This window comes from Streptomyces sp. NPDC002490 (assembly GCF_040296045.1).
GTDB lineage: Bacteria > Actinomycetota > Actinomycetes > Streptomycetales > Streptomycetaceae > Streptomyces.
Window position 1 is genome coordinate 168816 of the sequence record NZ_JBEOWM010000001.1, and the last position, 56604, is coordinate 225419.

A 56604-nucleotide genomic window follows, 5' to 3' on the forward strand; every position below is an offset into this window, starting at 1 on the left:
CCGGCACGCCTCGGCATTGGCGGCCAGACTGCCCCAGGTGACCCGGACGCCCTTGGGGTCGCCGGTGGAGCCGGAGGTGAACTGGATCAGGGCGAGCTCCCCGTCCGGACGGTCCAGGACCTCGCCCGCCACCGTGCCGGCGCCCGGGTCGTCGGGGGTCCCGGGGGAGGCCAGCGCCCCGGGCAGCAGCAGCCGTGCGGCGGTGCGGTCGGCGCCGTCCAACCCCCGGCGGACCACGGCCGCGTGGTCGTCCTCGGTCAGCACCAGCTCGGGCCGGACGGCGCGGAACACCCGTCCCAGATGGGCGTGGTAGCGCTCGGTGCCGCGCAGCGCGGTGGGCGGGGCGAGCGGGGCCGGGACGGCGCCGGCGAGCAGGGTGCCCATGAACGCGCTGATGAACCGGTAGGGGTCGTCGAGGACCAGGGAGACCACCCGGCCCCGCCCCGCGCCTTCCGCCCGCAGGCGGCGGGCGATCCGCCGGGCGTCCACCGCGAGTCGGGCGTACGGGGTGAACCGCCAGGTCCCGTCGTCGCACGCCACGTGGATGCCGCGGGTGGTGCGGGGCGCTGATAACCAGTCGAGCAGCATGGCGTTCTCGTTCCTCCAGGGGGCCGGACACGGTCGGTCGGCGTGCGGTGCACCCGCTCGGATCCGCTCGACGGGGCAGCAGACTAAGTGCCGGCGGAGGGGATGGCGCAAGGCCGCCAGAACCCTTTCCCGGCCGGCGGACCGGGATTTTAGCGAGACGAAAGGAGGGGTTCCCGGGAGTGCTCGTGAATCAGGCCCGCGCTGTGGGGAGCGCCGTCGGAGAAGGCGGAGGGGGAGGATTCCGGAAAACGTCCGAACAAACGCGTCGGTCGTCACAGTTTATTTCTTCCGGCGCCGGGAAAAGGGCGGAACGCCCCTTGCGTTCCCGGTTGACGCATCCGGTTGCCGTGGGCAAAAATCACCTGATCCGTGGGGGACCGGACAGCACGCGTTTCGTACGCCGGCGGCACGTCCGGCTCGACGGGGCGAGGGCCTAGGCGTGAGTCCGAACGGGGCGGGGAACGTGAGATTTCTGGTGCTCGGGCCGCTGGGAACACAGGTCGGAGGCGGTCCGCAGACAGCGCCCGGGGCCCGCAAACTCCGGTCCCTGCTGGCCTACTTGTGCATCCACAGCGGGCAGGTCGTGTCCACGGCCCGACTCACCGCGGCCCTGTGGCCGGACGCCCCGCCGCGCACCGCGCCGACCGCCCTGCACGTGTACGTCTCCAAACTCCGACAATACCTCCACGCCCAGAGTTCCGGGATGGCCGCGGCACTGGCGACGTGCGCCCCCGGATATCGCCTCGACCTCGCGGACCACCAACTCGATCTGCGACAGTTCGAGTTCCTGGTGGGGCGGGCGGAGGAACACCGGTCCCACCAGCGCACGGAGAAGGCGGCGGCGGCACTGAATTCCGCGTTGGCGCTGTGGCGGGGCCACGCACTCGCGGATCTGCGCACCCTGCCCGTTTTCGAATCCCTCGGCAGACGATTGGACGAGCGGTACACGTTCGCCTGCATGCGCCACTTCGAGGTCGAACTCGAACTCGGCAACCACCAGGGCATCATCGGCGAACTCCGTTCCCTGGTCGCCGAACGCCCGACCTGGGAGAGCCCCTACGAGTACCTGATGCTCGCCCTCTACCGCTCCGGCCGCGCGGTCGAGGCGCTGGACGCCTACCGGGAGCTGCGCAGCACCCTGGTCCAGGGGCTCGGGGTGGAACCCGGACCACAAGTGCGGCGGCTGCACCGGGCGGTCCTCTCGCACGACCCCTGCCTCGCCCCGGCCCGCCCCGGCGGGCTGCGGCCGGTCCCTTGACCGGGGGACCGGGCGCCACGAGGTCGCCGGGGCCCCGTCTCGTATGCTCCGGGCCATGAGCGGTGGGGACGGCGGCAGACGGGTCATCGACGGGCGCTTCGCGCTGGAGGCGCGCCTCGGCGGCGGTGGCATGGGCACGGTGTGGCGGGCCCGGGACCTGGCCCTGGACCGGCCGGTCGCCCTGAAGGAGGTCCGCCCCCCGGACCGGGACCTCGCCGAGTACGACCCCGAAGCGGCCCGGCTGCTGCGCGCCCGGGTGCTGCGGGAGGCCCGGGCCCTGGCCCGCGTCGAGCACCCCAACGTCGTCACCATCCACCACATCGTCGACGGGGGCGAGGACACCTACCCCTGGCTCGTCATGGAGTTGGTCACCGGCGGCTCCCTCCAGGACTTCCTGGAGCGCGGACCGATGGCGCCCGCCGACGCCGCACGCCTGGGGCGCGAACTGCTGGCCGCGCTGCGCGCCGCGCACGCCGTCGGCATCCAGCACCGCGACGTGAAACCGGCGAACGTGCTGCTGCGCCCGGACGGCCGGCCCGTCCTCACCGACTTCGGGATCGCCGCGATCCGCGAGTCCACCGTGCTCACCGCCACCGGGTCGATCATCGGAACGCCCGACTACATGGCCCCGGAACGGATCACCGGCGAACGCGGCGGCCCCGACTCCGACCTGTGGTCGCTGGCGATGATGCTGTACGTGGCGGTCGAGGGCCACCACCCGCTGCGCCGGGCGACGACCCTGGCCACCCTCGCCGCCGTCCTCAACGAGCAACTGCCCCCGCCCGTCCAGGCCGGCCCGTTGACCGGGCTGCTCACCGCGGTGCTGGTGAAGGACCCGGCGGCGCGCCCCGGCCCGGAGGCGCTGGACCGCATGCTGGCCGAGGCGGCCGAGGGGCGGGCCACCGCCCCCCACCCGGCCCCGTCCGCCGACCCGGCCACCTCCTACCGGCTCACGCTTCCGCCCGTCGCGCCGCCCCCCGCCGGGGCCGCGGACACGGTCCGGGCGGCGCCCGACGGGCGGAACCGGCGCCGCGGGCTGGTGGTGGGCGCCGCCGCGGTGAGCGCCCTGGCCCTCGGCGTCGCGCTGTGGCAGGGACTGCCCGGCGGAAGCGGCGGCAAGGGCGACGAGGACGTCGTCGCCGACCGGAGCCGCACCCCGACCGCGCCCGCCACCGGAGGCGCCGCGCCCGGCACCGGGGCGGCCCGCGAACCGGAGGCGACGGCCGAGGGGGAACCCGACGCGCCCGAGGACCTGCTGACCCCGGGCGGGGTCCGGCACGCGGTCGACGTGCTGCGCCGGGAGACGGGCTCCGACCGGTTCGGCAGCTTCACCGTCTACCCCGAGTACGTGTCCGCCTCCGTGATGCTCAAGGGCAGCGACACCAAGTTCGACCGGTACCTCTACCGCCTCGACAACGGCGTCATGAAGCTCCCGGCCAGCGGCACCCTCAGCAACGAAGTCCCGATGGACCTCGACGCGTTCGACTGGGACGCGCTGCCCCGGCTGCTGGCGCGGGCCGAGAAGGACCTCAACGTGGCGGAGCCGACCACCCGCTACCTCGTCGTCGATCCGGTCGACAAGGTCTTCGACACCCCGCAGAGCCTCTCGGTCTACTTCTCCGACGCCTACGGCAGCGGCTACCTGCAGGCCGACCCGAAGGGCGAGGTGACCGAAGTGCACCCCGCCGAGTCCTGACCCCCGCCCCGTCCCACCCCCCGGAGCACCCCGTGACCGCTTCCTCGTCCCGCCCCGCACCCGAACCGGCGCCGTCCGTCCGACGACCCGGCGAGGCGCCGGACTTCCCGGCCTTCTGGCGGGAGCGCCACCTCGGGTTCCTGTCCACCGCCCGCCCGGACGGCTCCCACCACCTGGTGCCCGTGGGCGTCACCTACGACCCCGAGGCCGGGGTCGCCCGGGTGATCTCCAGCGCCACCAGCCGCAAGGTCCGCAACGTGCGCGCGGCGGGAGCCGCGGCGCGGGCCTCGGTCGGTCAGGTCGACGGGCGGTACTGGTCCACCCTGGAGGGGTCGGCCGTGGTCCGGGACGATCCGGAGTCCGTCGCGGACGCCGAGGCGCGCTACGCCGCGCGCTACCGGACGCCGCGGGCCAACCCGCAGCGGGTCGTCATCGAGATCACCGTGACCCGCTTCCTGGGCACCGTCCGCCCCGAGTCGCCGGCGCCCGCGGACTGAACGACCCCGTTCGCGAAGGCCGTTCCGACCGCGGGCGCGCTGCGGTGCGCGGGGTCGGTCAGCGGGTCTCGGCCGGGTACGCGGCCGGGGTCCGCTCCCGCCCCCGCAGCCGGTAGCTGCCGCCCTGGAGGGTGACCACCTCGGCGTGGTGGGCGAGCCGGTCCAACAGGGCGGTGGTCATGGGGGTGTCCCCGAAGACCTCCGTCCAGCGGGCGAACGGCTTGTCGCTGGTGACCACGACGGACGCCCGCTCGTAGCGGTGCGAGACCAACCGGTACAGCAACTGGGTCTCGTCCGGGGTGAACGGCAGGTAGCCGATCTCGTCGACGACGATCACCGGGTACCGGTCCAGCCGGTCGAGCTCGTCCGTCAACCGCCCGGCCGAGCGGGCGTGCGCGAGCCGGGCCGCCCACTCGGCGGCCGTCGCGAACAGCACGTCGTGACCGGCGCGGCAGGCCCGCAGGCCGAGGGCGACCGCGAGGTGGGTCTTCCCGGTTCCGGGCGGCCCGAGGAACACCGCGTTGGCACGGTCGTCGACGAAGCCGAGGGTGCCCAGCCGGGTCACCGTCTTCCACTCCGGGGACCGCGTGAGGTCGCCGCCGAAGTCCTCCAGCGTCTTGCGCCCGGGGAACCCGGCGGCCCGGATGCGGTCCTCCGCGGTGGCCGGAGCCGACGGGACGGTGCGGGAGCGGGGCGACACCTGTGCGGGGACGGTCGCCGTCCGCCGCACCGAGCGGGCGCCGCCCTCGGCGCCCTCGACCACGGTGACGGCCGCCAGGGTGGCCGGGGTCGCCGGGGCGGGGTGCGCGGCGCCGCCGGCGTGCGGCACCGTCGGTTCGGTGCGGCCGTGCGCCGCCGCGCTCCGGCCGAGCCGCTTGCGCCGGACCCGTTGGCGCACGTCGGATCCGCCGCCGGGACGGCCGTCGTCGTGGCCGCCGTGCCCGTCGTGACCGTGACGGCCCCGGGACTCCATCGGGCCGGACATGTACGCGAGGAGCACGGCGGACAGGATGAACGCCATGTGGATCACGGTGCCCCACAGCAGGGAGTGCTGCGAGGTGTGGGAGACGTCCACGAACATCTGGAGCAGGTGCACCGAGGAGATGCCGACGATCGCGGTCGCCAGCTTGACCTTCAGCACGTTGGAGTTGACGTGCGAGAGCCACTCCGGCTGGTCACGGTGGCCCTGGAGGCCGATCCGGGAGACGAAGGTCTCGTAGCCGCCGACGATCACCATGATCAGCAGGTTGGCGATCATCACCACGTCGACCAGCTTCAGCACGGCGAGCATCACATAGGTCTCGTCCGCCTGGCCGCTGATGACATGGGCGATCAGATGGCACAACTCGTTGAAGAACTTGTAGACGTAGACGCCCTGGGCGGCCACCAGTCCGAAGTACAGGGGTGCTTGGAGCCAGCGGGTGGCGAACAGGGCGTAGCCGATGGACGAGGCGGCGTAGCTGCGGATGTTCGGAGCGGACGGGGGAACGGGGGCGGGGGCGGGGGCGGGACCGAGCAACGGCTCTCCAAAGTGGTGTGGGGGGCATGGCAATCGGTGCAAACCGACCGCGCACACGCTTCCAACGACCCGATGGAGGTGGGCGTCACCCCTGTCGTTCCCGAACCCCTTCTGCTAGGAGCTGCACATCTTCGTGTCGCCCCGCACCTTCTTCACTCCCTCGGGGGGCGCGCTCGACGGCGTGACGGGAACACCGACGCCCTTGAAGTCGGCGCCGAGCGTCAACGTCATCGGCTCCGCCACTCCGTGATCGGCCCGTGCCTCCAGGGCCTTCGCGGAGAGGCCCATCATGTCGGCGAGTGCACGGGCCTGTTCGACCTGGGCCGGTGCGTACACCAGGGTCGTGGTGGCCGTCTTCGCGGGCGCGTTGCTCTGGTTGACGGCGCCGGCCACGCCCCGGGTGTCCACCAGCCAGGTGACGGTGTTGTTCGCGGCGCCCACCAACTCACCCCCGTTGTAGACGTTGACGCCGATCTCGCCGGGTTCGGCGCGGGGACCCGTGAGCACGTCGTCCCGCTTCTTCGCGTCCGCCTTCCGCTCCTTCTTGACCTCGGTGAACGACACGTCGTTCCGCACGGCCTCGAAGACGGCCGGGGCCCGGGCGGGGTCGAGCACGACGGTGGCCTTGACCCGCTCCGCTGGATTGTCCTTGACCGGGATCGTGGTGAAGCTGATGTGCTTCAGATCGACTTTGCCCAACTCCTTGGCGAGTGAGGTGAGTTTGGGGATCGATCCGATACCGCTGTCCACGGTCAGGTTCTTGGTCATCGCACTGGCGAGGCCGTACATCTTCGTCGGGCTGTTGAGGAAGTCGCTCTTCGCCTTGCGGATCATCGAGGCCACGAACTTCTGCTGCATCTCGATGCGGTCGAGGTCGCTGCCGTTCTTGGTGGCGGCGCGGCTGCGCACGAAGGCCAGCGCGTCCTCGCCCTCGATGGTGTGCGGCCCGGCCGACAGCTCCAGTTTCGCCTTCTCGTCGGCGACGGGCCGGTCGAGGCAGACCTCCACCCCGTCGAGGGCGGACGTCAGCGCCTTCACCGCGTTGAAGTCCACCATCATGAAGTGGTCCAACTCCACCCCGGTCAGCTCGGTGACCGTCCGCATGGTGCACCCCGGGTCCCGCCCCTGCTGTCCGTAGGAGTTGTTGAAGCGGGTGCGCGGGGTGCCGGGTATGACCTCGAAGCCGCCGTCCTCCTGCTTGGTCCGGCAGTCGGGTATGTCCGTGATCAGATCGCGGGGGATGCTGAGCGCGGTGGCGTTCGACCGGTCGGCCGACACGTGGAACAGGAACGTGGTGTCGGCGTGGCCCGCGCTGCCCTTGTCCCCGTAACCCTGGTTGCCCTTGCCGGTGCGCTTGTCGGTGCCGAGGAGCAGGATGTTCAACGGGCGCCCGGCCAGGCCCTTCTTGCCGCTGCCCGCGTCGCCCACGTCGACGGTGGCGATGTTCCCGTCCAACTGCCGGTACAGGTAGTACCCGGTGGCGGAGGTGCCGACCAGCACCACGCCCAGCACCCCGCCGGTCCACAGCAGGACCTTCCGCTTGCGGGACGCCCTCGGTCTGCGCCCGCGTCTCCCGCCCGCCTCGGCGGGGTCCGTCGTCCCCCGCGGGCCCCGCCCGCCGCGTCGCCCCGCCGCGGTCGTGGACGTCGACGCACCGCGGGACCCGGACTCCGCCGCCCCGGACCGCCGTGACCCGCGGGACCGCCGGGCGTCCGCCCCGGCCGGCTCGCCGTCCGCCCGCCGCCGGTCCGGCGCCCCGGCCCGGCGCCGGGGCCCGGGCACCGGAGGGTCGGGCGCCGTGGTGCCCCCCGCGGCAGGGTCCGGGCCGGTCGGGGAGGCCTCGGCGGGGTCGTCCAGGCGCAGTTCGTAGGTGCCGGTCTGCGGGTTGCGCACCCACAGGTCCGCGGCGTCGAACCCGTCCTGTTCGCCCCGGTGGTCCGCGTTCATTCCGGCTGGCTCCTCTGCACTGTCCTGTGCGGCGCTCTCCTCCCCCGTGGAGATGCCGAGGCGGCCGTCGCGGTTGTGCGGGACCCGGAAACCGCGGGTCCCCCGACCCCGGGGTCCACCTGCGGGGCGCACGTCGGCGTTTCACTTCCGTGACCTTTCGCCCCTGCTCGGAAGTATCGGAGCGGGACGTGCGATGCGGGAGGGGCGCCCAGCAGTGTCATGCGTGAGAAACGCAACGCAAGAACCGGGCTTTTCTCATACAACCTTTCGCCACTCGAACGCAGTGCCGGGCGCTATGGGGGCTTATGTGGCAGTTCGTACGGGTCGGTGGAGGTCGGCGTTCCGTTTGCGGACGGGCGGCGCGTCAAGAACGAGGGCTCCGCAGGAGCGCGGAGTGACGGGCCAGGGCCACCGCAAGCAGTTCTTCCGCCAAGGTGTGGCGGGTCGTGCCCCGGGTCTTCACCGCGTGGCAGTTGGGACAGAGGGCGATCATGACCGAGGGGTGGTCACGTCCGCCGTCGGCGAGCTGGTCCACGTGGTCGACGTCGAGGATGGGGAGCCCCCGGTCCGTCACGTCCGTCGGCTGGCCCGCGCACCGGGGGTTCTCGCACCGTCCCCCGCTGCGTTCGAGTACGCCGCGGCGGGCCGCCGCGGAGCGCACCGGAGCGTTCCGCACGACCGCGTTCCGTCGCCCGCGCCGTTCCGGTTCCCCGTTCGCAGCCAGCCGGCACAGGCGCTCGTAGGTGGCGGCCAGGGCGACCGGGTTCCGCCCGATGGTCGGGGCCTCCTCGTACACCGGGACCAGGTCGTCGGCGAGCGCGTCGCCCTCCAGCCCGACGCTCCGCAGCAGCGCGGAGGGGTCGGCCAGGTCCCCGAAGTACCCGTCCAGCAGATGACCGACGACCCGAAGGCGGGCCACTCCCGAGGACCGCACCAGCGTTCGGGCCGGTGCGACCAGGCCGCTGCGGGGCCCGTTGCCGCTGAACCACGCCTTCAGCCGGGCATCGCCGTGCGCCTTGGGCACCGGGCCCACGACGCCGCGCATCTCCCAGAGCCCGGCGTGGGCGAGCGCGGCCAGCGGGTACTCGGGGTGGTCGCGTTGGGAGGGGCGGCCGTACGCCGCCAGCAGGCGTTCCAGCTGGCCCTTCGTCTCGGCCCAGGACACGAGTCGGGGTTCGCCCCGGTAGGCTCGCCCGATCGCCCAGAGCAGGGCAATCGGCTGGTGCCGGGAGGGGCCGTCCGGGGTGGAACTCACCTTCAACCTCCGAACGAGGTCCACCAGCCCGTCCTCGGACAGCGATCCGCCCGGCTGCGCCGCCGGCACCCGTCCGCCGTCCCGCACCACCTCGAAGCCGAGGCCCTCCAGGGCGCGGGCGGCGTGGGCCGCTCCGCCGGAGAAGTCGGCGGCCCGGAGCGGACTCCGTCCGGGGAGGAAACCGTGAGCGGCGCCGAGTATCGCCTTGGAATCGTACGACCGCTCCTCGAACCGCAGCAGGTACGAGCGAGCGCGGGAGAAGCCGTACCGCTCCAGGAACGGATCGCGCCCCAGGCGGTCGAACTCCTCGACCGCCCGGAGGACTGCGTGTCGGGTCACCTCGTTCAGGGCCATGACGAAAACCGTAGCCCCGCCCACCGACACACCGGCTCGTGTCCACCCCGCCCTCACTTCGCGTCCGCGTAGCACTCCACCGCCGCCGTGGTGAACGGGAAGCGGACGGGGGTCGGGCCGAAGGTCAGGCGGGCGGCGGTGGCGGCGGCGGAGCGGATCGCCGCGGTCACCCGGTCGACCTCGTCGGCGGGGCAGTGCACGATGACCTCGTCGTGCTGGAAGAACACCAGTTCGGCCTTGAGGTCGACCAGGTCCGCGCGGAGCGCGGCCAGCAGCAGCAGGGTCCAGTCGGCGGCGCTGCCCTGGACCACGAAGTTGCGGGTGAAGCGGCCCCGGGCGCGGGAGTCGGTGGAGGCGTAGCCGGGCACGAAGGCGTCGGTGTCCCCGGCCGGTGCGGCGTCCCGGGGGTCGGGCTGCTGGGGGATGCCCGCCTCCTCGCGCCCGTTCTCCCCGGAGCCCGCCGCCGGGGGACAGGTGCGCCCCAGCCAGGTGCGGACCAGGCGGCCCTCCTCGCCCGCCCGGGCGGCCTCGTCCACGTACGCCACCGCGCGCGGGAAGCGGCGGCGCAACGCGGCGAGGTTCTTGAGCCCGTCGCCGGAGGTCTGGCCGTACACCGCGCCGAGCACCGCGAGCTTGGCCTGCTCGCGGTCGCCGGCGAAGGCCCGCTCCGACACCTCCCGGTAGAGGTCCGTGGCGCGGCCGGCGACCTCCATCAACCCCGGGTCCCGGGAGATCGCGGCGAGCACCCGCGGTTCCATCTGGTCGGCGTCGGCGACCACCAGCCGCCAGCCTGGGTCGGCGACCACCGCGCGCCGGATCACCTTGGGGATTTGGAGGGCGCCGCCGCCGTGGGTCACCCACCGGCCGGTGACGGTGCCGCCCGGCAGGTACTCGGGGCGGAACCGGCCGTCGCGCACCCAGTCGGCGAGCCAGGACCAGCCGTGCGCCACCCAGATCCGGTACAGCTTCTTGTACGCGATCAGGGGGCGCACCGCCGGGTGGTCGACGCCCTCCAGCTCCCAGCGGCGGGTGGACCCGACCTTCACCCCGGCCCGGGCGAACGCCTTCACCACCTCGGCCGGGAGGTCGGGCCGCACCCGGTGTCCGAACGCCGCCGAGACCTCGTCGGCGAGCTCCGCCAACCGGCGCGGTTCCCCGCCCGCGTACCGCTCGCCGAGCAGTTCGCGCAGCACCTCGCGGTGGACGTCCGCGCGCCAGGGCAGGCCGGTCGCGTTCATCTCGGAGGCGACCAGGGTGCCTGCGGACTCCGCCGCCGTGAGCAGCCGCAGCCGGTCGGGGTGGACGCCGGCGTCGTGGCGGCGCTGCTGCTCCGCGTACACCTCCAGCAGGGCCGTGAGCGGCATGGGCACCGGGCCGGGCTCGAACAGCGGGGCCTGGGCGCCGGGTTCCGCGGGCCGCTGCGGCGGATCGGGCGGGACGGGTCGGTCGTGCAGCCGCGCCCAGGCCGCCGCGGCCGAACGGGGTTCGCCGAGGCGCCCCTCGTGGCCGAGGAGGAGCGCCTCGGCGGCTTCCACGTCGTAGGCGCGGGGCACGTGCACCCCGGCGGCCAGGAGCCGGGGGTGGACCTCCGCGGTGGAGCGCCAGATCCACCGGGTCGCCGAGGGGCGGGAGCGCACCGCGGCCACCAGGTCGGGTTCGGTGGTGGGCGGTGCGGAGGGCAGCCCGTCGGCGCCGAGGGGGGCCAGCTCCGCGCCGCCGTCCTCGGTCGGCGCCAAGGCCCACCGTTCGACCATCCCCCGAGTCTCGCACCGGCCACTGACAGGCCGGCCGGGCTGCGGGGCGCGGCGCACGCGACGGGGCCCGCCCGGTGGACGCCGCCGCCTCGTCCACAGCCTGTGGACGAGGCGCGCCGCACCGGACGGGCCGGAGGTTCTGTCGGGGTGGCCCCGGTGGAGGACGGTCAGACGACCTTGGGCGGTTCTCCCCTCGTGTTGCCCACCCGGACGTGGACGGGCTCGTCCGCGTTGGCGTCGGTGATCTCGTAGGGGCCGTTGACCGGGTTCGGGGGCAGGACGTATCCGTCCGGCACGGCTGTTTCCCGGACGTAGTACTCGCCGGTCGGGAGGTCGTCGAAGAGGCAGACCCCCTCCTCGTCGGTGGCGCAGCCGCCGCCGTTCACCCGGGTGTCGGCGGGGGCGGAGCCGACGGCCCGGGTCTGGAGGCCGGGGACGCCGTTGGTCTCGCGCCACAGGTCGAAGACCGCCCCGGCGAGCGGGTCGCCGCTCTTGGCGTCGGTCTTGAGGACCTGGACGGCGCCCCTCACCGCGGTCGCGGTGTTCCGCGCGGTGACGGTGACGCCGGTGGCGGCGTTCTCCTCGGTGAGGACGAGGGGGCCGAAGACCGGGTCGGCGGGGAGCTCGTAGCCCTCGGGGGCCGCGGTCTCCTGCCAGTAGTAGGTGCCGGTGGGGACGGTGCGGCGGCAGGTGCCGTCCGCGCCGGTGGTGCAGGGGGCGCCGATCCCGGTGTCGGGGTCGGGGCCGGTGTCCTGGAGGCCGGGGACGCCGTTGGTCTCCTCCCAGAGCCGGAGGACGGCACCGGCGAGCGGCTCGCCGGTGGCCGCGTCCTCCTTGACCACCGCCACGTCACCGGTGGTCGGGGCCCTCGGGGTGACCGTCTCCGCGGTGCAGTTCGGGTCGCAGCCCGGGTCCTCGGTGCCGGCGCCCGGGGTGACCGTCACGGTGTTGGCGAGGTCCTCCGTGGTGTCCGCGGCCGGGGTGCCGGTGAGGGTGAAGGTCACCGAGCCGCCGGCCGCCACGTCCACGGTGGTGTCCAGGTCCCCGGTGCCGGACGGCTCGGCGCAGGCGCTCGCCGCGCCCTCGGCCGTGCAGGTCCAGCCGACGTCGGTCAACGCCGCGGGCAGCGGGTCGACCACCCGCACGGCGTGCGCGTCCTGGGGGCCCGTGTTGGTGACGGTGACGGTGTAGGTCAGCGGCCGGCCCGGGACGTACGCGTCGGCGTCGGCGGTCTTGGTGACGCCGAGTCCGACGTCCGCGCAGCGCCTCGGGTACAGCACCTGCGGCTCGCGGGTCTCGTGGATCCAGGCGCCGCCGCCGTCGTAGACCAGGGTGTCGGCCGGGGTGTATGTGTCGCCGACCGTGACGCGGGGGCCGCAGGGGCTGCCCCAGTCGTTGTTGCCGCGCTGGCCGACCTCCTGCCGGGCGGCGGCCGGCGGGGCGGTGGCGTCCCGGGCGTCGACGGCGACCACCCCGTCGATCATGTCGTTGTCGGTGTTGGCGTCCTGCCCGGTCTCGGCGTTGGGGAAGGTGCGGATCGCGACGGAGTCCTTGGGGAAGACGTTGCCGCGCACCAGGACGGTGTCCCGCATCACGCGCCAGGTGCCGTCCTTCTCGCCCAACTGGATCATCGGACCGGGCCCGGTGAACACGTTGCCCAGGACGTCGATGCCGGACGAGGAACGCGACTGCTGGTCCTCGGGCGTGTGGGGGAAGGTCGCCGGGTCGAGGTTCTCCAGTGCGGTGCCCGCGCGGACGGCCGCTGCGTTCTCGGCGAGCGGGGTGAACTCGATCTCGTTGTCGTTGACCGTCACGTGGTGCGCCGGAACCGCGTAGACCACGTAGGCCGCGGGGCCGCCGCGCACGGTGTTGCGCAGGTAGTCGAGGGTGTCGCCGCCGTACGGGAAGAGCACGCCGGTCGGGTTGTCGGTCAGTTCGTTGTCGACGAAGGTGATGTCGCTGCTGTTCTGGATCCGGTCCAACCCGTCGGCGCTCGCGGACGGGTTGATGGTCAGGTTGGCCACGCCCTCGTTGTCGGTGAAGGTGCTGTCCTGGACGGTCAGCCGGATCACGGACTCGGTGTACGTGGCCCACCAGGCGATGCCGCGGACGGTGACGTCGGTGACCGTCACGTCGGTGGTCATGTCCCAGTAGAAGGCGTTGGCGCCGTCGGTGAAGGAGGAGTTCTCGACGGTGATGTGGTCCGAGTAGTAGAAGCGGACCGCGGCCGAGCCGCGGCGGGCGTCGTCGGGGTTCTCGTAGCCCTCGACGGTGACCCCGGTGATCCGCACGTCGGTGTTCTCGTAGCCGCCGATGCCGATGCCGCCTCCGCCGGACGCCCCGGCGACCAGGGCCAGTCGGGTGCCGTCGATCCGGAAGCCGGTGTTGTTGGCGACCATGATGCCGGTGGCGACGTCGGTGAGGGCGCCCCCGGTCACCACGGGACCGTCCAAGGGGTGGCCGGCGGTGCGGACCCAGACCTGCCGGATGCCGGTGCGCACTCCGCTGACCCGCGGGTCGTCCAGGGTCACCGAGGTGGCGCGGGCCAGGTCGATGCCGATGCCGGTGCTGCCGGGGGCACCGGTGACCGTCACGTCGGTCAGCCGGGCGCCGGTGGTGGCCCCGAGACTGATCCCGGTGGTGCCGACGACGTCGACCGTCACCCGGGTCATCCGCGGGCCCTCGCCGGTGGTGGCGGCGGCGGTGGCGATGCCGTACGCGTACCCGGTGACCGTGCTGTCGGTGAGGACGACGCCGGTCGAGCCGCCCAGGTTGATGCCGTAGGACCCGGCCAGCGAGGTGCCGGTGACGCTCACGTCGGTGAAGGCGGCGCCGGTCGTCCGGCCGAGGAGCACGCCCTGCTGGGGCGCCGCGATCTCCACTTGGGAGAACCGGGGGCCGACGCCGGTGGCCGCCGTGGACATGAAGTAGCCGCGGGTGACGCCGGTGATCTTCGCCTCGCGGACCACCACGGCCGTGGTGTTGCCCGCGCTGATGCCGGTGGAGGTGCCGTTGGCGGCGTTGTCGCCGTTGTCGAAGACGTAGTCCTCGACGGTCCGGCCGGTGGCCGGGGTGCCCGCGAAGGCGATGCCGGTGACGGAGGCGAGGTTCGCGGTGTTGGTGATGCGGACGCCGTCCAGCACGGTGTCGGCGGAGGTCGCCGCGACCGTGATCACGGTCTTGCTCGCGGCGGTGGGTTCGAAGGTGACGCCGCTGACGGTCAGCCCGGTGCCGGTGACCGAGAACAGGGCGGTGATCACCGTGTCGGAGGCGCTGGTGAGCGTCACCTGACGGGGCACGGTGAGCGTCTTGGTGAACACGTAGGCGTCGGGGACGACGTGGACGGTGTCCCCGGTCGCGGCGGCGTTGAACGCCTGTTGCAGGGTCAGCAGCGTCGGCGGTTGGGTGGGGCCCACCCAGGCGATCAGCGTGTCGTCCGCCGGGTTCACGATTCGGGGGCCGGACGGGGCCGCCGGGCGTGCGGCCCGTGGTGCGGGGGCGCGGTCCGTTGCCGAGTCCGGCGCCCCGGCCGCCTCCCGGGCGGGGCGTGCGGGGCTGCTGTCCTCGACGACGGCGGCCGTCGAGGAGGGGGCCGCCGAGGCGGGGGGCGCCGTGGTGGCCCCCCACATCCCCCAGGCCACGAGGCAGGCCAGGGCGGCCCGCACCGATCTGGCCGCGGCCGATGGACGTCTTCGGTTCAAGGTCTCTCCAGGGCGCTCCGGCGCTTCCCGGGCATGGGCGACGCGGTGCCCCGAAACCAAACAGGACGAGGGAACGGCCCCGGGCTGACGCGCCGGGACGTGGGACGGTTGCCGCACCCGTGGTACCCGTCCGCGTGATCGTGCGCTCCGGCGCGCGGGTGGTGTGCCGGGTGGACGAAGAGGCGTGCGGGGACCCCGTCACGGGTCCCCGCACGCCCGGTGCCGGTACGCGCCCGGGGTCAGCGCGTCGCGCGCCGCCCGTAGCGGCGCTCGAAGCGCTCCACGCGCCCCGCGGTGTCGAGCACCCGGGCGGTGCCGGTGTAGAAGGGGTGGCTGACGTTGGAGATCTCGACGTCGACCACCGGATAGGTGACCCCGTCCTCCCAGACGATCGTCTTGTCGCTGGTCGCGGTGGAACGGGTGAGGAAGGCGTGGCCCGCCGCCCGGTCCCGGAAGACGACCGGTCCGTACGGGGGGTGGATGTCGGGCTTCATGGTGTACCTGGGTCCTCTCCGGGTGGGGTGCCCGGCGTGGTGCCGGGCGGGGGCGGGGGCGGTCAGCGCTCCTCGCGGAACGCGAGGTGACGGCCGGCCACCGGGTCGTACTTGCGCAGCGTGAGCCGGTCCGGGGTGTTCCGGCGGTTCTTGCGGGTCACGTACGTGTAGCCGGTGCCCGCCGTGGACCTGAGCTTGACGATCGGACGGAGTTCGTTGCGAGCCATGCCGACACTGTACTGAAAATGAATACCGTTTTCAAGTGGTGGGGGTGGGGGCCCCGGAACCGGCGTCCTCCGGGGCCTCGGGGTCCAGGGCCCGGGAGAAGTCCTCCAGGGCGGCCAGGAGCAGTCGCGCCCCGTGCCGGACCACCGCGTCGACGTCCCCGTCCCCGTCCCCGGGCGGTGGTGGGGACGAGCCCGCCGCGAGGGCCTCGCACACGGGACGCCAGTCGGGCACCCGGCGCTCCCGGACCGCCCGGGCCCCCTCGTCCACCGCCCGCCGCAGCGCCTCGGCCAGCGCCGCCGCACCGGGGACGGGCGTGCCGCCCCGCTCCGTCAGATGGGCCTCCAGCAGCATGGCCGCCCGGCCGAACCGGCCGAGGGCCCGCTCGGCGGCCCGGGCCCGCCCGGGCGCCAGCCCGCGGCCGCGGACCGGCTCGGCGGCGGCGCGGGCCACCGAGTCGTGCCAGGCGGCGCGCGCCGTCCGCGCCTTGAGCAGCGCCGCGCGCACCGCCGCCCCGTCCGGCCCTTCGCCGTGCGCCGGGCGCGGCTCGCCCGCCGGCGCGCCGTCCAGCCGCGCGCCCCTCGGCGCTCCCTCGTCCGCCGGGACCGCGTACCGGGCCAGGACGGTCGCGGCGTACCGGCCCACCGCGGTCAACCAGTCGGCGAGCCGGAACCGCAGTCGAGGAGTCTCCCAGGCCGGGTAGAGGGCGTAGGACAGCATGGCGAGGAGGCCGCCGACCAGGGTCAGCACCACGCGCTCGGGGACGGTCTGCGTCCACTGTTCGCCGGCCATGCCGAGCAGCAGCACCACGTACGCGGCCAGGCAGGTCTGCGCCGCGAACTGGCCGGTGCGCAGCAGCAGGTACATCAGCCCGGCGCAGAGCACGGCGAGCGCCCCCAGGACCAGGCTGCCCGGTGCGGCGGACTGCACCAGCGCGGTGGCCAGCGCGACGCCCAGCAGGGTGCCGCCGAACCGGCCGACGGCGCGCGCGTAGGTCTCCGAGAAGTCCGGGCGCATCACCATCACCGAGGTCAGCGGCGCCCAGTACCCGTGGCCCAGCGGGAGCAGGCTGCCGGCCAGGTACCCGGCCGTGGTGACCGCGGTGACCCGGACGGCGTGCCGCAGCACGGGGGAGCGCCGGCGCAGTTCCCGTCGCACCTCGGCCGCGGCGGCCGGGACGAGGGCGACCAGCGAGGGGCGCACCAGGCCGGTGGACGCGGTGCGGTCGGCGGGCGGGTCGGCACCGGCGGTGGCGGCGAGGTCGGCCATCCGGTCCAGCAGTGCGCCCAGCCGCAGGGCGGCCCGGCGCGGCGGCCCGGTGAGCAAGCGGGCGGTGTCCGGGGTGCGGAAGGCGGCCACCGCCCACGCCGGCGCACGCACCGGCTCGGCGCGGCGGACGGCGTGCGCGGTGGCGTCCAGGACGGCGCCGGCGGCGGCGAGGAGCTCACGGACCCGGTCGCGCGCCGGGCCGGTGTCGGGGACCCCGAGGGCGGGGTCGGCGAGCGAGGCGAGGACGGGGCGGATGCGTTCGGCCAGGGGGCGCGGGCCGCGCAGGTCGGCGGGGCGGCGCCGGGCCTGGCGGACGGTGACCGCGGCGGCCTCCCGGGCCGCCATCAGCGGGGCCGGGTCGAAGGGCGCCACCGGGTCGTGCCGCAGCCGGCGGGCGTAGTCGGCCTCGGCGGCGAGCGCGTCCGCGAGGGCGTCGCGCTGGGCGCCCCACCGGCGGACCGGGAGCAGCACCACCAGGGCGGCCTGCACCAGCCCGCCGAGCACCATCATGGCGGCGTGCACCGCGGCCTGGCCGATCGAGCTGGGCAGGGTGACGGTGATCAGCACGATCGCCACGTTGGTGGTGGCCAGCAGCCCGATGGTGGGGCCGATCGCCCAGGTCAGGCCGGCCAGGAAGGTCCAGGCGCCGAGCAGGGCGAGGAAGGGGCCGAGGTAGGGGTGGGCGAGGTAGCCGAGGAAGCTGGAGACGGCGAGGCTGGCGCCGGAGACCAGGGCGAGTTCGGGGCGCGGGCGCCAACTGCGCTGGAAGGTCGCGATGGCGGCCTGGAAGGCGCCGAAGGCGGAGCTGACGGCGGCGATCGGCCCGAGCGCCCAGAGCCCGAAGGCCATCACCAGGGCGAGCCCCAGGGCGGCGCGCAGCGCCAGCAGCGGCTCCAGCCGCTTCCGTTCGACGGTCAGTCCCGACCGGGCGGACGCCCCGAGCGCCCGGAGCCAGCTCACGCGGACAGGATAGGGAGCGGGTCCGCCGGCGGCGGGCAACGACGGGAGCGCGGGGCGCGTCCTGTCCCGCGGGTGGCGGCTGCGGGAACGGGGCGGGGACGTGCCGGGCGGGGGCGCGGGTGTGGGGGAGTGCGGGAGTTCGTGTGTGCGGGTCGCGGGGGGTGTGCGGCGGTGGGGAGGGAGGGTGCCGGGGGCGAACCGGGGCGTTCGGTCAACGCCCGCTGGTCGGTGTGGTGTTGATGCTCCGTGACGAGGGAGGTACGCCGCGTGCACGTGCAGGTGCTCGCGCACGTGCACGTGAAACACGGCTATGATCCGGGGCAGTTGACCGTTGCAGCAAACGCCACATCGGCCCCTGCGTCACTGGGAGCGACCCCGTGCATGACATGTACAACGGCATGGCCGCCACACGGCTTCGAGGGGTGGTCTGGCAGAAGAGCCGGCACAGCAACTCGCAGGGGTCGTGCGTGGAGTTCGCGCGGCTGCCGGACGGCGAGGTCGCGGTGCGCAACTCCCGTTTCCCGGACGGCCCCGCCCTGCTCTACACGCGCGCGGAGATCGAGGCGATGCTCCTCGGGGTCAAGGACGGCGAGTTCGACCACCTGGTGACGGGCTCCTGAATCCGCCGGCGCACACCCGGCGCCCCGCCCGCGGGCGGGTGCGTCCCCGTCGGGCCGGACCGTTCGCGGGGCGCGGTCGACCGTGTGCGGGCGGGAACCGGACCGTCCGGCCGGTATGCGCCCCCGGCGGTCCGACGTGCGGGAACCGCGCCCGGACCCCCGGAGCCGGGGCCCGGGCGGCCCGGAGCGCGGGGCCCGGCCCACGGCCGGCGCGGGGGTCAGAGCCGGAACAGCGCCCAGACGACCTTGCCGCCCGGCGCGCCGGCCAGCGGGTGCCACCCCCAGCCGTCGCTGAAGGACTCCACCAGGAACAGCCCGCGCCCCGACTCGGCGGCGGTGAACGCGTCCGCTTCCGCCCCGCCCGCGGCGCCCGCGGAACCCAGCGTCCCGCAGTAGCCGGTGACCGGGGACCCGGTGCTGGGGTCGCGCACCGCGCAGACCAGGCGGTGGCCCCAGAGCATCAGGTGCAGCCGGACCGGGAGGAGGTCGCCGGAGGCGTCCACGTCGATCCCGGCCTGCGGCAGGGCGTGCCGCAGGGCGTTGGTGACGAGTTCGGACACGACGAGGTGGACGTCCTCGGAGCGTTCGTCCGCCTTCCACTCGGCGAGGGTGTCGCGGGTGAACCGGCGTGCCTCGCGGACCGCCTCGTAGTGAGGGGGCAGGGCGCAGGACGCGGAGCTGGACACCGCCGTCGGGTCGATGGGGGGAAGCCCCTGCCTTAACGGCTCCAGCATGGTCGATCCATTCATCCCCATGCGAGGCACTCCCGTGGATGCGCGGCTCTGGCGTTACTCCGGTTGCTCGGTGGTGCACTCACCATGGTTCCGAATGCGTTGGGCAGATGCAAGGGCAGATGCACGTGCAAGCGCCCGTTGTGGAAGGGACCATGTGTCTTGAAGGGGATTTCTTCCCGGGACTTCTTGTCTTGTTCTTCTGGCCCCGGAAGCCCTCTTTCTGCTTTCTGTAACCGAATGAGTACGGGCTGGAAGGTTTTAGTGGCAGACTTCGCAGCCTGAAGACGTTGGGGAGGCTGACGAGCGTGACCGCAGGCGAGTCGTGGGGGACTTCCCGGTCCGGGCCGGCCGGAGCCGCCGGGGGCGGCTCGGTGGTGCGCCGCATCCTGCTGGGGTCACAGCTCCGGAGGTTGCGGGAGTCCCGGGGGATCACCAGGGAGCGGGCCGGGTACGCGATCCGGGCCTCCGAATCGAAGATCAGCCGCATGGAGTTGGGACGGGTGAGCTTCAAGGCGCGTGACGTCGAGGACCTGTTGACCCTCTACGGGGTGAGCGCCGACGCGGAGCGGGGACCGCTCCTGGCCCTCGCCAAGGAGGCCAACGTCGCCGGCTGGTGGCACAGTTACTCCGACGTGCTGCCCGGTTGGTTCCAGACCTACGTGGGCCTGGAGGGCGCCGCCTCGCTGATCCGCGTCTACGAGGTGCAGTTCGTCCACGGGCTGCTCCAGACCGAGGCGTACGCGCACGCCGTGGTCACCCGCGGCGGTGCCGGCCCCGCCGACGTCGAACGCCGGGTCGCGTTGCGGCTGGAGCGGCAGAAGGTGCTGGTGTCCGAGCGGGCACCGGCGTTCCACGTGGTGCTGGACGAGGCGGCGCTGCGCCGCCCCTACGGCGACCGCCAGGTGATGCGGGGCCAGATCCAGCACCTCATCGAGGTCTCGGAGCGCCCCAACGTCACGCTCCAGGTGATGCCGTTCAGCTTCGGCGGCCACGCCGGCGAGAGCGGCAGCTTCACCATGCTGAGCTTCCCGGAGTCGGACCTGTCGGACGTGGTCTACCTGGAGCAGCTCACCAGCGCCCTCTACGTCGACAAGCCGGAAGAGGTTGCCCAGTACGCGAACGTCATGGAACAGCTCAGGACGGACAGTCCCAACCCCTCGGACACCCGCGACCTTCTCCGGGGACTGCTCCAATTGTCGTAAGACACCAGTACGATGACGTTCCATCAGGCGCCGTCGCCCGAGCCTTCCTCCTGCGGTTGGGGATCACATGTCCTTCTTCACCGACCTGGCCCGCCAGTACGTCGACGGCGAGTGGCGGACCGGCAGCGGTTCCTGGGACATCATCGACTTCAACCCCTACAACGGCGAGAAGCTGGCGTCCCTGACGGTCGCCACCCGCGCCGAGGTCGACGCGGCCTACCGGGCCGCCGAGCGGGCGCAGCCCGCCTGGGCCGCCGCCGGCCCCTACGAGCGGCGCCGGGTGCTGGAACGGGCCCTGCGGATCACCGAGGGCCTCGCCGAGGAGATCGCCGAGGCCGCCGTCGAGGAACTCGGCTGCATCCGGAGCAAGGCGCTGCACGAGGTGCACCTCGCCGGGGAGTTCCTGCGCGAGGCGATCCACCTGGCCATGCGGACCGAAGGCCACATCGCGCCCTCGACGGACCAGGGCCGGGAGAACCGCGTCTACCGGGTCCCGGTCGGGGTGGTCGCCGTCATCAGCCCGTTCAACTTCCCCTTCCTCATCACCATGAAGTCGGTGGCCCCGGCGCTCGCCCTGGGGAACGCCGTGGTGATCAAGCCCAACCAGAACTCCCCGGTCGTGGGCGGGGGGTTGATCGCCCGGATCTTCGCCGAAGCCGGGCTGCCGGCCGGGCTGCTGAACGTGGTGGTGACCGACATCGCCGAGGTGGGCGACGCGCTGCTGGAGCACCCGGTGCCCGCCGTGGTGTCCTTCGCCGGCTCCGACCGGGTCGGCCGCCACGTGGCCGCCGTCGCCGCGAGCCACCTCAAGCGCTCCGTCCTCGAACTCGGCGGCAACAGCGCGCTGGTGGTCCTCGACGACCTCGACGAGGAGGGCCTGGAGTACGCGGTGGACGCCGCGGTGTTCAGCCGGTACGCGTACCAGGGTCAGGTCTGCATGGCGGCCAACCGCATCCTGGTGGACCGACGGGTGCGGGACGCCTTCACCGAGCGGTTCCTGGACCGGGTGCGCGGGCTGCGCACCGGTGACCCCCGGGACCCCGGGGTGCACATCGGCCCGGTGATCAACGACTTCCAGGCGGAGGCCCTCACCAACCTCGTGGAGCAGGCGCTCGCCGAGGGGGCCACCGCGCTGGTGCGCGGCCGCACGGTGGGCAACCTGGTCGAACCCACGGTCCTCACCGACCTGCCCGCCTCCTCCCCGCTGCTGCGCCAGGAGATATTCGGCCCGGTCGCCCTGCTGATCCCCTTCGAGGGCGAGGACGAGGCCGTCGCACTGGTCAACGACACCCCCTACGGGCTCAGCGGAGCGGTGCACACCGCCGACGCCGAGCGCGGGGTGGCCTTCGCCCGACGGGTCGACACGGGGATGTTCCACGTCAACGACAGCACGATCCAGGACGATCCGCTGGTCGCCTACGGCGGTCAGAAGCACTCCGGGCCCGGCCGCTTGGGCGGGGAGGCCACGGTCGAGGCGTTCACCACCTGGAAGTGGATCTCCGTCCAGCGCCAGCGGCACCCGTTCCCGTTCTGAGCACGCACCCGGATCCCATGAGGCCAGGAGCTGACCTATTGCCGACCTAGGGTGCGGAACGTCAGCACGCGGACGGCGCGTGCGGAGTTCCCCGGAAGGCGGCCCCATGGTCACGCACGTCCAGTCCCCGATCCCCGGCGACGAGCGGGCGGAACTGCTCGCCTTCGTCGAGGCCCAGCGCGGTGCGGTCCGGCGCGCGGTCTTCGGACTCGACGAGGACCGGGCCGAGAGCCGGCCGTGCGCCAGCGAACTCTCCCTGGCCGGACTGGTGAAGCACCTCGCCGAGGTCGAGTTGGGCTGGCTGCGGCTGGCCCAGCAGCGGCCCAACGAACGGCACCGGGACGTGGCCGAGTACCGGAAGAGCTTCCACCTGGAGGAGGGCGAGACCCTGGCCGGGGTGCTGGACCTGTGGAGCGGGGTGGCGCGGGAGACCGAGGACTTCGTCCACTCCCTGCCCGACCTCAACGGGACCTTCCCGCTGCCCGAGGCGCCCTGGTTCCCGAAGGACGGCCGGGTGTCGATGCGCTGGCTGCTGGTGCACCTGGTGGAGGAGGTGGCCCGGCACGCGGGGCACGCCGACATCCTCCGCGAGTCCCTGGACGGGCGGACCGCGCTCGATCTGACGGCGCTGGAAGGGGGATACGCTGGTCAAAATTGACCAGCGTGCCCGTGGAGGTGGCGCATGTCGGCGATCCGACTGCTCGTGCTGGGGTCCGTCCGTCAACACGGACGGGCCCACGGCTACCAGGTGCGCAACGACCTGGAGTACTGGGGCGCGCACGAGTGGTCCAACGGCAAGCCCGGCTCGATCTACCACGCCCTGAAGCAGATGGCCAAGCAGGGCCTGCTGCTCGCGCACGAGGTGGCCCCCTCCACGGCCGGCGGCCCGCCCCGGGTCGAGTACGAGGTCACCGAGCGCGGCGACGAGGAGTACCTCGCCCTGCTGCGCGAGGCCCTGACCTCGTACGACCAGAAGCCCGACGTCCTCTCCGCCGCGCTCGGGCTGATGGTCGACCTGCCGCGCGCCGAGGTCGTCGAACTGCTCGGCCGGCGGATCGCGGCCATCGAGCGCTGGCGCGCCTCCGTGCTGGAGTACTACGACCCCGCCCGGGGCCCGGGGCAGTTCCAGCACATCGGGGAGATCATGAACTTCTGGTTGCACTCCGCGGACGGCGGCGCCGAGTGGACCCGCGGGCTCATCGCCCGCATCGAGTCCGGCGCGTACTCCTTCGCCGGGGAGGGCGCGCCCTTCGTGGGGGTGCTCGGCGAGGGCGAGGCCAACCCGTACGCCACCGGGGAGCACCACCCCGGCGACCGTCGCTGACGGCCGCCCGGCCCGGTCAGTGGTGGAAGCCGGTGGCGGCGGCCCGGTCGGAGACCGCGGTGCCGCCCTGCTGCCGCAGCTCCGGCAGCAGCCGCTCCAGGTCCGCCGCGAACAGGGCGGCCAGATCGGCCGAGAAGCCGTTGCGGCAGACCACCCGCAGCACGGCCAGGTCCTCCCGGTGCGCCGGGAAGGTGTACGCCGGCACCAGCCAGCCCCGCTCCCGCAGCCGCCGCGACACGTCGAACACGTCGTAGCCGGTGACCCCCTCCGCCGTGGTGAACGCGAACACCGGCAACTGGTCGCCCCGGGTCAGCAGCCGGAAGTCGCCCATCGCCTCGATCCGTTCGGCCAGCCCCCGGGCCACCGTCCGGGTCGCCTGCTGCACCGCCCGGTACCCGTCCCGGCCCAGCCGCAGGAAGCTGTAGTACTGCGCCACCACCTGCGCCCCCGGCCGGGAGAAGTTCAGCGCGAAGGTGGGCATCTCCCCGCCCAGGTAGTTCACCCGGAACACCAGCTCCTCGGGCAGTTCGGCCGCCGACCGCCACAGCGCCCAGCCCACCCCCGGGTACACCAGCCCGTACTTGTGCCCCGAGGTGTTGATCGACGCCACCCGCGGCAGCCGGAAGTCCCAGACCAGGTCCGGGTCGAGGAAGGGCGCCACCATCGCCCCCGAGGCCCCGTCCACGTGCACCGGCACGTCCAGGCCGGTGTGCGCCTCCAGCGCGTCCAGCGCCGCGCACACCTCGGCCACCGGCTCGTAGGAGCCGTCGAAGGTCGAACCGAGGACCGTGACCACGCCGATGGTGTTCTCGTCGCACAGCTCGGCCGCCGCCTGCGGGTCCAGGTGGTAGCGGTCGCCCTCCATGGGCACCTGCCGCGCCTCCACCTCCCAGAAGGTGCAGAACTTCTCCCAGCACACCTGTACGTTGACGCCCATCACCAGGTTGGGGCGGGCCTCGCGGGAGGGGTAGCGGTCGGCGTTGCGCAGCGCCCAGCGCCGCTTCAGGGCCATCCCGGCCAGCATGCACGCCTCGCTGGACCCGGTGGTCGAGCAGCCCACGGCCGCCTGCGGATCGGGCGCGTGCCACAGGTCGGCGAGCATCGCCACGCACCGCCGCTCCAACTCGGCGGTGCGCGGGTACTCGTCCTTGTCGATCATGTTCTTGTCGCTGCACTCGTCCATCAGCACCCGGGCCTGCGGCTCCATCCAGGTGGTGACGAAGGTGGCCAGGTTCAGCCGGGCGTTGCCGTCCAGCATCAACTCGTCGTGCACCAACTGGTAGGCGGTCACGGGCGGCATCGGCCCGTCGGGCAGCCGGTGCACGGGCGGGGCGTCGACCATGTCGACCAGCGGGTTGGCGTCCCCGTAGAAGGGGTTCACCGACAGGCCGCGCCCGGCGGACCCGTCGGCACCTCGGTGCAGCGACACGTGCGCCTCCGGCGGTGGTGGGGGGACCGCGGGCGCGGGGCGGGGCCGCGGGGGCCACGCCGAGGGGCCCACGGCCCACCGTAGGCCGGGCTTGCACCTCACGCGACGTGAGGAGGCACCGTGGGGGACGGACGAGGGAACGGGAGGAGGCCGACGTGGCCACGCACCACTCCGTGGGACAGGTCGCCGCGTACGCCGGGGTCACGGTGCGCACCCTGCACCACTACGACGGGATCGGCTTGCTGTCCCCGGGCGGACGCAGCGCGGCCGGGCACCGCCGCTACGACGCGGCGGACCTGGACCGGCTGCAACAGATCCTCTTCTACCGGGAGCTGGGCTTCCCGCTGGAGGAGATCGCCGTCCTGCTGGACGACCCGACCGCGGATCCGCGCGAGCACCTCGGCCGTCAACACGGCCTGCTCACCGCCCGCATCGAGAGACTGCGGCGGATGGCCGCCGCGGTCGAGACCGCCATGGAGGCGCGCAGCATGGGCATCGAACTGACCCCGCAGGAGAAGTTCGAGGTGTTCGGGGACTTCGACCCCGACACCCACGCACGGGAGGCCGCGGAGCGCTGGGGCGGCACCGACGCCTACCGCGAGTCGCACCGCCGCACCGGCGGCTACACCAAGGAGGACTGGGTCCGGGTCGGCCGGGGCTTCGCCGCGATCCACCGCCGGATGGGGGACCTGCTGGTCCGGGGCGTGCCCGCCGACTCCGAGGCCGCCATGGACGTGGCCGAGGAGCACCGCCGGTTCATCTCCGACAGCTCCTACGCGTGCGGGTACGAGATGCACGCGGCGCTCGGCGAGATGTACGTGGCCGACGCCCGGTTCACCGCCACCTACGAGGCGATCGAACCCGGGCTGGCCCCCTACCTGCGGGACGCGGTGCTGGCCAACGCCGCCCGCCACCTCTGAGCCGTACGGATGACGGCCCCGGCGGCCGTCACCCGTGGGCCCTGGTCGCGGGGCACGCGCAGGGGGCGTGCCCCGCGACCGTGCGCCGGCGTCCGTCAGGGGCGTTCCGTCTCCGCGCACGACCGGCGTGCACGGCGCACCGGGGTTAGAGCGGGCTGATCACGCACGCCGTGCCGTACGCGCAGACCTCGGTGCCGACGTCCGCGGCCTCGGTGACGTCGAAGCGGAACATCAGCACCGCGTTGCCGCCCCGGGCGCGGGTCTGTTCGATGAGCCGCTCCATGGCCTGGTTGCGGGTCTCCACCAGGGTCTTGGTCAACCCCTTCAACTCGCCGCCGATCATGGACTTCAGCCCGGCGCCGATCTGGCTGCCCAGGTGCCGCGAGCGCACGGTGAGGCCGAACACCTCCCCGATCACCCGGTCCACCCGGTAGCCCGGCACGTCGTTCGTCGTGACGACGAGGACCTCCGCATCGGGGTCCAGTCCGCCGCCGTACTCGTCGATGCCCATCCGCGCGCCTTCCGGATCGCCCGTGTCGCCGCCCCGGCGGGGCGGGGCGCACAGACTAGCCCGGGCGGGCGCCGCTCGCACCCCGGGACGGTGTCCGGAAACCGCGGACGCCCGCCCCGCGTTGGTAGCTTGGAGCCCCCGGGACGTGCCCCGGCCCCGTGGCCGTGCGCCGCCCGTCCCACCACCCCCCTCCGACCCCAGGAGTCCGCTACCGTGACGACGCTCGCGCTCGGACCGAGTTGGCTCGACCCCGACTTCCTGCTCAACGAGTTCGGCATCTACGGTCTGCTGATCATCGTCTTCGCCGAGTCGGGCCTCTTCTTCGGCTTCTTCCTCCCGGGCGATTCCCTGCTGTTCACCACGGGGCTGTTGGTGACCACCGGGGCGCTCACCATGGACCTGTGGTTGGTCTGCACGCTGATCTGCATCGCGGCGATCGTCGGCGACCAGGTGGGCTACCTGTTCGGCAAGAAGGTCGGCCCCGCGCTCTTCAACCGGCCGGACTCGCGGTTCTTCAAGCAGGAGAACGTCCTCAAGGCGCACGAGTTCTTCGAGAAGCACGGCCCGAAGTCGCTGGTGCTGGCCCGGTTCGTGCCCATCGTCCGCACCTTCACGCCGATCATCGCCGGCGTGAGCGGGATGCGGTACCGCTCCTTCATCACCTTCAACGTCATCGGCGGCGTCCTGTGGGGCGCCGGGGTGACCCTGCTCGGCGCCTGGCTCGGCCGGCACGGCTGGGTGCGCGACAACGTCGAGATGATGCTGATCGGCATCGTCGCGCTGTCGGTCGTCCCGATCGTCGTGGAGTTCCTGCGCGCCCGCGGCCAGTCCAAGCGGGCCGCCGCCGGGGGCACCCGCCCGGACGACCCCACCGACCCCACCCCCCGGGGCCGGCACGCCAAGCGCTGACCGCCCCGTACGGGCTCAGAAGCCGCGCGTCCGCTTGGCCGCGCGGCGTCGCCCCGCCGAGGCGGCCCCCGGCACCCGCAGGAACAGCCGGGACACCTCCGCCCCCAGGTTCACGCCGATCGCGATGGCGATGGCGAGGGCCGCCGCCTTGGTCAGCGACACCAGCCCCGCGTCCAACTCGTTCTGGGCGATGCCCAGCAGCCCGAAGTAGGTCGCGGAGCCCGGCAGCAGCGGCCCGATCGCGGCCGTGACGTACGGCAGCGCCGAGGCGAACCGGTACCGGGAGAGCAACTGCCCGAAGAGGCCCACCAGCCCCGCCGCGACCGCCGTGGACGCCACCGGGGAGATCCCGCCGGCGTAGTGCAGCGCCCCGTACACCACCCAGGCGACCCCGCCGTTCAGCGTCACCAGGAGCACGGTGGAACGTTCCTGCTGCAACAGCACCGCGAACGCCAGCGTCAGCGTCATGGAGGCGGCGATCTGCCACCCCGGGCGCTCGATCACCAGCAGCGCCGCGTCCGGGTTGAGCTCTGCGCCCAACTGCACCCCGAAGTACAGCACCAGCAGCACGCCGGTCACGATGCCGACGAAGAAGTACATGACCTCCAGCAGCCGGGCCGCCGCCGTGATGTAGAAGCCGGTGAGCCCGTCCTGCACCCCCGCGACCAGCGCCCGCCCCGGCAGCAGCGCGAACAGCCCGCCGGTGATCACCGCCGAGGCCCGCACCTCCGCGTGGGCCAGGGTGAGCGCCACCCCGATCGCGGCGGGCGGCATCGCGGCCACGATGAACTGGTAGAACTCCGGCAGCCCGCGGCCCGCGCAGAGCCAGGCCAGCCGGTCGCCCAGCACCGCGCCCAGCGCCGCCGCCACGAACACCATCAGGTCACCGCCGACCAGCACCGAGGCCGCGCCGGCGAGCACCCCGCTGGCGGCGGTGAGCACCCAGCCGGGGTAGGGGTGCCGGTTGCGGCGGATCTCCGCGAGCCGGCGGTACGCCTCCTCCAGCGACACCGCGTGCTCCGGGTCGCTGATGTCGTCCACCAGCCGGTAGACGGCCGCCAGTCGGGTGTAGTCGGTGCCGCGCCGGCGCACCGTGCGGGAGGCCGTGACGGGGTCGTCCACCAGCGAGGGCTGGTGCGAGATCGACAGCAGGGTGAAGGTGACGTTGGGTTCGCAGCGGTCGAGCCCGTAGGCGCGGCACACGGCGAACATCGCCGCCTCCACGTCCTCGGCGCCCTCGCCCCCGGCGAGCAGCAGCTCGCCGATCCGCAGGGTCAGGTCCAGCACCCGGGGCACCGCGGGCCCGCTGTCGTCCTCGTGCCGCTGCACGGCCTCGGGCGCCGGCCGCTCGGTGACCGGCATCCGCAGCATGGTCCGCATCCGGTCCTGCCACGGCGCCTCGTCGAGCCGGACCAGCGGCACCCCGGACGGCGGGGTGAAGGCCGGCGGGGCGCTGCGCGCGCGGTACGTGCGCGGGGTGCTGAAGGCGGAGCCCTCCGGCTCCGCCGGCTCGGCGTCGACCGGCTCGGGGACCCCCGCGGGCACCGCGAACTCGGACGTGGTCTGGGACTCGTCCTCCACCGGCCCGGAGAGCGGCGCGATGCCGGACGGCGGGGTGAAGGCGCTGCGCGCCTCGTCGGCGTCCGGTGTGAGGTCCGCGCCGGGGTCGGCCGGGCCGTGCACCGCGTTCCGGGACTCACGGGCGCTCGGCCCGCCCGGATGCTTCCGCTCGCTCACCGCGCCCCTTCTGCCGAACCCTGCCTCCGTGCCCGCTCCCGCCGCGCCACGGCGTCCGGGAGCCGCGCCGTACGGGGGAGCGCGTACCCCCGACCGGCTCCGTCAAGGCCCGGCACTTGTGCACCACCGGCACCACCGGACCCGTCCGTACGCTCAGTATGCGCGCCCACACCGAAACGGGCCGTGCGCCCCGGGGTCTCCGGGGTGCACGGCCCGTCGTCGTGCGGGAACGGCCGTCAGTGGCCGCCGCTCTCCTTGAACCGGGCCACGGACCGGTCGATCTCGGCCTCGGCCTCGGCACGGCCCACCCAGTCGGCGCCCTCGACCGACTTGCCGGGCTCCAGGTCCTTGTAGACCTCGAAGAAGTGCTGGATCTCCAGGCGGTCGAACTCGGAGACGTGCTGGATGTCCCGCAGGTGCTCCACGCGCGGGTCGGACGCCGGCACGCACAGCAGCTTGTCGTCGCCGCCCGCCTCGTCCGTCATGCGGAACATGCCGATCGCGCGGCAGCGGATCAGGCAGCCCGGGAAGGTCGGCTCGTCCAGGATGACGAGGGCGTCCAGCGGGTCACCGTCCTCGCCGAGGGTGTTCTCCACGAACCCGTAGTCCGCCGGGTAGCTCGTCGACGTGAACAGTCGACGGTCGAGGCGGATGCGACCGGTCTCGTGGTCCACCTCGTACTTGTTGCGCGAACCCTTCGGAATCTCGATCGTGACGTCGAACTCCACCGGTGGCTCCTCCATGATCAGCACATAATTCTGGTAACACGGTGTCGTCCGCGCCGACCTCCCGAGGGCGGTCCGGCGCGGCCGGCGCCCGGGGGCGGCTACCGCCGTACGGACCCCCGCCCCCGTCCGGTTGGCGGTCGGGGTCCACCGGGAAGTCGTACCCCCGGCAAGACGCAGTGGTTAAGTGTCCCTCACCCAAGTGTGTGATCGCGAAAGGGGCTGGTCGATCGTGCCGGAGCTGCCGGAGCCGACGCCGTCGCCGCGCGCCCGGGCGTTCGTCGAACGCTCCCGGGCGCTGCTCGCCGGACTCCGCACGCTCCGCCCCGTGGACCTCAGGACCTGGCAGGTCACGACGGTCGCCGCGGTGACCGGCCTGGCCCTGGCGACGGGCTCCCTGGCGCTCACCGGCCCCTGGGACGCGTCGGGGCAGCGTACGGTGGAACGGGACCGGGCCGCCGCCCTGCGCACCGAGGGTGGTGCACATCACGAGGCCCCGGGCGGCGGCGCGGGCGCCCGGGCGCCCAAGACCCCGCCGCGCGCCCCCGCAGTGCTCGACGCACTGGGCGGGGCGGGCACCGCGGGGGCCCGGACCCCGCTGCCCGGCGCCGCCGCCCTCGGCAAGCGCCTGGGGCCGCTGCTCGACGGGGCGCCCCCCGGGACCCGCACCGGGGCGGCGGTGGTGGACGCCGCCACCGGCGAACTGCTCTGGGGCAAGGACCCCGGCAAGGCGCTGACCCCCGCCTCCACCACCAAGGTCGCCACCGCGGTGGCCGCGCTGACCGCACCCGGCCCCGACCACCGGATCACCACCCGCACGGTCCTGGAACCCGCCGCCGGCAAGGAACCGGCCCGGGTGGTCCTCGTCGGCGGCGGCGATCCGACCCTCACCGCCCGCGAGGACGCCCGCGGCAACGCCTCCCTGCGCGACCTGGCGCAGGCGACGGCGCGCGCCCTCGCCGACGGAGGCACCCGGGAGGTGCGGCTCGGGTACGACACCTCCCTGTACTCCGGGCCCCCGGTTCACCCCATCGGGCGCAACGACAACATCGCGTCCGTGACCCCCCTGATGGTGGACGAGGGACGCCTGGACGACTCCTCCAGCGGACCCGCACCGCGCAGCGAGGACCCCGCGAAGGACGCAGCCGCCCGCTTCGCCGCCCTGCTCGCCGACCGCGGCCTCGCGGTGAAGGGCGCCGCCGCCCCGGCGAAGGCCGCCGCCGGGGCCCGGGAGCTGGCCGAGGTCGCCTCCCCGCCGGTGTCGGCCCTGGTCGAACGGATGCTGACGCACAGCGACAACGACCTCGCGGAGGCCCTGGTCCGTCAGGTCGCCCTCGCCTCCGGCCAGCCGGCCAGCTTCAAGGGCGGCGAGACCGCGATGCAGCGGCGGCTCGGCGGGCTGGGGGTGCCGCTCGGCGGGGTGCGCTTCGCCGACGGCAGCGGGCTCGACCGGGCCGACCGGCTGGCGCCCGGCACCCTCACCGCACTGCTCGCCGCCGCCTCCCGCCCCGAGGGCGCCGCCCTGCGCCCGGCGCTGACCGGGCTGCCGGTCGCCGGCTTCACCGGCACTCTGAGGAACCGTTACTCCTCCGGGTCCGACGCCGCCGGCACCGGCCTGGTGCGGGCCAAGACCGGCACCCTGACCGGGGTGCACGCGCTCGCCGGCACGGTCGTCGACCGGGACGGCCGGCTGCTCGCCTTCACGTTCCTGAGCGACGGGCCCGCCACCGATCCCGCCGCCGCCCAGTCCCGTCTGGACCGGATGGCCGCCGCCCTGACCGCCTGCGGCTGTGCCTGACCCCGCGCCGGGGGCGTCCCCACGGGGGCACCGGTCCCGTACGGTTGACGCATGACGAGCATCGGTGGTGCGGAGATGGTCGACTGGAACCTCGCGGTGGCGACCGCGACCCGCCTGGTGAGGCCGGGTCCCGAGGTCAGCCGGGACGAGGCGCGGGCGATCGTCGCGGAACTGCGGCGGCACGCCAAGGCGTCGGAGGAACACGTCCGCGCCTACACGCGGATGGTCGACCCGGACGGTGCGACCCCCGCCGGGCCGGAGCACGACACCCCGGTCCTGGTCGTGGACCGGCCGGGCTGGGTCAAGGCGAACGTCGCGGGCTTCCGCGAGATCCTCAAGCCCCTGCTGGAGAAGATGCAGGAGCGCCGCGGCGGACCCGGCAACGCGGTGCTGGGCGCGGTCGGCGGCAAGGTCACCGGCGTGGAACTCGGCATGCTGCTGTCGTTCCTGTCCTCCCGGGTGCTCGGCCAGTACGAGACCTTCGCCCCGGCCACCCGGGACCTGCCCGCCGCCCCCGGCGGGGGCGGGCGGCTCCTGCTGGTCGCGCCCAACATCGTCCACGTGGAGCGCGAGCTGGACGTGGACCCGCGGGACTTCCGGCTCTGGGTCTGCCTCCACGAGGAGACCCACCGCACCCAGTTCACCGCCGTGCCCTGGCTGCGCGACCACCTGGAGGGCGAGATCCAGACCTTCCTGGCGGAGACCGACGTCGACCCGATGACCTTCCTGGAGCGCATCCGGGAGGCCGCGCAGTCGCTCGCCGGAGGACGCCCCGAGGGCGAGGAGGACGACGGCGGTCGCTCCCTGGTGGAACTGGTGCAGACCCCCGCCCAGCGGGAGGTCCTGGGGCGGTTGACGGCGGTGATGTCCCTGCTCGAAGGGCACGCCGACTACGTGATGGACGGGGTCGGCCCCGCGGTGGTGCCCTCGGTCGCGGAGATCCGGGAGAAGTTCCAGCAGCGAAGGGCCCGGGGCGCCTCCCGACTCGACCAGACGCTGCGCAAGCTCCTCGGCCTCGACGCCAAGCTCCGTCAGTACCGCGACGGCGAGCGCTTCGTGCGGGCGGTGGTCGACCAGGTCGGCATGGACGGCTTCAACCGCGCCTGGACCTCCCCGAACACGCTCCCCACCAAGGCCGAGATCGGCAAGCCCGCGGACTGGATCGCACGGGTGCACGGCAAGACGGGGGAATGAGCCGAACGGCCGACGGCAGGACGGCGCCCGCGCAATCACCCGTCCGAGGGACCGTGGGCCCCTGACAGGCGTGCAATGCTCGGGGAACGGCTCGGTTCTGTCACCATCGACGCACTCTGAGTGATCGGGCGGCGCGGCAGCGACCCGCCCGATCGCCTGGGAACCGAAACGGCACCACGCTCACGGGCGGTGCCCCGGGGACCTCCGGGGCGCGTGCCCGACCCCGAACTCCACGAAGGGAACCGGACATGGGTCCCCATCCAGCGGTCGCGGCGATACGCCTGGCGGTCCGCCGCGTCCTCCACGACCTGCTCACCGAACACCACCTGCTCGCCGAAGACGACCGCCCCCCCGCGGTACCCGCGCCCGCCCCCCACGCCGCCGGCGCACCCGCTCCCCGCACTCCCCCCTCGGCGCCGAGCGCCGAGGTTTCCGACGCGTCCCCGCTGGTGCTGGTCGCCTGCTCCGGCGGCGCCGACTCCGTCGCCCTCGCCTCCGCCCTCGCCTTCGAGGCCCCCAAGCTCGGCGTCCGCGCCGGCGGCGTCACCGTCGACCACGGGCTCCAACCCGGCTCCGGGACCCGCGCCGCCGAGGTGGCCGCCCGGCTCGCCGCCCTCGGACTCGACCCGGTCGACGCGGTCACCGTGACCGTGGGGCGCGACGGCGGACCCGAAGCCGCCGCCCGGGACGCCCGCTACGCCGCCCTGGACGCCGCCGCCGAACGCCACGGCGCCGCCGCGGTCCTCCTCGGCCACACCCGCGACGACCAGGCCGAGACCGTGCTGCTGGGCCTCGCCCGCGGCTCCGGCATCCGTTCGCTGTCCGGGATGGCGCCCGTCTCCGGCGCCGGCGGACGCTACCGCCGCCCCTTCCTCCACCTCGACCGGCAGACCGCCCGCACGGCCTGCCTCGCCCAACACCTCCCGGTCTGGGACGACCCGCACAACGCCGACCCGGCCTACACCCGCTCGCGGCTGCGCCACGAGGGCCTGCCCGCACTGGAGAAGGCCCTCGGCAAGGGCGTCGTCGAGGCCCTCGCCCGCACCGCCCAGCTCTCCCGGGACGACGCCGACGCCCTGGACGCCTGGGCCGCGCAGGCCGAGCGGTCGGTACGCGACCCGGCCGGGCTGTTGGAGTGCGCCAAGCTGTACGCGCTGCCGCCCGCGGTGCGCCGCCGGGTGCTGCGCCGCGCGGCCATCGACGCGGGCGCCCCCGCCGGCTCGCTGTTCGCCCGGCACATCGAGGAGGTCGACCGGTTGATCACCGGTTGGCGCGGCCAGGGAGCGATCAATCTCCCCGGCCGGGTCGTGGCCCAGCGCCAGGGTGGCAGACTGGTGATCCGGCAGAGCTGAGTCGGGCCCCGCGGGCCCGGCACCGGCCCGGACGATCGAAAGTGATGCGGGTGGACGCGAAAGACATGGGCACCGACCTCCAGTCGGTGCTCATCACCAAGGAAGAGATCGACGCGAAGCTGGCCGAGCTGGCCGCGAAGATCGACGCGGAGTACGCGGGCAAGGACCTGCTGATCGTCGGCGTCCTGAAGGGCGCCGTGATGGTGATGGCTGACCTGGCGCGGGCGCTGTCCACCCCCCTCACGATGGACTGGATGGCGGTGTCCTCGTACGGCGCGGGCACCCAGTCCTCCGGGGTGGTCCGGATCCTCAAGGACCTCGACACCGACATCAAGGGCAAGCACGTCCTGGTCGTCGAGGACATCATCGACTCCGGACTGACCCTGTCCTGGCTGATCTCCAACCTCGGTTCGCGGGAGCCCGCCTCCCTCAAGGTGTGCACGCTGCTGCGCAAGCCGGAGGCGGCGAAGGTCGCGATCGACGTCGAGTGGGTCGGCTTCGACATCCCCAACGAGTTCGTCGTGGGCTACGGCCTCGACTACGCGGAGAAGTACCGGAACCTGCCGTTCGTGGGTACGCTCGCGCCCCACGTCTACGGCGGCTGAACCGCGCGGCCCGGCCCCCGGCGGGAACCCTCGTGCGGTTCCCGCCGTTGGAGCAAGCGGCGGCGGGATTGCCGCGGGATTGGCACCGGCACGCTGCGGCTCCGGGTGACAATGCTGGGGTACCGTCCGAAGAACAGTCTTTATCAAACTCACTATGGCAGGAGGGACGGGGCGACACCGCTCCGTATGGATGGACGTGAAGCGATACTTCCGTGGGCCCGTGATGTGGATCGTGCTGGCCGTCCTCGCCGTGGTCGTGTTGATGCAGGTCGTCGGCTCGTCCGGCGGCTACAAGACGGTGGACACCGGCCAGGTCATCCAGGCCATCAGCAACAACCAGGTGAAGTCTGCCCAGCTCACCACGGGCAACTCCCAGACCATCAAGATCACGCTGAAGGACGGCCAGAAGGTCGAGGGCGAGACCAAGGTCCAGGCCAGCTACATCGGTGACCAGGGCGCCGACCTCGCCGCCGACCTCCAGGCCAAGTACCAGGACAAGCAGATCCCCGACGGCTACACCGTCTCGCCCTCGAAGGACAACCCCTTCGTCGGCATCCTGCTCTCCCTGCTGCCGTTCGTCCTGATCGTGGTCGTCTTCCTGTTCCTGATGAACCAGATGCAGGGCGGCGGCTCCCGGGTGATGAACTTCGGGAAGTCCAAGGCCAAGCTGATCAGCAAGGACACCCCGAAGACCACCTTCGCCGACGTGGCCGGATCCGACGAGGCCGTCGAGGAACTCCACGAGATCAAGGAGTTCCTCCAGGAGCCGGCGAAGTTCCAGGCCGTGGGCGCCAAGATCCCCAAGGGCGTGCTGCTCTACGGCCCGCCCGGCACGGGCAAGACCCTCCTCGCCCGTGCCGTGGCCGGCGAGGCCGGGGTGCCGTTCTACTCGATCTCGGGTTCCGACTTCGTCGAGATGTTCGTCGGCGTCGGCGCCTCCCGGGTCCGCGACCTCTTCGAGCAGGCCAAGGCGAACGCCCCGGCGATCGTCTTCGTCGACGAGATCGACGCGGTCGGCCGCCACCGCGGCGCCGGCCTCGGCGGCGGTCACGACGAGCGCGAGCAGACCCTCAACCAGCTGCTCGTGGAGATGGACGGCTTCGACGTGAAGGGCGGCGTCATCCTGATCGCCGCCACCAACCGGCCCGACATCCTCGACCCGGCGCTGCTGCGCCCGGGCCGCTTCGACCGGCAGATCGCCGTGGACCGCCCCGACATGCAGGGCCGCCTGGAGATCCTCAAGGTCCACCAGAAGGGCAAGCCCGTCGCCCAGGACGTCGACCTGGCCGCGGTCGCCCGCCGCACCCCCGGCTTCACCGGTGCGGACCTGAGCAACGTCCTCAACGAGGCCGCGCTGCTCACCGCCCGCAGCGACAAGAAGCTGATCGACAACCACATGCTGGACGAGGCCATCGACCGCGTCGTGGCGGGCCCGCAGAAGCGGACCCGGATCATGTCGGACAAGGAGAAGAAGATCACCGCGTACCACGAGGGCGGACACGCCCTGGTCGCGGCGGCCTCCCCCAACTCCGACCCGGTGCACAAGATCACGATCCTCTCGCGGGGCCGCGCCCTGGGCTACACGATGGTCCTCCCCGAGGAGGACAAGTACTCCACCACGCGCAACGAGATGCTCGACCAGCTGGCGTACATGCTGGGCGGGCGCGCGGCGGAGGAGCTGGTCTTCCACGACCCGACCACCGGCGCCGCCAACGACATCGAGAAGGCCACGACCACCGCGCGCGCGATGGTCACGCAGTACGGCATGACCGAGCGGCTCGGCGCGATCAAGTTCGGCGGCGACAACACCGAGCCGTTCCTCGGCCGGGAGATGGCGCACCAGCGCGACTACTCGGAAGAGGTCGCCGCGCTCGTCGACGAAGAGGTCAAGAAGCTCATCGAGAACGCGCACAACGAGGCGTGGGAGATCCTCGTCGAGAACCGTGACGTCCTCGACAACCTGGTCCTCCAGCTGCTGGAGCGGGAGACGCTGGGCAAGGAGGAGATCGCCGAGATCTTCGCCCCCATCGTCAAGCGTCCGGCCCGCCCGGCGTGGACGGGCTCCTCGCGCCGCACCCCCTCGACGCGTCCGCCGGTCCTCTCGCCGAAGGAGCTGTCGTTGACCAACGGCGGCACCCCGACGCTGTCGACCACCAAGGCCGACGCGACCCCGGTCGCCCCGGCCGAGACGCCGACGACCCCGGAGGACGGCCCCGCGCAGGGCTGACCCGCACCGACACGGAGAAGGCCGTGACCGGGCTTCGGCCCCGGTCACGGCCTTCTCCTCGTCCTCGACCGTTGCGTGCGTGCCGCCTTCCCCTGGTTAGGCTGGGGGTGCGCGGCATCTCGGTGTGCCCCGCACGTACACGTCTGTACGGCTGACACGTCTGTACGGCTAAGGAACGAGGCAGACCATGACCGACCCCGTCACACTGGACGGCGAGGGCACGATAGGCGAGTTCGACGCGAAGCGGGCGGAGGCCGCCGTCCGGGAACTGCTCATCGCCGTGGGGGAGGACCCCGACCGCGAGGGGCTGCGGGACACCCCCGCCCGGGTCGCCCGCGCCTACCGGGAGATCCTGGCCGGGTTGTGGCAGGAGCCGGAGGACGTCCTCACCACCACCTTCGACCTCGGGCACGACGAGATGGTCCTGGTGAAGGACATCGAGATCGTGTCCCTGTGCGAGCACCACCTGCTGCCGTTCCACGGGGTGGCCCACATCGGGTACATCCCCGCCGAGTCCGGCAAGATCACCGGACTGTCGAAGCTGGCCCGGCTGGTCGAGGTCTTCGCCCGGCGGCCCCAGGTGCAGGAGCGGCTGACCACGCAGGTCGCCGACTCGCTGGTGCGCATCCTGGACGCCCGGGGCGCGATCGTCGTGGTCGAGGCCGAGCACATGTGCATGTCGGTGCGGGGCATCCGCAAGCCGGGCGCCAAGACGACGACCTCCGCGGTGCGCGGGCAGTTGCGGGACGCCACCACCCGTGCCGAGGCGATGAGCCTGATCCTGGCGCGCTGAGCCCCGGCGCTGCGTGGGCCCGGCCCGGGGGCGAGGGGCTCAGGCCCCGCGGGCCTCGGTGCCGGGCGGATGGGGGGTGTCGTCGTCCTCCGGGAGCTTGCAGACCCGTTCGAGGAAGAGCGCGGCCAGTATCACGGCGATCCCGGCGAGGACCGAGAAGCCGGCGTAGACGGCCTGGTCCCGGCGGGCCGGCACGTCCAGCGAGCCGAGCAGGAAGACCCCCACCCCGCCGTAGACGCCGGCGATCAACGCCGCGACCAGGGCACTGGCCTGGCCGAAGACCAGGGCCCGGGCGGCCATCAGCGGGTCGACGCCCTTGGCGCCCGGCTCCCGGTCCCGCTGGGCGCGCAGCCGCGCCCGCAGCGACAGCGCCGTGGCGCCGAGGACCACCGCGATGACCGCGAGCACGATGGGCGCGGCCAGCGGCACCCCGGGCAGCGTGCCGAGCGAGTCCCACAGACGGGCTCCCGCCCAGGACACCAGGCCGGCCCCCAGGAAGAGGCCGAGCAGGGTCCTGATGCGCAGCTGGTTCACGTCGCCCCTTCGCGTCGGTCGGTCGCGGTCCGGTGTCCTCGGGCCGTGCGCGGTCGTGCCGTTCCGTCTGACCTTAACGACTACTCGGGCAACCGGAGTTCCAGGTCGGGGCGCGGCGTGACCCCGTCGCGGGACACCCCGGCGAGCAGGGCGGCCACCGGACCGCGGCCGGGGACCTCGGCATCGGGATCGACGTCGTGCCAGGGCACCAGGACGAAGGCCCGCTGGTGGGCGCGCGGGTGCGGCAGGGTGAGCTGCGGGTCCTCGGAGACCGTGTCGGCGTGGGCGATCACGTCGACGTCCAGGGTGCGCGGCCCCCAGCGCTCGGTGCGGACCCGGGCGAACGCCTCCTCGACGGCCTGGGCGCGCTCCAGCAGCGAACCGGGCGGCAGGGTGGTCCGCACGAGCACCACGGCGTTGAAGTAGGAGGGCTGGGAGCCGGGCTCGACGCCCCAGGGCGCGGTCTCGTAGACGGGGGAAACGGCCGTCACCCGCAGCCCGGGGGTGTCCTCCAGCGCGTCCACGGCGCCCTGGAGGTTCTCCAACCGGTTGCCCAGGTTGCTGCCGAGGGAGAGCACGGCGCGTCGGGGGTTGCTGAGGGTGGTGTCGGCGGCGTCCACCCGTGCGGTGACCTCGGGGGGCACCGGCTGGACGGTGGGGTCCCCGGTGCTGTCGTCCGGACGGGTCATGCGCGGCTCCGGGTGATGGTGACCGTCACGTCGTCGAACGGGACGGTGATGGGGGCGTCGGGCTTGTGCACGCACACCTCGACCTCCTGCACGGCCTCGTGGGCGAGGCAGGAGGCGGCGATGCGTTCGGCGAGGGTCTCCACGAGGTTGACCGGTTCGCCCTCCACGATGGCGACGACCTCCTCGGCGACGATGCCGTAGTGGACGGTCCTCTCCAGGTCGTCGCCGGCCGCGGCCGGCCGGGTGTCGAGGCCCAGGACCACGTCCACCAGGAAGGTCTGGCCCTCCTCGCGTTCCCGGGGGAACACCCCGTGGTGGCCGCGGGCCTTCAGGCCGCGCAGTGCGACACGATCCACGCCTTCGCTCCTGCCTCGTCGCTGTCTTCGTCGTTCGTCCTGCGTGCGGTTCACGCCCCGATCGAGGCTACCCGGGCCCGTCGCCCTCGATGGGGCGCGGGGGCCGCCGCGCCCCGTCCGGGCGGTCGGCGCAGGTCAGGGTGTTGGGTCCGGGGGTTCCTCGGTCGCGTCGGGGTCGGTCTCGGCGAGGACCGGGGACGCGTGGTGGGACCAGAGCTTCCACCCCTGCGGGGTCTGCCGGAACACGTTGGTGGCCACCACCAGCTGCCCCACCAGCGGCCCCAGCTCGCCGCCGTCCTTCGGGGCGGGCCCACCGCTGAGGATGTTCTCGGTGCAGGTCACCAGTGCCGTTCCCGCGGAGACGGTGACCTGCACGTCGGTGAGGAAGAACTGGATGTACTCGGTGTTCGCCATGATCAGCGCGTAGGAGCGCAGCACTTCGCCGCGGCCGCCCAGCGGGTGCCAGCCCGGGTGCACGCAGGAGACCCGGGGCCCGGTGCCGGGGGGCGTGTCCGGGAGGTCGCGGTCGTCGAGCCAGAGGTCGGACAGGGCGTCGAAGTCGCCGCGCTCGACCGCCTCGTAGTAGGCGGTGTTGGCGCGTTCCACGGCCTCCTGCTCGGGTGTCGTCGGGCCGGGGTCCCCGGGGAGCTCGGGACCGTCGGGGGCGGGGTGGGAGGAAGTCAACGGGCTCCTTCGACGGCACGGGCCACCCGGACGGCGTCCGCGGTGGCGTGCACTTCGTGGACACGGACCGCCCAGGCCCCGTGGTGCGCGGCGAGCGCCGAGACGGCGGCGGTCGCGGCGTCCCGTTCGCGGGCGGGCGGCGGGGCGCCCTCGGGACCGGCGAGGACCCGGCCGAGGAAGCGCTTGCGGGAGGCGGCGACCAGCAGCGGGTGGCCGAGGGAGCGCAGCCGGTCCAGGCGGGCGAGGAGGGCCAGGTCGTGGTCGGCGTCCTTGGAGAAGCCGAGGCCGGGGTCGACCACGATCCGGTCCGGGGCCACGCCGCCGGCCAGCACCGCGTCCACCCGGGCCCGCAGTTCGTCGACGACCTCGGCGACGACGTCGGCGTAGACCCCGCGGACGGCGGGTCCCGCCAGGAAGCCCCGCCAGTGCATCACCACGAAGGGCGCACCGGCGGCGGCGACGACCGGCACCATCGCCGGGTCGGCGAGTCCGCCGCTGACGTCGTTGACCAGGGTGGCGCCGGCGGCCAGCGCCCGCTCGGCGACGGGGGCGCGCATGGTGTCGACGGAGACCACCACCCCCTCGGAGACCAGCCCGCGCACCACGGGGACGACCCGGCGCAGTTCCTCGTCCTCGTCGACCCGCAGGGCGCCCGGGCGGGTGGACTCGCCGCCCACGTCGACCAGGTCGGCGCCCCGGGCGACCAGGTCCAGACCGTGCTTGACCGCGGCGGTGGTGTCGAACCACCGGCCTCCGTCGGAGAAGGAGTCCGGGGTCACGTTGACGACGCCCATGACCGCGCAGCGGTCCCAGTCGGGCAGTCCGGCGACCCGGCCACGGCCTTGGAGGTGGTTCATGCCTCCAGCGTAGGCCCGTACGGGTGGTGGCGTTCCCCCGACCGGGTGGTGTGCACCGGGTGGAACCGCTCAGTCACCGGGCACCGGGTCCGGGGCGGTCGGTCCGCCGGGGGCGCCCGCCGGGCCCGCCCCGGCGGACCGGCGCAGCGCCGTGTGCAGCCCGGCCGGGGTGAGCACCCCGAGGAAGCGCCCGCCCGCCCCGTCGGCCGCGGACCCGGTCGGGGCGCGGACCGCGACCCAGCCCGTGTCGTGCTGGAGCATGGCGGCGAGCGCCTGCCGGAGGGAGGCCCCCAGCGGCACCCAGGCGTCCAGGGGCCGGGCGTGCTCGCCGGCCGTGCCGGTGCGCGCCCGCGCGTGCGCCGCGGACACCCAGCCCCGCGGGGCGCCGTCCGCATCCAGGACGACCGCCCAGGGCGCGTCCACCTCGCGGGGGAGCGCGTCGTCCGTCCGCACCACCGGCGGCCGCTCCAGGTCGCGCTCCTCCACCGCGGTCACGGCCAGCCGCTTCAGCCCCCGGTCGGCGCCCACGAAGTCGGCGACGTACCCGCCGGCCGGGGCGCCCAGCACGGTCGCCGGGGTGTCGAACTGCTCGATGCGGCCCTGCCCGTAGACGGCGATCCGGTCGCCGAGCCGGACGGCCTCCTCGATGTCGTGGGTGACGAACAGCACCGTCTTGCGCACCTCCCGCTGGAGCCGGAGGAACTCCGACTGGAGGCGTTCGCGGACCACCGGGTCGACCGCGCCGAACGGTTCGTCCATCAGCAGCACCGGCGGATCGGCGGCCAGCGCGCGGGCCACCCCCACCCGTTGGCGCTGCCCGCCGGAGAGCTGGTCGGGGTAGCGGGCGCCGTGCACGGCCGGGTCGAGGCCGACCAACTCCAGCAACTCGGCTGCCCGGGCCCGGGCAGCGGCGCGCCGCACGCCCAACAGGTGCGGCACGGTCGCCGTGTTGTCGAGGACGGTGCGGTGCGGGAAGAGGCCCACCTGCTGGATCACGTAGCCGATGCCGCGCCGCAGGGCGACCGGGTCGGCGTCGGCGACGTCCGCGCCGTCCAGCAGGACCCGTCCGGAGGTCGGTTCGACCAGCCGGTTCACCATCTTCATGGTGGTGGTCTTGCCGCAGCCGGACGGGCCGACCAGGGTGACCAGCTCACCCGCCGCGACCTCGAACGACAGGCCGTCGACGGCGCTGGTGCCGTCGGCGTAGCGCTTGCTGACGTTCTCGAACCGGATCAAGGCTCCCCCTACGGGTGCGGGACGGACGGTACGGGTGGGACGGCTGACCGGAGAACGCCGTCGGACGTCGCCGGGCGGGGTGCGTGCCCGCCCGGACGACCGGGTAATCCCAGGTTGACAGACGGGCGTGCGAAGGGGACCGGGTGTGCCCGGCGCGCGCCGGGGGAGAAGCGGGGGACGGGGAGGTGACCGGTGGGCGCGCGCGGCTGTCTGGTGACGAACGACTGGATCTGCGGTGAGTACCTGCGCTCCCGCGCACCGGAGTTGTGGGAGGCGACGCTGCAACACCTGGCGCTCACCGCCGCGTCGGTGACGATCGGCTGCGCCGTCGCCCTGCCGCTGGCCCTGGCGGCCCGCCGTTGGCGGGCGTTGGCCGGCCCGGTCCTCGGGCTCACCACGCTGCTGTACTCGGTGCCCTCGCTGGCGATGTTCTCGCTGCTGCTGCCCCTGTTCGGCCTCTCGGCGGCCCTGGTGGTCACCGGACTGGCGCTGTACTCGCTCACCATCCTGGTCCGCGGCGCGCTGCTGGGCCTGGAGTCGGTGCCCGAGGAGGTCCGGGAGGCGGCCCGGGGCATGGGGTACGGGCCGCTGCGCCGGCTGTGGGAGGTCGAACTCCCGCTGGCGCTGCCCGCGCTGCTCGCCGCCGTCCGGATCGCCACCGTCGCCACGGTGGCGCTCGCCACGGTCGGCGCGATCGTCGGCCACGGCGGCCTCGGCACCCTGATCCTGGACGGCCTCGACACCAGCTTCAGGGCGCAAGTGCTCACCGCCTCGCTGCTGTGCGTCCTGCTGGCGGTCGCCGCGGACCTCCTGCTGCTGGGCCTCGGCCGGCTGCTCACCCCGTGGCGGCGGACCGCCCGCACCACCGGCCGCGGAAGGGCGGTGCGCACGGCGTGAACGCGATCCCCGGGGCGTACGACTGGCTCACCACGGGCGCCAACTGGCAGGGCGAAGGGGGCATCTGGCGCAGACTCCTCGAACACCTCCACCTCAGCGGGGTCAGCCTGCTGGTCAGTTGTGCGATCGCGCTGCCGCTCGCCCTCTGGCTCGGCCACCTCGGCCGGGGCGGGACGCTCGCGGTCAACCTCGCCAACGTCGGCCGCGCGGTGCCCACCCTGGCCGTCCTGGTGCTGCTCACCCTCACCCCGCTGGGCGCCCACGGCGACCTGCCGACCCTGATCGCCCTGGTGCTGTTCGCGGTGCCCCCGCTGCTCACCCAGACCTACACCGGCGTGCGCGGGGTGGACCGGTCGGTGGTGGAGGCGGCCCGGGGCATGGGCATGAGCGGCTGGCAGCTCTTCGCCCGGGTCGAACTGCCGCTCGCCTACCCCGTGGTGGCGGGCGCCGTCCGCTCGGCGGCGGTGCAGGTGGTCGCCACGGCCACGCTCGCGGCCATGGCCGGGGAGGGCGGCCTCGGCCGGATCATCACCGCCGGGTTCAGCCTCCAGGACACCGCCCAGGTCGTCGCCGGCGCCTTCCTGGTCGCGGTGCTGGCCCTGCTGGTGGAGGGCGTGCTGGTGCTCGCCGGCCGGCTGGGGGACCCGATGCGGGGACGGCCGCGCACGGCCCGCTGAGCCGGTGGTGCGCCCCCGGCGGACACGGGGCGTGCGTTGCGAACGGAAAAGAAGTCGGTCCCGCACGCATCAGGGAGAGGGAGACATTCGATGCAGAACGCCCGAGACGGCCGCCCGACCGCGGACACCCCCGCGGAGCCCGGCCCCCCGGGGGCCGCGACACCCCCCGTCACCCGGCGGACGCACCGTCGAACACCGCGCGGAGCAGCACGGACCGTGCTCGCCGCGCTGTCCGTGGCGGCCCTGACCGCGGGGCTCACCGGCTGCGCGGGCAGCAGCCTGGAGGAGGGCGCGGACGGCGGCGGTGCGGGCGGCGGGAAGCGGGGGTCCCTCGTCGTGGGCTCCGCCGGATTCACCGAGGCGAAGATCCTCGCCCGGCTCTATCAACAGGTGCTCTCCGAGGCCGGATACGCCACCACGGTGAAGACCGTCGAGAACCGCGAGATCTACGCCCCGGCCCTGGAGAAGGGCACCGTCGACGTCGTCCCCGAATACGCCGCGACGCTCGCCGAATTCCTCAACCGCGACGAAAACGGCCCCGACGCGGAGCCCGTGGCGTCCAGTGATGTCGGCGCCACCGTGGCCGAGTTGAAGAAGCTCGCCGAACCGCGCGGTCTGAAGGTACTACCCGCGGGGAAGGCCGTCGACCAGAACGCGTTCGCCGTCAGCGCCGAATTCGCGGAGAAACACGGTCTCACGTCCCTTTCGGATCTCGGCAGGACCGGCGAGAAGGTCACCATCGCCGCCGGCGAGGAATGCGAGGTGCGGACCTTCTGCGCGCCCGGCCTCCGGAAGACGTACGGCATCGACGTCGCCGGGGTCGACCCCAAGGGCGTGGGCACCGTCCAGTCGAAGCAGGCCGTCAAGGACGGCACGGACCAACTGGTCCTGACGACGACCACCGACGCCACCCTCGACGCCTTCGGACTCGTCCTGCTGGCCGACGACAAGAAGCTCCAGAACGCCGACAACGTCCTTCCGGTGGTGAACGCCGACGACGCCGGGGACCCGCGCATAGCCGACGCCCTGGGCGAGTTGACCGCCGTCCTCACCACGGAGGATCTCGTGGAACTCAACCGCCGGGTCGACGTCGAGCGGCGCAAGGAGGCGGATGTGGCGAAGGCGTATCTGGAGTCGAAGGGACTCGTGAAGAAGTAAAGCGCGGGCCCCGAGCCGATTTTGTGCGGGCGGGTCGGCAACATTGACCCGTGCGCGGTAAGTTTCTCGCTATGCCACGTGGACGCCACCGCCATTCGCCGCCCCTGCACCGGCTGCTCCCGCCCACGGTGATCGCCGGAGCTTCCGTTCTCTGCGCCTCGGGCGCCTGGTTCATCTCCGAAACCGCGCTATTGCGGGGGCTCGTTGCGGGTGCCGCGGCGGCGGCCGTCGCCGGCTCGGTCGTGATGCGGAACTGGGACCTGTCGGCCGGCCGGCGGGTCGCGGAACTCCGACGGGCCCGCACCCGTGACGAGTGGCGCTTCGAGGAACGCCTCGCCGAGGTCGAGGGCGAGCTGGAGGCGGCCCGCACGGCGCGCGGCAAGCTGGAAATGCGGCTGCGCGCCAAGCGCGCCGAACTCACCGCCCTGCGCGGCGAGCACGCGGCACTGCTGCGCCGGTACGCCAATGCCGAGACGGAACGGGCCAGCGCCCTGGAGGGCCACCGCAAGCTCGCCCGGGAGAGCACCGCGGCCCCGACCGCCGTGCCGCCGAAGGCGGCGCCGGTGGCGACCGTCGAGCTGTACCGGCAGGCCAACGAGGCGTTGAGCGTGCTGGCCCGCCGCAAGGCGGCCCCCGCGGCGGCCCCGGCCGCCGGAACCCCGCCCGAGGCGGCGCCGCCCGCGTCCCCCCGGGCCGCCGCCGGCCCGTCGACGGCGACCCCGTCCCGGGCGACCGTCCCGCCCCAGGCGACGGCCGCCTCCGCGAAGGCGGTGCCCGCCCCGACCGAGGCGGTGCCCGCCCCCGCGAAGGCGGTGGGCGCGGCCCCGACGAAGCCCTCCGCACCGGCTCCCGCCGGCCCGCCGACGAAGGCCACGCCGACGAAGGCTCCGGTGGCGAAGGCCACGCCGGCGAAGGCTCCGGTGGCGAAGGCCACGCCGGCGAAGGCTCCGGTGGCGAAGGCGACGGAACCCCGTCCCGCCGGCGCCGCGCCCACCGCTCCGGCGGCCACGCCGGCGCCCACCGCGGTGCCCGCGCCGGCGCGGGCGACCCCCGCCCCGGCGGTCCCCGCGGACCACGAGCGGGCGCCCGCGGTTCCCGCTCCGGCGTCCCGGGCGGCGGCCGTCGTCCCGCCGCTGCCCCCGCGCCCGCGCCCGGTCACGGGCGGCTTCGACTACTTCGGCAACAAGTCCGCGCCGCCGGCGCGCCCCGCCGCCGAATCGGTGCGCAACGAGGACGTGGCCGATCTCGCCGACGTCGTCGGCGAGGAGGCGCTCGCCCTGCACAAGGCGGCCTCGGAAGCGGAGTTCAAGGCGTCCAGCGAGGCCGAGCGCGGCATCGGCCAGGTCGTGGACCTGACCGCGCACGACGAGACGGAGCCCATCGACCTGCACGGCCTCCGCTCGGCGCTGCGCGCCTGACCGACGTCCCGCCGGCCCGGTCGGACACCCCGTGGACCACGGGGTGTCCGACCGGGCCGGTCCGCGTGCGGCCCCGTCTCCGGTGCGTCGGTGCGAGGGGGCGCCGGCTCAGGGACGCACCGGGACGTCGAACGGAAGCGGGCGCCGGAACACCACCATGGGACGGCCGGGGCCCCCGTGGTCCTCGACGGTGGTCGCCGCGAAGCCGAGGCGGCGGTGGAACGCGATCGAGCCGCTGTTGGCCGGTGAGGTGATCGCCTTCAACCGCCGGGCCCCTCGCTCTCCGGCCGCCCCGGCGAACGCCGTGTAGAGACGGCGCCCCAGACCCGTCCCCCGGGCGTCGTCCCGGACGGCGACGAGGTGCACGTACCCCGTACGGGTGGGAGTGACGAAGCCGAAGAGGAACCCGTGGACGCCGTCCGCGGCCCGGGCCGCCAGACAGGTCCCCTCGAACTCCTGGACGAGCGCCAGCAGGTGCAGGGAGCGGAGGTCGCGCTCCCCCCAGTACCGGTGGTGAGCGGCGAGGACCTCGTGGTAGTCGGCGACGGTGGCCGCCGCGATCTCCGGTCGGGGCACACCGGGAGGATGCCCGCCCCGGTGCCCCGCGACGCGCGGATCAGGTCATCCACCGGTCCGGGGTCGCGGTGCGCCGACCGGTGCGGGACCGTTCGACCTGCGCGGCCCACAGCGCCCGCGCCTCCTCGACGTCCCGCAGCCGGGTGGGCAGGCTCTTGTTGGCGCCGGTCTCCACGTGGACGTCCGCCAGTCCCAGCCGACGCTGCCAGGGGCCCTGGGTGAACCGCACGCTCTGCACCTTCGCGTGCGGCACCAGCGACAGGCTGCGCCGCAGCAGTCCGTGCCGGGTGGCGAACACGGTGTCGGTGGCGGCGAAGCCGTACCCCCGCCACCACAGCGGGACGCACCAGCGGGCTCGCCGCGGCGGACGGGACAGCGCGGCGGGCACGGTCACCCCGGGCAGTATCCGGGCGATCACCTCGACGGCGAGCGCCCGCGGGGCCACCGGCAGCAGCACCGAGTCGGAGGAGCCGGCCACGTCCAGTTCGACGCGCACCCAGTCGCGCCGCCGCCACAGCAGCGGCTCCTCGATCCGGACGGTCTGCACCCGGCCCGGCGGCACCGTCTCGTGCATCCGGTCGAGCAGTCCGTAGTCGATGCGCAGCCCGTCCGGCGACTCGGACAGCGTCCAGTCGTACTCCTTCAGGAACCGGCCCGCCGAACCGTTGAGCGCGATGCCCAGCACCGGCAGCCCCGCCCCGAGCACCGCCCAGGGGCTGTGGGTGACGTTCCACAGGAACACCGCCAGCACCACCGCGCACACCAGCGCGATCCAGGGGCCGCCGCTCAGCAGGACCGCCACGACGAGCTGGCGCGGCGCCACCCGGACCAGTTCCCGGGCCGGGGCCTCGCCGACCGCGGGGGCGCTCTCCGGGGCGAACCCGGCGGCGCGGGCCAGCAGTTCGGCCCGGAGCGCCCGGGCCTCCTCGGCGCCCAGGAAGGCCAGTTCGTCCTTCTCCTTGTCGGCGCCGACGACGTCCAGCTTCAGTTTGGAGACGCCCAGCACGCGGGCCAGGAGCGGCTGGGCCACGTCGACGGCCTGGATGCGGTCCAAGCGGATGTGGGCCGTGCGCTTGAAGAGGAGCCCGGTACGGATGCGCAGTTCGGTGTCGGTGACGGCGAAACGGGTGTACCACCAGCTCAGCACCCCGTAGAGGGCGCCGGTCAGCAGGAGGGCGGCGATGCCGGCGAGGAGGTACCGCAGGTCGAGGGAGGTCATCCGGTCCCGGGCCCCGTCCGGGTCGTGCACCGCCCAGCCGGCGACGGCCGCGATCGGCGCCCAGGCGCGGCGCAGCGGGGTGACCGGGTGCAGCCGTCGTTCCACCGGCTCGGCGGCCAGGACCGCGGGCGCGGTCGGTGCCGGCGGCCTCGCGAGTTCGGGTGCGGTGGGGTCCGGGGTGGTCACAGGCCCGCCGATCGGGCCTCGCCCAGCTCGGTGAGCCGGTCGCGCAGCCGCTCGGCCTCCTCGGGGAGCAGCCCGGGGATGCGGCCGTCGGACGCGGCGGCGGCCGTGTGCAGTTGCACGCTGGCCAGCCCGAAGCGCCGTTCCACCGGCCCGGAGGTGACCTCCACGAGCTGCATCCGCCCGTAGGGGACCGCCGTCTGCTGGTGCCACAGCACGCCCCGGCTGATCAGCAGGTCGTCGGCGCGCTCGGTGTACCGCCAGGAGCGCCAGTTGCGGGCCAGCAGCGGCCAGCCCCACAGCAGCAGGCCCAGCGGCAGCACCGCGAAGGCGGCCCAGCCGGGGCCGACGAACAGCCCGAGCAGCAGGCCGGTGGCCACCGTCAGCGGCACCAGCCACACCACCAGCAGCAGCCGGCGCATCCGCAGCAGCCCCCGGGGCAACCCGGTCCACACCGGTTCGGCCGCCGTGCCCGGAGCGCCGTCCCCGCCGGCACCGCCGTCGCGTCCGGCCCCCGCGTCCGCGGCCCGCCCCGCGTTCCCCGTTTCCATGCGGCCAGCGTACGTAAGGGAGACTGGGTGCATGACACCCATGACGCCCGGGCCCGTGGCGAGCGGTTCGGCGACGGAGACCGTGGTCGGCATCGGCGGCGCCGCGGAGAACACCGACATGGTGCTCAACATCGGCCCCCAGCACCCCTCCACCCACGGGGTGCTGCGGTTGCGGCTGGTGCTGGACGGCGAGCGCATCCGGCAGGCGGAGCCGGTCATCGGCTACATGCACCGCGGTGCGGAGAAGCTGTTCGAGGCGCGCGACTACCGGCAGATCGTCATGCTCGCCAACCGCCACGACTGGCTCTCCGCGTTCTCCAACGAGCTGGGCGTGGTGCTCGCCGTGGAGCGGATGCTCGGCATGGAGGTGCCCGAGCGGGCGGTGTGGCTGCGCACCCTGCTGGCCGAGCTGAACCGGGTGCTGAACCACCTGATGTTCCTCGGCTCCTACCCGCTGGAGCTGGGCGGCATCACCCCGGTGTTCCACGCCTTCCGGGAGCGCGAGGAGCTCCAGACGGTGATGGAGGAGGTCTCCGGCGGTCGGATGCACTACATGTTCAACCGGGTCGGCGGCCTGAAGGAGGACCTGCCGGCGGGGTGGACCGGACGGGCCCGGGAGGCGGTCGCCTCGGTGCGGTCCCGGATGGACGTGTACGACCGGCTGGTGCTCGGCAACGAGATCTTCCGGGGCCGCACCCGGGGGGTGGGCGTGCTCGCGCCGGAGACGGTGCACGCGTACGGGGTGAGCGGTCCGATCGCCCGGGCCTCCGGCGTCGACTTCGACCTGCGGCGCGACGAGCCGTACCTGGCGTACGGGGAACTGGGCGACGTGCTGCGCGTGGTCACCCGCGCGGACGGCGACTGCCTGGCCCGCTTCGAGTGCCTGCTGGAGCAGACGCACAACTCCCTCGACCTGGCCGTCGCCTGTCTGGACCGGCTCGCGGAGCTGCCGCCCGGCCCGGTCAACCAGCGGCTGCCGAAGGTGCTGAAGGCGCCGGAGGGCCACACCTACGCCTGGACCGAGAACCCGCTCGGGGTGAACGGCTACTACCTGGTGTCCAAGGGCGAGAAGACCCCGTACCGGCTGAAGCTGCGCTCGGCCTCGTTCAACAACGTCCAGGTCCTGACCGAGCTGCTGCCCGGGACGCTGGTCGCCGACATGGTGTCCATCCTGGGGTCGCTGTTCTTCGTGGTCGGCGACATCGACAAGTAGGGCCCGCACCGCCCGGTGAGGGCCTCAGTCGGAGAGCGGGTCCTCGATCCCCACCGGCTGGAGCAGCCAGGTGAAGTCGCCGAGCCCGCCGGGCGCGGTCAGTTCGGCGGCCTCGCCGGCGCGGGCCAGGGCGCGCAGGTAGCCGGCGGGATCGCCGGTGGCGAGGGCGAGCGGCGGCCGGCGTCCGCTCACCCCGAGGGCGTGCAGGGCGGCCCGCTGCGCGAGCAGCCGCCCGCCCGGCAGGGCGCAGGCGTCGAGGGCCACGTGCGCGGTGACGTCGCAGCTCCCGTCGGGGACGGGCGGCACCTCGCGGCCCGCCCGGAAGCCGGTGAGCGTGCCGTACGGGGGTCGGGCCGTCCGCGGATGGGCGTAGTCGACGGCGACCGCGAGCCCGGCGGCGAGCGTGGCCGCGGCCGCGGCCCAGGCGGTGTCCCGGGGGCGTCCGATCTCGATGCGGAGCCCGGGGGCGGGCCGGCCGTCCGGGCCGGTGGGCAGCGGCCACCAGCGCTCGGCCCAGGCGGCGTCGGCCGGTGCCGCCGCCGCCAGCGGCCGGCCGAGGGACTCGGTGCCGTCCGGGGCGACCAGCACCTGCCGGACCACCCCGTCCCGATCGGTCTCGGCCACGTCCAACGGGACGTTGTCCAGCCACTCGTTGGCGAACAGCAGGCCCCGCCGGGCGCAGGGCGGCTCGGTGCGCCACTCGATCCGGTGGTCGAGCCCGTCCGGTCGGTCCGCACGTTCCACGGCCACCGCCCGGGTGCGCCCGGCCACCTCGCCGGGCAGTGCCGCGAGTACCCCGGCCACCAGTTCCCCGCGGCCCGCCCCCAGGTCCACGAAGGCCAGCTCCGGGGGGCGCCCCAGCGCCTCGTCGACCCGGCACAGCAGCCCGGCCACCGCCCCGGCGAAGAGCGGCGAGGCGTGCACGGAGGTGCGGAAGTGCCCGGCGGGCCCCTCGGGGCGCCGGTAGAAGCCCCGCGGCCCGTACAGCGCCTCCTCCGTCGCCGCCCGCCAGCCGCGCACCCCCGCGGGCGCGCCCGCGCTCTTCGGAGCTCCCGCGCCGTGCGCCCGCTGCGTCCGGTCCGTCACCTCGTCCTCACGGTTCCTCGTCCGTCCCGTCGTCGGTCACGTCGTCTCACGTCGTCCTCAGGCCGACAGGCTAGGGCCAGCGGGGCCCACCCCGTCGCAGCGGTGGGCCCCGCTGTCGGGACGACCCCCGCTCCTCCGCGCCGACGAGGGGCGGGGCCGGGGACCGGCCGCCGGGACGGCGGGGGCGTCCACCTAGCGGAGTACGCGTGTGCAACGGGGATGGGACCTCCGGTTGACCCCGGCGGGGGGTGCGGCTGCCTACCCTGGGTTACGTGCAGCGTGTCTACGATTTCCTCCGCAGCCACCCGACCGGGGTCGACGTCTTCTGGGCCGTCGTCCTGCTCGGGCTCAACCTGGCGGGACTGATCAGCACGGCGCAGACGCCGCCACCGCCGGACGAGGAAGTGGTCGGTGCCGTCCTCAGCCCGGTGTCCGTGGTGCTGTCGTTGCTGCTGTCACTGGTGATCGCGCTGCGCAGACGGGCCCCGGAGCGGATGCTCGTGCTCGGCGTGGTGATCGGCCTGGCCCAGCTGGCCCTCGACATCCCGCCGATGCTGTCGGACTTCGCCCTACTGGTGATCGTCTACACGGTGGCGGCGGACGGCGTGGGCTGGGCCTCCCGGCTGGCGTTGACGACCGGGCTCGCCGCGGCCCCGCTCTCGCAACTGCGTTGGCCGGACACCGGACAGAGCGCGCTGCGCAACCTGTTCTTCATGCTCTTCCTGACGGTGCCCTTCGCCCTGGCCTGGGTGCTGGGCGACTCCATCCGCACCCGCCGCGCCTACCTGGCCCAGCTGGAGGAGCGCGCCGCCCGGCTGGAGCGGGAACGGGAGGCGCAGGCCAAGGTGGCGGTCGCCGCCGAGCGGGCCCGCATCGCGCGCGAGCTGCACGACGTGGTGGCGCACAACGTCTCCGTCATGGTCGTCCAGGCCGACGGCGCCGCCTACGTGCTGGACGCCGCGCCCGACCAGGCGCGCAAGGCGCTGGAGACCATCTCCGGCACCGGCCGTCAGGCGCTCGCCGAGATGCGTCGGCTGCTCGGGGTGCTGCGCACCGGGGAGCCGGAGGAGGCCGGCGAGTACGTGCCGCAGCCCGACGTGGAGCAGCTCGGCGACCTGGTGGAGCAGTGCCGCACCGCGGGGCTCCCGGTCGACTTCAAGGTCGAGGGCACGCCGCGCCCGCTGCCCAGCGGGGTGGAGCTGACCGCGTACCGCATCGTCCAGGAGGCCCTGACCAACACCCGCAAGCACGGCGGGCCCAACGCGGGGGCGAGCGTGCGGCTCGTCTACTTCGACGACGGCCTCGGCCTGCTGGTGGAGGACGACGGCAAGGGCGCGCCCCAGGAGATGTACCAGGACGGCGGCGCGGACGGCCAGGGGCACGGTCTGATCGGCATGCGGGAGCGGGTCGGCATGGTCGGCGGCACCCTGGACGCCGGCCCCCGCCCGGGCGGGGGCTTCCGGATCAGCGTGCTGCTCCCGCTCAAGCCCGCACACTGAAGGGGTGCACCCGGCCGGCGCCGTCCGCGCCCGGTGCACCGCCCGCCGCAGGATGTCCGCAACAGGAAGGCCGTTCCCCCATGTCCGCGATCAGGGTCATGCTCGTCGACGATCAGGCGTTGCTCCGCACCGGTTTCCGGATGGTGCTCGCCGCCCAGCCGGACATGGAGGTCGTGGCGGAGGCGGGCGACGGGGTGGAGGCGTTGGAGGTGCTGCGCGCCACCTCCGTCGACGTCGTCCTGATGGACGTGCGCATGCCGAAGCTGGACGGCGTGGAGACCACCGGCCGCATCTGCTCCGCCCCCAACCCGCCGAAGGTCCTCATCCTCACCACCTTCGACCTCGACGAGTACGCCTTCTCCGGGCTGAAGGCCGGGGCCTCCGGGTTCATGCTCAAGGACGTGCCCCCGGGCGAGCTGCTGGCCGCGATCCGCGCCGTGCACAGCGGGGACGCGGTGGTCGCCCCGTCCACCACGCGGCGGCTGCTGGACCGGTTCGCGCCGATGCTCCCCGAGACGGGCGCGCAGCCGCAGAACAAGCGGCTGGAGCGGCTCACCGAGCGGGAGCGGGAGGTCATGGTGCTGGTCGCGCAGGGGCTGTCCAACGGCGAGATCGCGGCCCGGCTGGTGCTGTCCGAGGCCACCGTGAAGACCCACGTGGGCCGCATCCTCACCAAGCTCGCCCTGCGCGACCGGGTCCAGGTCGTGGTCCTCGCCTACGAGACGGGTCTGGTCCGGGCCGGCGGCGGCCCGCTCTGACCCGCCGGCGCCGCGCCGCTCAGCGCAGGATGCCCTCCAGGAAGTCGGAGCCCAGCCGCGCCACCACCGTCACGTCCAACTGGTGCAGGACGTAGCGCCCGCGCCGCCGGGTGTGGACCAGGCCGGCCTTCTTCAGCACGGTGAGGTGGCGCGAGACCTCGGGGGCGCTGAGGCCCAGGGCGTGCGCCAGCTCGCCGGTGGTGTACGGGGAGCGGGCGATGTTGCGGCAGAGCCGGAGCCGGACGGGGTGGGCCAGTGCGTCCAAGCGGCGCTCCAGCACCTCGACGGGGGCGGGGGCGGGGAGCGCCCCGGTCGCCACCGGGTACTGGACGACCGGGCGCCAGCCCGGGGCGTGCAGGGCCAGCAGGTGCGGCCAGCCGAAGTGCGAGGGGACGAACACCAGCCCCGGGCCGATGCCCGGGTCCACCGCGGTGGTGGTGCCGTGCGCGAGCTTGTCGAGGGTGATCCGGCGGCCGTCCTCGTCCACCGACAGCGCGGGGGAGACCGCGGTGAGCGCCTCCGGGAGGCCCCGGCGGCGCAGCAGGTCCGTCTTCTGCCGGGCGTCGGTGGCGAGCTGTCCGTGCACCCGGCGCCAGGTGTCGGCGAAGAACGCCTCGTCGCAGTCCTCCAGCAGTCGGCGCATCCAGGAGCGGACGGCCGCCGGGTTGGCCAGCAGCCGCCGGGTGAAGTCGGCCTGGCGCGGGCCCCGGGTGGTGGCCAGGTCCAGTGACTCGGCGGCGCGGGCCGGGTCGGTCAGCGGGGACGGCCGGCCGGCGTCGTAGGAGTGGTTGCAGGTGAACTCCAGCGCGGCGTCCACGAACCGCTCGTCGTCCAGCCGGTCGAGCTGGTCGAGTTCCTCGGCGAGGGTCGGCGCGGGGCGGCCCAGCCGGCCGGTGCGCACCCCCGCGAACGGCATGAACACGTCCGAGAAGGTGGTCCGCCACAGGAAGTCCGCCTCGCACAGGCGGTCGGCGAGGTCCGGTTTGAGGGCGGCGGCGGTGGCGGTGGCCCAGCCGTGCAGCCCCGGGTGGTGACCGGGCTCGGCGAGGGCGTGCAGTGCCATGCCCAGCTCGGCCAGCGGGGACGGGTCGAAGACGATCCGCTCCGGCGGCAGCCCCGCGATGTCGATGTGCACGCTCATGCGCCCATGGTGCACCCGGCCGCCGACACCGCCCGTCCGATTGACGGCCCGCGTCAATCGGCGTGACCGGGCCCGGGGGCCGGAGCAGTCTCGAAGGTGCCGGAGGGGCCGCCGCCCACCGCCGGCACCGCAGCGCGGCGCCGCACGCAGAGCGTCCTGTGCGCGCCGCGGCCCGGGCCCCGGCGGTCCGGGCGGAGGAGAACGGGTGAATGTCATGAGCATTACACAGCAGTACGCCCTGGACCTGTACCGGGCCCGCCGACGCGGCGAGGCCCCGCCGCCGGCGCCCGGCCGGCACGACTGGCGGACCGTCGCCGAACTGCGCGAGTACGGCCGCTTCCACGCCGTCGTCACCGGCCGCCCGGCCCGTCGTCGGTGGCGCGCCGCCCTGTCCCGACTCCTCGCACCCCCGCGCACCCCGTGACCTCCCGGCCGAGCCGGCGCCGCCGGGGTGCACCTCCGTCCCGCACGCCGGAGTCCGAGCCCGCGCGCGACGGACGGGCGCGCCCCGGGTCAGCGCCGTTCGGGCCGCCACCGCGCGACGAAGTCGCCCACCGCGGCCACCACCTCCGCCGCCGTCCACTCCAGCCCGGGCGAGGCCACCGTCACCTCGGTCACCGACACCCCGGGCGGCCCGCCCGGGTGCCACCGCCGGAACAGCGCCGCCCCCGTCTCCTCCGCCTGCCGCACCGCCGCCCCGGTCAGGGCGTCCGCCTCGCCGGTCAGCCACACCTGGAACTGGTGCGTGTGCGGCACCTCGGGGTGCACCCGGGCCCAGGGGACGCCCGCCCGGGCGAAGCCCTCGCGCAGCGCCTGCGCGACCGTCCGGGCGTGGGCCACGTACCCGGGCAGCCGCGGCAGCTCCCGGTCCAGCCCGACCAGCGCCGACAGCGCCGTGGGGAACTGCTGGTACACCTGGCCCCCGTAGCGGTGCCGCCACGCCCGGGCCTCCTCCACCAAGGGCCCCGGCCCGGCCAGCGCCGCGCCCCCCAGGCCGCCCAGCGACTTGTAGAACGACACGTAGACGCTGTCCGCCAGCGCGGCGACCTCCTCCAGCGGGCGCCCGAAGTGCGCCGTGCACTCCCACAGCCGCGCCCCGTCCAGGTGCACCACCGCGTCCCGGGCCCGGGCCGCCTCCACCAGCTCGGTCAGCTCCTCCCAGGACGGCAGCAGGAAGCCCGCGTCCCGGAGCGGCAGTTCGAGCACCAGCGTCCCGAAGGGCTCGTCCAGGTTCCACACCTCGGCCGCGGTCGGCTGACGGCGCTCGGCGGTCGGGTGGACCGTCCGCAGCCCGCTCAGCGCCCCCAGCGCGCCCCGTTCGTGCACCTCGGGGTGGGCCAGCGGGTGCAGGGCCACCACCGGGTTGCCGGTGCGGCTCGCCCAGCAGCGCAGCGCCACCTGCTGGGCCATGGTCCCGGTCGGGAAGAACGCCGCCGCCTCGGTGCCCAGCAACCCCGCCACCCGCCGCTCCAGCGCGGCCACCACCCCGTCGCCGTACGCGTCGACCGGCTCCGTCAGGTCGTACGCCCCGCCCGCCGCCGCACCCAGCCCGGCCAGCGCCTCGGCGAGCGTGGCGTCCGCGGCCGGCCGCGCCAGCACCCGGCGCGCCCCGCGGAACGCCGCCGTCCGCCGGGCCCGCCCGGCCTCCTCCCCGTCGCCCGGGGGCCCCGCCGGGTCCGGGGCGTCCGGGGCGTCCGGGCGGAGCGGGTCGTGCGGGCTGAGGGGCCGGTGCTGGGGCGCGTCCATGGGCCGATCCTGACGCACGCCCGGGGCCGGCGGCGGAGCCGGCCCGGCTCCGGACACGGATGTGCGGCTGCCCACAGCCTGTGGACGGCGCCGGGGCGGACGGACCGATCGCGTTAGCATGACGAGAAATCGTCCGGTACCCCGAGCGGACTGGAACGGAAGGCCGTCGTCGCGTGAACGCACCGCATCCCCCCGACCCCCGGGACCGCCCCGCGCGGCTCACCGTGGGCGTCGTCGGAGCCGGCCGGGTGGGCCCCGTGCTGGCCGCCTCGCTGCACCTCGCCGGGCACCGCCCCGTCGCCGTCTCCGGCGTCTCCGACGCCTCCCGGCGACGCGCCGAGCGGATGCTCCCCGAGGTCCCCGTGGTGAGCCCCGAAGAGGTCCTCGCCCGCGCCGAACTCGTCCTGCTCACCGTCCCCGACGACGTCCTGCCGGGCCTCGTCGAAGGGCTCGCCGACACCGGCGCGGTGCGCCCCGGGCAACTGATCGCGCACACCTCGGGACGGCACGGGGCGAAGGTCCTCGACCCCGCGCTGCGCGCCGGCGCACTCCCGCTCGCCCTGCACCCCGCGATGACCTTCACCGGCACCCCGGTGGACGTCCAGCGGCTGGCCGGCTGCTCCTTCGGGGTCACCGCCCCCGAGGAACTGCGGCTGGCCGCCGAGGCCCTCGTCATCGAGATGGGCGGCGAACCCGAGTGGATCGAGGAGGCGGCCCGCCCGCTCTACCACGCGGCCCTCGCCCTCGGCGCCAACCACCTGGTCACCCTGGTCGCCGAGGCCATGGACCTGTTGCGCACCGCCGGCGTCGCGGCCCCCGACCGGATGCTCGGCCCGCTGCTCGGCGCCGCCCTGGACAACGCCCTGCGCTCCGGGGACGCCGCCCTCACCGGGCCCGTCGCCCGGGGGGACGCCGGCACCGTCGCCGCCCACCTCGCCGAACTGCGCGTCCACGCGCCCGGCGCCGTCCCCGGCTACCTCGCGATGGCCCGCCGC

Annotated in this window: 51 protein-coding genes (2 of these 51 running past the window's edge); 25 read left to right on the forward strand and 26 right to left on the reverse strand. The window is 74.2% G+C overall.

Annotation, left to right across the window (positions count from 1 at the left end):
• A protein-coding gene (locus tag ABT092_RS00800; RefSeq protein ID WP_351238247.1) for an AMP-binding protein crosses the window boundary here: on the reverse strand, positions 1-588 show its beginning. It extends 1140 nt beyond the left edge of the window; 588 of the gene's 1728 nt are visible here — the first part of the coding sequence; the start codon lies at positions 586-588; its stop codon lies beyond the left edge, outside the window.
• Positions 589-1051: 463 nt separating this feature from the next.
• Here ABT092_RS00800 and ABT092_RS00805 point away from each other — a divergent pair, with 463 nt between their 5' ends.
• The 3 genes from ABT092_RS00805 to ABT092_RS00815 are packed head-to-tail and all read left to right on the forward strand — an operon-like array spanning position 1052 to position 4039.
• Positions 1052-1846, forward strand: a complete 795-nt coding sequence (locus ABT092_RS00805) for an AfsR/SARP family transcriptional regulator (protein WP_351238249.1) — start codon at positions 1052-1054, stop codon at positions 1844-1846.
• 55 nt (positions 1847-1901) lie between these two features.
• Positions 1902-3542, forward strand: coding sequence for a serine/threonine-protein kinase (locus ABT092_RS00810; protein WP_351238251.1), 1641 nt, complete (start codon positions 1902-1904; stop codon positions 3540-3542).
• Between the two features lie 32 nt (positions 3543-3574).
• The gene (locus ABT092_RS00815; RefSeq protein WP_351238253.1) at positions 3575-4039 is read left to right on the forward strand and encodes a TIGR03618 family F420-dependent PPOX class oxidoreductase; all 465 of its coding nucleotides are present in this window, start codon (positions 3575-3577) and stop codon (positions 4037-4039) included.
• A 58-nt stretch (positions 4040-4097) separates the two neighbouring features.
• On the opposite strand, the gene istB is transcribed toward ABT092_RS00815, so the two are convergent.
• From istB to ABT092_RS00855, 8 genes are all read right to left on the reverse strand, one after another.
• The gene (gene istB, locus ABT092_RS00820; protein WP_502968361.1) at positions 4098-5558 is read right to left on the reverse strand and encodes an IS21-like element helper ATPase IstB; all 1461 of its coding nucleotides are present in this window, start codon (positions 5556-5558) and stop codon (positions 4098-4100) included.
• A 114-nt stretch (positions 5559-5672) separates the two neighbouring features.
• Entirely contained in the window at positions 5673-7505 is a 1833-nt protein-coding gene (locus ABT092_RS00825) for an LCP family protein (protein WP_351238255.1), read from the reverse strand.
• 364 nt (positions 7506-7869) lie between these two features.
• A complete protein-coding gene (locus ABT092_RS00830; RefSeq protein ID WP_351238257.1) occupies positions 7870-9114 on the reverse strand; it encodes an HNH endonuclease in 1245 nt (414 codons plus the stop codon).
• 53 nt (positions 9115-9167) lie between these two features.
• Positions 9168-10868, reverse strand: a complete 1701-nt coding sequence (locus ABT092_RS00835) for a bifunctional 3'-5' exonuclease/DNA polymerase (protein WP_351238259.1) — start codon at positions 10866-10868, stop codon at positions 9168-9170.
• A gap of 167 nt (positions 10869-11035) precedes the next feature.
• Positions 11036-14569, reverse strand: coding sequence for a SpaA isopeptide-forming pilin-related protein (locus tag ABT092_RS00840; RefSeq protein WP_351238261.1), 3534 nt, complete (start codon positions 14567-14569; stop codon positions 11036-11038).
• A gap of 239 nt (positions 14570-14808) precedes the next feature.
• Positions 14809-15063: a type B 50S ribosomal protein L31 gene (locus tag ABT092_RS00845; protein ID WP_351238263.1), complete on the reverse strand. Its 255-nt coding sequence runs from the start codon at positions 15061-15063 to the stop codon at positions 14809-14811.
• Between the two features lie 62 nt (positions 15064-15125).
• The gene (gene rpmG / locus ABT092_RS00850) at positions 15126-15290 is read right to left on the reverse strand and encodes a 50S ribosomal protein L33 (protein ID WP_351238265.1); all 165 of its coding nucleotides are present in this window, start codon (positions 15288-15290) and stop codon (positions 15126-15128) included.
• Between the two features lie 31 nt (positions 15291-15321).
• A complete protein-coding gene (locus tag ABT092_RS00855) occupies positions 15322-17517 on the reverse strand; it encodes an FUSC family protein (protein ID WP_351238266.1) in 2196 nt (731 codons plus the stop codon).
• A gap of 386 nt (positions 17518-17903) precedes the next feature.
• Between ABT092_RS00855 and ABT092_RS00860 the strand changes: the two genes are divergently transcribed.
• Entirely contained in the window at positions 17904-18137 is a 234-nt protein-coding gene (locus ABT092_RS00860; RefSeq protein ID WP_351238413.1) for a DUF397 domain-containing protein, read from the forward strand.
• 218 nt (positions 18138-18355) lie between these two features.
• Here the strand turns inward: ABT092_RS00860 and ABT092_RS00865 are convergent, their stop codons facing one another.
• Entirely contained in the window at positions 18356-18892 is a 537-nt protein-coding gene (locus ABT092_RS00865) for an ATP-binding protein (protein ID WP_351238268.1), read from the reverse strand.
• Between the two features lie 284 nt (positions 18893-19176).
• Between ABT092_RS00865 and ABT092_RS00870 the strand changes: the two genes are divergently transcribed.
• The 4 genes from ABT092_RS00870 (at position 19177) to ABT092_RS00885 (ending at position 22931) form a co-directional block, all read left to right on the forward strand.
• Positions 19177-20073, forward strand: coding sequence for a Sco1979 family transcriptional regulator (locus ABT092_RS00870; RefSeq protein WP_351238270.1), 897 nt, complete (start codon positions 19177-19179; stop codon positions 20071-20073).
• Between the two features lie 67 nt (positions 20074-20140).
• On the forward strand, positions 20141-21607 hold the full coding sequence (locus ABT092_RS00875; RefSeq protein WP_351238272.1) for an aldehyde dehydrogenase family protein: 1467 nt from the start codon (positions 20141-20143) through the stop codon (positions 21605-21607).
• 106 nt (positions 21608-21713) lie between these two features.
• Positions 21714-22265: a DinB family protein gene (locus tag ABT092_RS00880; RefSeq protein WP_351238274.1), complete on the forward strand. Its 552-nt coding sequence runs from the start codon at positions 21714-21716 to the stop codon at positions 22263-22265.
• Positions 22266-22289: 24 nt separating this feature from the next.
• On the forward strand, positions 22290-22931 hold the full coding sequence (locus ABT092_RS00885) for a PadR family transcriptional regulator (protein WP_351238276.1): 642 nt from the start codon (positions 22290-22292) through the stop codon (positions 22929-22931).
• Positions 22932-22947: 16 nt separating this feature from the next.
• Here ABT092_RS00885 and gad read toward each other — a convergent pair whose 3' ends face one another.
• Complete coding sequence (gene gad / locus ABT092_RS00890; protein ID WP_351238278.1) at positions 22948-24360, reverse strand: glutamate decarboxylase; 1413 nt, start codon at positions 24358-24360, stop codon at positions 22948-22950.
• Positions 24361-24515: 155 nt separating this feature from the next.
• Between gad and ABT092_RS00895 the strand changes: the two genes are divergently transcribed.
• Positions 24516-25280 carry a MerR family transcriptional regulator gene (locus ABT092_RS00895; RefSeq protein ID WP_351238280.1) on the forward strand — a complete coding sequence of 255 codons (765 nt, stop codon included), beginning with the start codon at positions 24516-24518 and terminating at the stop codon, positions 25278-25280.
• A gap of 145 nt (positions 25281-25425) precedes the next feature.
• Here the strand turns inward: ABT092_RS00895 and ABT092_RS00900 are convergent, their stop codons facing one another.
• Positions 25426-25791, reverse strand: a complete 366-nt coding sequence (locus ABT092_RS00900) for a YbjQ family protein (protein ID WP_351238282.1) — start codon at positions 25789-25791, stop codon at positions 25426-25428.
• Between the two features lie 213 nt (positions 25792-26004).
• On the opposite strand from ABT092_RS00900, the gene ABT092_RS00905 reads away from it, so the two are divergent.
• Positions 26005-26700: a DedA family protein gene (locus ABT092_RS00905; protein ID WP_351238284.1), complete on the forward strand. Its 696-nt coding sequence runs from the start codon at positions 26005-26007 to the stop codon at positions 26698-26700.
• A 15-nt stretch (positions 26701-26715) separates the two neighbouring features.
• On the opposite strand, the gene ABT092_RS00910 is transcribed toward ABT092_RS00905, so the two are convergent.
• Both ABT092_RS00910 and ABT092_RS00915 read right to left on the reverse strand, forming a co-directional pair.
• Positions 26716-28383, reverse strand: a complete 1668-nt coding sequence (locus tag ABT092_RS00910; protein WP_351238415.1) for a threonine/serine exporter family protein — start codon at positions 28381-28383, stop codon at positions 26716-26718.
• A 290-nt stretch (positions 28384-28673) separates the two neighbouring features.
• Positions 28674-29165 carry an inorganic diphosphatase gene (locus ABT092_RS00915; protein ID WP_351238417.1) on the reverse strand — a complete coding sequence of 164 codons (492 nt, stop codon included), beginning with the start codon at positions 29163-29165 and terminating at the stop codon, positions 28674-28676.
• Between the two features lie 229 nt (positions 29166-29394).
• On the opposite strand from ABT092_RS00915, the gene dacB reads away from it, so the two are divergent.
• The 6 genes from dacB (at position 29395) to folE (ending at position 37131) form a co-directional block, all read left to right on the forward strand.
• The gene (gene dacB / locus ABT092_RS00920; RefSeq protein ID WP_502968362.1) at positions 29395-30960 is read left to right on the forward strand and encodes a D-alanyl-D-alanine carboxypeptidase/D-alanyl-D-alanine endopeptidase; all 1566 of its coding nucleotides are present in this window, start codon (positions 29395-29397) and stop codon (positions 30958-30960) included.
• Positions 30961-31011: 51 nt separating this feature from the next.
• Positions 31012-32154 carry an Rv3626c family coenzyme F420 biosynthesis-associated protein gene (locus ABT092_RS00925; RefSeq protein WP_351238286.1) on the forward strand — a complete coding sequence of 381 codons (1143 nt, stop codon included), beginning with the start codon at positions 31012-31014 and terminating at the stop codon, positions 32152-32154.
• A gap of 248 nt (positions 32155-32402) precedes the next feature.
• The gene (gene tilS, locus ABT092_RS00930; protein WP_351238287.1) at positions 32403-33506 is read left to right on the forward strand and encodes a tRNA lysidine(34) synthetase TilS; all 1104 of its coding nucleotides are present in this window, start codon (positions 32403-32405) and stop codon (positions 33504-33506) included.
• A 44-nt stretch (positions 33507-33550) separates the two neighbouring features.
• Positions 33551-34111, forward strand: coding sequence for a hypoxanthine phosphoribosyltransferase (gene hpt, locus ABT092_RS00935; RefSeq protein ID WP_351238289.1), 561 nt, complete (start codon positions 33551-33553; stop codon positions 34109-34111).
• A 190-nt stretch (positions 34112-34301) separates the two neighbouring features.
• Positions 34302-36338, forward strand: coding sequence for an ATP-dependent zinc metalloprotease FtsH (ftsH, locus tag ABT092_RS00940; RefSeq protein ID WP_351238291.1), 2037 nt, complete (start codon positions 34302-34304; stop codon positions 36336-36338).
• 187 nt (positions 36339-36525) lie between these two features.
• Positions 36526-37131, forward strand: coding sequence for a GTP cyclohydrolase I FolE (folE, locus tag ABT092_RS00945; protein WP_351238293.1), 606 nt, complete (start codon positions 36526-36528; stop codon positions 37129-37131).
• Positions 37132-37170: 39 nt separating this feature from the next.
• On the opposite strand, the gene ABT092_RS00950 is transcribed toward folE, so the two are convergent.
• The 6 genes from ABT092_RS00950 to ABT092_RS00975 all read right to left on the reverse strand — a co-directional run bounded on the left by ABT092_RS00950 (position 37171) and on the right by ABT092_RS00975 (position 41487).
• Positions 37171-37665 (reverse strand): DUF3180 domain-containing protein, encoded by a 495-nt coding sequence (locus tag ABT092_RS00950; protein ID WP_351238295.1) that lies wholly within the window; start codon positions 37663-37665, stop codon positions 37171-37173.
• A gap of 80 nt (positions 37666-37745) precedes the next feature.
• Entirely contained in the window at positions 37746-38354 is a 609-nt protein-coding gene (gene folK, locus ABT092_RS00955; protein ID WP_351238297.1) for a 2-amino-4-hydroxy-6-hydroxymethyldihydropteridine diphosphokinase, read from the reverse strand.
• On the reverse strand, positions 38351-38710 hold the full coding sequence (gene folB, locus ABT092_RS00960; RefSeq protein WP_351238298.1) for a dihydroneopterin aldolase: 360 nt from the start codon (positions 38708-38710) through the stop codon (positions 38351-38353). The genes folK and folB overlap by 4 nt, the downstream gene beginning before the upstream one ends.
• A gap of 135 nt (positions 38711-38845) precedes the next feature.
• Positions 38846-39316 (reverse strand): nuclear transport factor 2 family protein, encoded by a 471-nt coding sequence (locus ABT092_RS00965; RefSeq protein ID WP_351238421.1) that lies wholly within the window; start codon positions 39314-39316, stop codon positions 38846-38848.
• 74 nt (positions 39317-39390) lie between these two features.
• Positions 39391-40251 carry a dihydropteroate synthase gene (gene folP, locus ABT092_RS00970; protein ID WP_351238300.1) on the reverse strand — a complete coding sequence of 287 codons (861 nt, stop codon included), beginning with the start codon at positions 40249-40251 and terminating at the stop codon, positions 39391-39393.
• Positions 40252-40320: 69 nt separating this feature from the next.
• A complete protein-coding gene (locus ABT092_RS00975) occupies positions 40321-41487 on the reverse strand; it encodes an ABC transporter ATP-binding protein (protein ID WP_351238302.1) in 1167 nt (388 codons plus the stop codon).
• 192 nt (positions 41488-41679) lie between these two features.
• Here ABT092_RS00975 and ABT092_RS00980 point away from each other — a divergent pair, with 192 nt between their 5' ends.
• The 4 genes from ABT092_RS00980 (at position 41680) to ABT092_RS00995 (ending at position 45637) form a co-directional block, all read left to right on the forward strand.
• Complete coding sequence (locus ABT092_RS00980; RefSeq protein ID WP_351238304.1) at positions 41680-42384, forward strand: ABC transporter permease; 705 nt, start codon at positions 41680-41682, stop codon at positions 42382-42384.
• Positions 42381-43061 (forward strand): ABC transporter permease, encoded by a 681-nt coding sequence (locus tag ABT092_RS00985; RefSeq protein ID WP_351238306.1) that lies wholly within the window; start codon positions 42381-42383, stop codon positions 43059-43061. Before ABT092_RS00980 ends, ABT092_RS00985 begins: the two co-directional genes overlap by 4 nt.
• 90 nt (positions 43062-43151) lie before the next feature.
• Positions 43152-44219 carry an ABC transporter substrate-binding protein gene (locus ABT092_RS00990; protein ID WP_351238308.1) on the forward strand — a complete coding sequence of 356 codons (1068 nt, stop codon included), beginning with the start codon at positions 43152-43154 and terminating at the stop codon, positions 44217-44219.
• A 71-nt stretch (positions 44220-44290) separates the two neighbouring features.
• On the forward strand, positions 44291-45637 hold the full coding sequence (locus ABT092_RS00995) for a hypothetical protein (protein WP_351238310.1): 1347 nt from the start codon (positions 44291-44293) through the stop codon (positions 45635-45637).
• Between the two features lie 108 nt (positions 45638-45745).
• On the opposite strand, the gene ABT092_RS01000 is transcribed toward ABT092_RS00995, so the two are convergent.
• The 3 genes from ABT092_RS01000 to ABT092_RS01010 are packed head-to-tail and all read right to left on the reverse strand — an operon-like array spanning position 45746 to position 48166.
• Positions 45746-46213, reverse strand: a complete 468-nt coding sequence (locus ABT092_RS01000; RefSeq protein ID WP_351238312.1) for a GNAT family N-acetyltransferase — start codon at positions 46211-46213, stop codon at positions 45746-45748.
• 40 nt (positions 46214-46253) lie between these two features.
• Positions 46254-47618 carry a PH domain-containing protein gene (locus tag ABT092_RS01005; RefSeq protein WP_502968363.1) on the reverse strand — a complete coding sequence of 455 codons (1365 nt, stop codon included), beginning with the start codon at positions 47616-47618 and terminating at the stop codon, positions 46254-46256.
• Positions 47615-48166: a PH domain-containing protein gene (locus ABT092_RS01010; RefSeq protein ID WP_351238314.1), complete on the reverse strand. Its 552-nt coding sequence runs from the start codon at positions 48164-48166 to the stop codon at positions 47615-47617. The genes ABT092_RS01005 and ABT092_RS01010 overlap by 4 nt, the downstream gene beginning before the upstream one ends.
• Before the next feature lie 31 nt (positions 48167-48197).
• Here ABT092_RS01010 and ABT092_RS01015 point away from each other — a divergent pair, with 31 nt between their 5' ends.
• The gene (locus tag ABT092_RS01015) at positions 48198-49379 is read left to right on the forward strand and encodes an NADH-quinone oxidoreductase subunit D (RefSeq protein WP_351238316.1); all 1182 of its coding nucleotides are present in this window, start codon (positions 48198-48200) and stop codon (positions 49377-49379) included.
• Between the two features lie 24 nt (positions 49380-49403).
• Here the strand turns inward: ABT092_RS01015 and ABT092_RS01020 are convergent, their stop codons facing one another.
• Positions 49404-50465 (reverse strand): SAM-dependent methyltransferase, encoded by a 1062-nt coding sequence (locus ABT092_RS01020; protein ID WP_502968364.1) that lies wholly within the window; start codon positions 50463-50465, stop codon positions 49404-49406.
• Positions 50466-50737: 272 nt separating this feature from the next.
• Between ABT092_RS01020 and ABT092_RS01025 the strand changes: the two genes are divergently transcribed.
• A complete protein-coding gene (locus tag ABT092_RS01025; RefSeq protein ID WP_351238318.1) occupies positions 50738-51964 on the forward strand; it encodes a sensor histidine kinase in 1227 nt (408 codons plus the stop codon).
• Between the two features lie 80 nt (positions 51965-52044).
• The gene (locus tag ABT092_RS01030) at positions 52045-52722 is read left to right on the forward strand and encodes a response regulator transcription factor (RefSeq protein WP_351238320.1); all 678 of its coding nucleotides are present in this window, start codon (positions 52045-52047) and stop codon (positions 52720-52722) included.
• Positions 52723-52741: 19 nt separating this feature from the next.
• Here ABT092_RS01030 and ABT092_RS01035 read toward each other — a convergent pair whose 3' ends face one another.
• Positions 52742-53863 carry a DUF5937 family protein gene (locus tag ABT092_RS01035; RefSeq protein WP_351238322.1) on the reverse strand — a complete coding sequence of 374 codons (1122 nt, stop codon included), beginning with the start codon at positions 53861-53863 and terminating at the stop codon, positions 52742-52744.
• A 214-nt stretch (positions 53864-54077) separates the two neighbouring features.
• Between ABT092_RS01035 and ABT092_RS01040 the strand changes: the two genes are divergently transcribed.
• Positions 54078-54287 carry a hypothetical protein gene (locus ABT092_RS01040; protein WP_351238324.1) on the forward strand — a complete coding sequence of 70 codons (210 nt, stop codon included), beginning with the start codon at positions 54078-54080 and terminating at the stop codon, positions 54285-54287.
• Between the two features lie 89 nt (positions 54288-54376).
• Here ABT092_RS01040 and ABT092_RS01045 read toward each other — a convergent pair whose 3' ends face one another.
• On the reverse strand, positions 54377-55609 hold the full coding sequence (locus ABT092_RS01045) for a threonine aldolase family protein (protein WP_351238326.1): 1233 nt from the start codon (positions 55607-55609) through the stop codon (positions 54377-54379).
• A gap of 173 nt (positions 55610-55782) precedes the next feature.
• Between ABT092_RS01045 and ABT092_RS01050 the strand changes: the two genes are divergently transcribed.
• Positions 55783-56604, forward strand: the 5' portion of a protein-coding gene (locus ABT092_RS01050) for a Rossmann-like and DUF2520 domain-containing protein (RefSeq protein ID WP_351238328.1). Its footprint extends 99 nt past the window's final position; the window shows 822 of its 921 coding nt (coding positions 1-822); its start codon is at positions 55783-55785; its stop codon lies off the right edge, out of view.

Bases quoted from the DNA above. Each gene is read 5' to 3' on its own strand.
- ABT092_RS00810 (WP_351238251.1), top strand. From the start codon at position 1,902: ATGAGCGGTGGGGACGGCGGCAGACGGGTCATCGACGGGCGCTTCGCG.
- ABT092_RS00825 (WP_351238255.1), bottom strand. From the start codon at position 7,505: ATGAACGCGGACCACCGGGGCGAACAGGACGGGTTCGACGCCGCGGAC.
- ABT092_RS00830 (WP_351238257.1), bottom strand. From the start codon at position 9,114: ATGGCCCTGAACGAGGTGACCCGACACGCAGTCCTCCGGGCGGTCGAG.
- ABT092_RS00835 (WP_351238259.1), bottom strand. From the start codon at position 10,868: ATGGTCGAACGGTGGGCCTTGGCGCCGACCGAGGACGGCGGCGCGGAG.
- ABT092_RS00845 (WP_351238263.1), bottom strand. From the start codon at position 15,063: ATGAAGCCCGACATCCACCCCCCGTACGGACCGGTCGTCTTCCGGGAC.
- rpmG (WP_351238265.1), bottom strand. From the start codon at position 15,290: ATGGCTCGCAACGAACTCCGTCCGATCGTCAAGCTCAGGTCCACGGCG.
- ABT092_RS00860 (WP_351238413.1), top strand. From the start codon at position 17,904: ATGTACAACGGCATGGCCGCCACACGGCTTCGAGGGGTGGTCTGGCAG.
- ABT092_RS00865 (WP_351238268.1), bottom strand. From the start codon at position 18,892: ATGGGGATGAATGGATCGACCATGCTGGAGCCGTTAAGGCAGGGGCTT.
- ABT092_RS00875 (WP_351238272.1), top strand. From the start codon at position 20,141: ATGTCCTTCTTCACCGACCTGGCCCGCCAGTACGTCGACGGCGAGTGG.
- ABT092_RS00880 (WP_351238274.1), top strand. From the start codon at position 21,714: ATGGTCACGCACGTCCAGTCCCCGATCCCCGGCGACGAGCGGGCGGAA.
- ABT092_RS00885 (WP_351238276.1), top strand. From the start codon at position 22,290: ATGTCGGCGATCCGACTGCTCGTGCTGGGGTCCGTCCGTCAACACGGA.
- ABT092_RS00900 (WP_351238282.1), bottom strand. From the start codon at position 25,791: ATGGGCATCGACGAGTACGGCGGCGGACTGGACCCCGATGCGGAGGTC.
- ABT092_RS00925 (WP_351238286.1), top strand. From the start codon at position 31,012: ATGACGAGCATCGGTGGTGCGGAGATGGTCGACTGGAACCTCGCGGTG.
- tilS (WP_351238287.1), top strand. From the start codon at position 32,403: ATGGGTCCCCATCCAGCGGTCGCGGCGATACGCCTGGCGGTCCGCCGC.
- hpt (WP_351238289.1), top strand. From the start codon at position 33,551: ATGCGGGTGGACGCGAAAGACATGGGCACCGACCTCCAGTCGGTGCTC.
- ftsH (WP_351238291.1), top strand. From the start codon at position 34,302: ATGGACGTGAAGCGATACTTCCGTGGGCCCGTGATGTGGATCGTGCTG.
- folE (WP_351238293.1), top strand. From the start codon at position 36,526: ATGACCGACCCCGTCACACTGGACGGCGAGGGCACGATAGGCGAGTTC.
- folK (WP_351238297.1), bottom strand. From the start codon at position 38,354: ATGACCCGTCCGGACGACAGCACCGGGGACCCCACCGTCCAGCCGGTG.
- folP (WP_351238300.1), bottom strand. From the start codon at position 40,251: ATGAACCACCTCCAAGGCCGTGGCCGGGTCGCCGGACTGCCCGACTGG.
- ABT092_RS00990 (WP_351238308.1), top strand. From the start codon at position 43,152: ATGCAGAACGCCCGAGACGGCCGCCCGACCGCGGACACCCCCGCGGAG.
- ABT092_RS00995 (WP_351238310.1), top strand. From the start codon at position 44,291: ATGCCACGTGGACGCCACCGCCATTCGCCGCCCCTGCACCGGCTGCTC.
- ABT092_RS01010 (WP_351238314.1), bottom strand. From the start codon at position 48,166: ATGGAAACGGGGAACGCGGGGCGGGCCGCGGACGCGGGGGCCGGACGC.
- ABT092_RS01015 (WP_351238316.1), top strand. From the start codon at position 48,198: ATGACACCCATGACGCCCGGGCCCGTGGCGAGCGGTTCGGCGACGGAG.
- ABT092_RS01030 (WP_351238320.1), top strand. From the start codon at position 52,045: ATGTCCGCGATCAGGGTCATGCTCGTCGACGATCAGGCGTTGCTCCGC.
- ABT092_RS01035 (WP_351238322.1), bottom strand. From the start codon at position 53,863: ATGAGCGTGCACATCGACATCGCGGGGCTGCCGCCGGAGCGGATCGTC.
- ABT092_RS01040 (WP_351238324.1), top strand. From the start codon at position 54,078: ATGAGCATTACACAGCAGTACGCCCTGGACCTGTACCGGGCCCGCCGA.
- ABT092_RS01045 (WP_351238326.1), bottom strand. From the start codon at position 55,609: ATGGACGCGCCCCAGCACCGGCCCCTCAGCCCGCACGACCCGCTCCGC.